We start from the raw sequence: 49,291 nt of genomic DNA, 5'->3' as shown, positions 1-49,291 counted from the left end.
GGTATCAGTACCTAGCAACGGACAGTACCACTAATCAGTGCTACTGACTACCGAGCGAGCAGGCCAGGAAACGAGGAAGGCAGGTGACGTAGGAGCACCGGCAGGAGGAGGGCGCGATCACCATGACGGGCGCTCAGCGACGGACCCCGGCGAGACGTGCGGACAGAACCGAACGAGACCCCCTACTTCCGCGTCTTTCCGGGGAAGTAGAGGGTCTCGCGACTGGCGGTGGCGGTGGGATTTGAACCCACGGATGGTGTGACCCATCACATGTTTTCGAGACATGCTCCTTCGGCCGCTCGGACACGCCACCGGAGTCGAGTGTACGGGACCGTCGGGCCACCCTCACGAACGGGGCCGACCGCTGCTGATCTGTCGCTGCGCACCGTCCTGCGTGCAGCGGAGGGCCCCGTCAGGGCATCAGGGGTCGGAGCGGGCGCCGTGGCTCGGGTCGACGTGCTGCAGGATGCGCTCCCACGCGGGCGCGATCACGAGGTGGCCCGCTCTCGGGACGACCGTGAGCGTCGCGCTCGCTCGGCGCAGCTGCGCGCGGTACCAGCGGCCGTGCGCGCTCGGCACGACGGTGTCCCTCGCGCCGTACACGAGCAGGACCGGCGCGTGGACCGCCTCCAGGTCGAAGCCCCAGTCCTCGTCCGCGGAGGCGAGCAGGTCGTCCGCGAGGCCGACGGTGCCCTGGTCGTAGGCGTGCTGCTGCATCCGCTGCAGGCGGCCGCGGAGGCCGGGTCGCTCGAGCAGCGCCAGGTCGGCCTCCCCGTGCGCGAGCAGATCGACTCCCGCAACGTCCTTCTGCGCCTGCAGCGTCGCGCGGAGGCGCTGCTTGGCCACCGGCACGGGCAGCTCGCGCAGGTCGGCGGTGAGCTGGGCGAGCTCGGGCTGGATCCACCGCACGGCCGCGTCGGGGGCCGGCGTCGCGACGATCGCGACCCGGTCGACCAGCCCCGGGTGCCTCGCCGCGAGCGCGAGCGCGACCCGCCCGCCGGCCGCCCAGCCGACGACGCCGACCTGATGGACCGGGGCGACACCGGTCTCCCGCGCCAGCTCGACCACGAACTCGATGTACTCGGCGAGGTCGTCCGCCCATCTCCCGTTCGTCGGCCGCCGCGCTTCGGGGAGCGGGGTCGACGACCCGTAGCCGGGCCGGTCCGGTGACACCACGTGCACGCCCCACGACGACGTGACGGCCGGATCCGGGTCGAATCCCCCCGCGCCGGGAGCCGGGTGGCAGAAGACGACGATCCGCTGCGCGACCGGGTCGCCGAACGCCGTGACCCCGAGCCGTCGACCGTCGCGCAGCGTCACCAGTCGATCCGCCATGCTTCCCTCCCGCGTTGCGAGAATCCTGCCGCACCACGCCGGGTCGCCCCATCACAGTCGACCGACTGCGCCTGTCGGTGGGCGCACATACCTTCGAGCCATGGTCACCGCGCGATCCCGCCCGACACCCGCCGGCTACCGGTGCGCGGCGTGCGGGTGGCGCGGCGCGAAGTGGGTCGGGCGCTGCCCGGAGTGCCAGGGCTGGGGCACCGTGCAGGAGGCGGAGGCGACCGCCGGGCGCGTGCAGGCGGCGACCGTCCCCGTGTCGCGGCAGGCGAGACCGATCGTCGACGTGCCGATGGATCCCGTCGCCCGGCGTCGCACCGGGGAGCCCGAGTTCGACCGGGTGCTCGGCGGCGGCGTGGTACCCGGATCCGTCATCCTGCTGTCCGGCGAACCCGGGGTCGGCAAGAGCACGCTGCTGCTCGCCGTCGCGTCCCACGTCGCTGCGATGGGCGCCCGGGTCCTGTACGTGAGCGCGGAGGAGTCGCTCGGTCAGGTCCGGCTGCGCGCCGAACGCACCGGCACGCTCAGCCCGAACCTGTGGCTGTCGGCCGAGACCGACCTCGCGGTCGTCCTCGGCCAGATCGATCAGGTCGAGCCGGCGCTGGTCATCGTCGACTCGGTGCAGACCGTGTCGACCGCGGACGCATCCGGCATCGCGGGCGGCCCCGCCCAGGTGCGCGAGGTCGCAGCATCGCTCACCCGGGTCGCGAAGGAGCGCGATCTCCCGATCCTGCTCGTCGGTCACGTCACGAAGGACGGCCAGATCGCGGGGCCCCGCGTACTGGAGCACCTCGTCGACGTGGTCTGCCACTTCGAGGGCGATCAGGGCACGGCCCTCCGCTTCGTACGAGCGGTCAAGAACCGGTTCGGGCCGACGGACGAGGTCGGGTGCTTCGAGATGACCGGTGAGGGCATCGCCGGCGTCTCCGACCCGAGCGGCCTGTTCGTGTCCCGGGCGGTCGGTACCGAGCCGGGCACCTGCGTCACCATCGCGCTCGAGGGCCGGAGAGCCATCCCCGTGGAGGTGCAGGCCCTCGTCGTGAAATCGACCTCACCGCATCCGAGGCTCGTCGTCAACGGCGTCGACTCGGCGCGGGTGTCGATGCTCATCGCCGTGCTGCAGCAGCACGCGAACCTGAAGAACATCGCCGACTCCGATGTCTACGTCTCCACCGTCGGCGGCGTGCGCCTCACCGAACCGGCCGTCGACCTCGCCATCGCGCTCGCGCTCGGGTCCGCGGTGACGGGGATGCCGATCCGCGGCGATGTCGCGGTCAGCGGCGAGATCAGCCTCGCCGGAGAGATCCGCCCGGCCGTGCAGGCCGCACGGCGCGAGGCGGAGGCGAAACGCCTCGGCTTCACGACGCTCATCGGGCCGGACCTCGCCCGCCTCCGGGACGCGATCGTCGAAGCCGTCGCGCACTGACGCACACGCTCAGCCCTGCGCCTCGCCGTCCGGCGACTCCCACTCCTGGATCGTCGGGATGCTCGCCGTGAGGAGCGAGCCGTCGTCGCGGCGGGTCTGCGCCCACTGCTGCACGGTCGGCCGCCCCTGCAGCAGCGGCCCCTGGCCGTGGAGGGTCACCCGCAGCACCGACCCCTCCCTCGCGACGTGCTTCACGCCGCGGACGGAGAGCTCCACGTCGCCGCCGTACTGCACCGCGATGGTCAGCTCGGTCCTCGTCACCGTCACCAGCAGCCGGCTGCCCTGCCAGCGCAGCCGGAACCGCAGCGAGGGCCACTCGGCCGGCAGCCGCGGGTCGAAGGTGAGGTGCCCCCCGGAGTCGCGCAGGCCACCGAACCCGTAGGCCAGAGCGCTCCACACGCCCCCGGTCGACGCCACATGCACGCCGTCGCTCGCATTGTTGTGCAGGTCGTCGAGGTCGACGAACAGAGCGTGCTCGAAGTACTCCATCGACAGGTCGCGGTACCCGATCTCCGCGGCGATGATCGACTGCACCACGGCGGACAGGGTCGAGTCGCCGGTCGTCAGCGGGTCGTAGTAGTCGTAGTCGGCCCGTTTCATCTCGTCGGAGAACTCGTCCGCGAGCAGGAACAGCGCCAGCACCACGTCCGCCTGCTTCAGCACCTGGAAGCGGTAGATGACCAGCGGGTGGAAGTGCAGCAGCAGCGGTCGCTTGTCGCGGGGCGTGTTCTCGAGGTCCCACACCTCCCGGTCGAGGAAGTGGGCGTCCTGCGGATGGATGTTGAAGGCCTTCGAATACGGGATGACCATCGCCTCCGCGGCGCGCTCCCACTCCCCGATCTCCGACTCGTCGAACCCGACCCGCTCCACCAGCCGCGTGTACGCCTCCGGGAACTGGTCCGCGACGACGCGGACGCTCTCTGCGGCGTACCGGAGGTTGAACCGGGCCATGACGTTCGTGAACAGGTTGTCGTTGACGACGGTCGTGTACTCGTCCGGTCCGGTGACGCCGTGGATGTGGAACGAGGTGCCCTCGGTGTGCCGCCAGAACCCGAGCGTCGTCCAGAGCCTCGCCGTCTCGACGACCATGTCGATCGCGCCGCGCGCCAGGAAGTCCGCGTCGCCGGTGGCGCGCACGTACTTCGCGATCGCATAGGTCACGTCGGCGTTGATGTGGTACTGCGCGGTACCCGCCGCGTAGTAGGCCGACGCCTCCTCACCGCTGATCGTCCGCCAGGGGAACAGGGCACCGCCCTCGTTCAGCTGCCGTGCCCGTCTGCGCGCGGCCGGCAGCATCCGCTCGCGCATCTTCAGGGCGTTCCGCGCGAACAGGGGGCTCGTGTACGTGAGGAACGGCATCACGTAGATCTCGGTGTCCCAGAAGTAGTGGCCGCTGTACCCGCTGCCCGTGAGGCCCTTCGCCGGGATGCCGCTCGAATCCGCGCGCGCCGCCGCCTGCGCGAGCATGAACAGGTTCCAGCGCACCGCCTGCTGGATCGCGGGCTGCCCCGCGATCTCGACGTCGCTGCGCTCCCAGTAGGCGTCGAGCCATTCGCGCTGCAGCTGGTGCTGCTCCGCCACCCCCGACTCGAGCACGCGGTCGAGCAGCCGCTGGCCGCGGTCGATCAGCTCCCGCGGCGGCACGCTGCGCGACGTGTGGTAAGCGGCGATCTTCGTCAGCTTCACCGGCGTGCCGGCCTTCGCCCGAACCTGGTACACGTTCTTCGCGATGTCCGGAGCGATGGACGGGCGCATGTGCACCTCGTTCTCGGTCTCCAGGATGTGGTCGACCACGACCGACAGGGTCATGTGGGAGTGCGTGACCCGGAAGCCGAGCGCGCTGCGGTCGTCCTGCTGCCAGTACTCGACCGGCTGCAGCACGCGCTCGGCGATCCGCTCCGCGCGGCGCGGATCGAAGCCCGTCGACCCCTGCTCCCCGGGGATCGTGCGCCCGAACTCGTCCTCGCCGTCCTGACGGTTCAGGATCTGGCTCGACAGCACGATCGTCGCGTCGGCGTTCTCGACCGTCACCTCGAACGTCATCACGGCGAGGTGCCGCTCGACGAACGACACCATGCGGCTCGACCTGACCCGCACCCGCTTGCCGGAGGGGGTGAGCCACAGCAGGTCGCGGCGCAGCACGCCGTCGCGGAAGTCGAGCTCGCGCTCGAAGACGAGCAGCTCGGCGACGTCGAGCACCAGCGGCTCATCGTCGACGTACAGCCGGATGATCTTCGTGTCCGGCACGTTCACGATGGTCTGGCCGACCTCCGCGAAGCCGTACGCCTGCTCGGCGTGCCGGATCGGCCACACCTCGTGGAAGCCGTTGATGAAGGTGCCGTGCTCGTGGGCGTCGCGGCCCTCGGAGCTGTTGCCCCGCATGCCGAGGTAGCCGTTGGCGACGGTGAAGATGGTCTCGCCGAGCCCCATCCGCTCCTCGGAGTACAGGCGCTCGACGAGCTTCCACTCGTCGACGGGGAAGCGGTCGCGGTCGATCACTGCGGAGCACCTTTCTGCTTAGAGGAGCAGGTCCGCGAGATCGCCGACCACCAGATCGGCGCCCGCGTCGCGGAGCGCCTCCGACCCGACGCCGCGGTCCACACCGACCACGAGCCCGAACCTGCCTGCCGCACCGGCGGAGACGCCCGAGATCGCGTCCTCCACGACCACCGCGTTCGCCGGGTCCACCTGCAGGCGCGCCGCACCCGCGAGGAAGATGTCGGGCTGCGGTTTCCCCGGCAGGCCCTCGGCCTGCGCGACGACGCCGTCGACGACGACCGGGAAGCGCGCGGCCAGGTGTGCGGCCTCGAGCACCGGCACGGCGTTCTTCGAGCTGGACACGATCGCGACGGGGATCCCCAGCTCGCTCAGCCGGTCGAGCACCGCGACGGAACCGGGGTAGGCCGCGATCCCCTCCGACTGCAGCAGCGCGGAGAACACCGCGTTCTTCCGGTTCCCGATCCCGCAGACGGTCTCGGCGTTGTCGGGGTCGGAGGGTTCGCCCCGCGGCACGTCGATGCCGCGCGAAGCCAGCAGCCCGGCGACCCCGTCGTAGCGCGGGCGGCCGTCGAGGTGCTGGAAGTAGTCCGCATCCGAGTAGGGCGGCACGATGCCGCGATCGGTGAAGACCTGCTCGAACATCGTCGCCCAGGCCCGCATGTGCACCTCGGCCGTGGGCGTGATGACCCCGTCGAGATCGAACAGCACCGCGGCCGCGTCGAAGAACTCGAGGCGTTCGCTGCTCACCGCGCTCCCCCGGGCCGACGCGGTTCGAGCAGGGAAGGTGCTCTGCGATCCGTCCGCGCTCCGGCCCGCGCTCACAGACTAGGGCCCGCGGGAACGGTTCGTGTCAGCGTCGGGGACGAGCACCTTCAGCATGCGGGTGTTGCCCAGCGTGTTCGGTTTGACCCGGGCGAGATCGAGGAACTCGGCGACGCCCTCGTCGCCGGAGCGGGCCAGCTCGACGACGACGTCGGGGCCGACGAGGCCCTCGCCGACCGGCGAGTAGCCGTGCGCGGCGAAGAACTCGACCTCGAACGTGAGGCAGAAGAGCTTGTCGACGCCCAGCTCGACGGCATCCGCCTCCAGCCGCTCGACGAGCGCGTGGCCGACGCGCCGGCGCTGCCACGCCGGGTCGACCGCGACGGTGCGCACCTCGGCCAGGTCGTCCCACATCACGTGCAGGGCGCCGCAGCCGATGACGGTGCCGGAGGCGTCCTCCGCGACCCGGAACTCCTGCACCGCGCCGTAGAGCACCGCGTTGTCCTTGCCGAGCAGGATCCGCTGCACGACCAGCGGTGCGACGAGCCCCTGGATCGCTGGGATGTCCTTCACGCGCGCCCGACGGACGGTGAAGGAGGGGGCGGGCACACGCCCATCCTCCTCATGTTTCGTCGTTCAGGAAAAACGGGACGTTCTTCCCCGTCTTTCCTGAACGACGAAAGGTGGCTATTCGCCCTTCGTCAGCTTCGGCGTGCCCGCTGCGGCGCCGACCAGCTCGCCGCGCTTCGTGGTGGCGAAGAGGAACTCGCCGTCCCGGTAGTCGACGTGCACGTGGTCGCCGGCGGTCAGCTCGCCGTGCAGGATCTTCTCGCTCAGCTTGTCCTCGACCTCGTGCTGCACCGCGCGGCGCAGGGGGCGGGCACCGAGCGACGGGTCGAACCCGACCTCGATGAGGCGCTCCTTGGCCGGGACCGTCAGCTCGACCGACAGGTCGCGGTCGAGCAGCCGGTCGCTCAGGCGACCGATGAACAGGTCGACGATCTGCAGCAGCTCGGGCTTGGTGAGCTGCGGGAAGACGATCGTCTCGTCCACGCGGTTCAGGAACTCGGGCTTGAAGTGGCGCTTCAGCTCCTCGTTCACCTTGCCGCGCATGCGGTCGTAGTTCGAGGCGGTGTCGCCCGCGGCGACGAAGCCGACCGGACCGCCCGAGATGTCCCGGGTACCGAGGTTCGTGGTCATGATGATGACGGTGTTCTTGAAGTCGACGACGCGACCCTGACCGTCGGTCAACCGGCCCTCCTCCAGGATCTGCAGGAGCGAGTTGAAGATGTCGGGGTGCGCCTTCTCGATCTCGTCGAACAGGACGACGGAGAACGGCTTGCGGCGCACCTTCTCGGTGAGCTGCCCGCCCTCCTCGAAGCCGACGAACCCGGGAGGGGCACCGAACAGCCGCGAGACGGTGTGCTTCTCGCCGTACTCGCTCATGTCGAGCGAGATGAGGGCGTTCTCGTCGTCGAACAGGAACTCCGCGAGCGCCTTCGCGAGCTCGGTCTTCCCGACGCCGGTGGGGCCGGCGAAGATGAACGAACCGGAGGGACGCTTCGGGTCCTTCAGACCGGCGCGGGTGCGGCGGATGGTCTTCGCGAGGACCGCGATGGCCTCCTCCTGACCGACGACCCGCTCGTGCAGCGCCTTCTCCATGAAGATGAGCCGGCTCGACTCCTCCTCGGTGAGCTTGAACACGGGGATGCCGGTCGCCTGGGCCAGCACCTCGGCGATGAGGCCCTCGTCGACCTCCGCCGTGGTCTTCACGTCGCCGGAGCGCCACTGCTTCTCGAGGCGCAGACGCTCGCCGAGGAGGTTCTTCTCCTCGTCGCGCAGACCGGCGGCCTTCTCGAAGTCCTGGTCCTCGATCGCGGCCTCCTTGGCCGCGCGCACCAGGGCGATCTTCTCGTCGAACTCGCGCAGCTCGGGCGGCGCCGACAGGATCGACAGGCGGAGGCGGGCGCCGGCCTCGTCGATCAGGTCGATCGCCTTGTCCGGCAGGAAGCGGTCGGCGATGTAGCGGTCGGCGAGGTTCGCGGCCGCGACGATCGCACCGTCGGTGATGGAGACCTTGTGGTGCGCCTCGTACCGGTCGCGCAGCCCCTTCAGGATGTTGATCGTGTGGGGCAGGTTCGGCTCCGCCACCTGGATCGGCTGGAAGCGGCGCTCGAGCGCGGCGTCCTTCTCGAAGTGCTTGCGGTACTCGTCGAGCGTCGTGGCGCCGATGGTCTGCAGCTCGCCTCGCGCCAGCAGCGGCTTCAGGATCGAGGCGGCGTCGATGGCGCCCTCGGCGGCACCCGCGCCGACGAGGGTGTGGATCTCGTCGATGAAGGTGATGATGTCGCCGCGGGTGCGGATCTCCTTCGTGACCTTCTTCAGGCGCTCCTCGAAGTCGCCGCGGTAGCGGGAACCGGCGATGAGCGAGCCGAGGTCGAGCGTGTAGAGCTGCTTGTCCTTCAGCGTCTCGGGCACGTCGCCGCGCACGATCGCCTGGGCGAGCCCCTCGACGACGGCGGTCTTGCCGACGCCGGGCTCGCCGATGAGGACGGGGTTGTTCTTCGACCGGCGGGACAGGATCTGCATGACCCGCTCGATCTCCTTCTCGCGCCCGATGACCGGGTCGAGCTTGCCGTCGCGGGCGGCCTGGGTGAGGTTGCGGCCGAACTGGTCGAGAATCTGCGAGCCCTGGGTGGCCTGCTGCGTCTCGCCGCCGACGGCGACCTGCTCCTTGCCCTGGTAGCCGGACAGCAGCTGGATGACCTGCTGGCGCACGCGGTTCAGGTCGGCGCCGAGCTTGACCAGCACCTGCGCCGCGACGCCCTCGCCCTCGCGGATCAGGCCGAGCAGGATGTGCTCGGTGCCGATGTAGTTGTGGCCGAGCTGCAGCGCCTCGCGCAGCGACAGCTCGAGCACCTTCTTCGCGCGGGGCGTGAAGGGGATGTGGCCGGTCGGCTGCTGCTGACCCTGGCCGATGATGTCCTGCACCTGCTCGCGCACGGCGTCGAGGGAGATGCCGAGGGACTCGAGCGCCTTCGCGGCGACACCTTCACCCTCGTGGATCAGGCCGAGCAGGATGTGCTCGGTCCCGATGTAGTTGTGGTTGAGCATCTTGGCCTCTTCCTGGGCCAGGACGACGACTCGGCGGGCTCGATCGGTGAAGCGCTCGAACATGCTGCAACTCCTCGCTTGCCCGGGTGTGCCGGGCGACGTCTGGACGCTCGGCGGTACCCCACCGGCGTCAGGATCGAGGCTACGGCGCGGTCCGGCGCACCCGGGCCCTGTTCGCCTGGGGCTTACCCCGCGTCGCCCGCTGCCCGCGCAAGCGCCCGGGTGAGGCGCCGGCTCAGAGGATCGGGTGCCGCAGCGTGAGGCGGGCGTTGTCGACCCAGCCGGTCCTGCCGGCGATCCGGACCAGGTAGCGCGTGCGGATGCTGTCGATGACCTCGACCTTCGTCCCGGAGGGATACCGTCCGAGAACGCGCGAGGCGCGGGACACCGCCGCCGTCAGCACGAGCGCGCCGGTGGCGCGCATCTGCTGCCGGTCGTAGGCGAACGGGGTGCGGATCGGCCCCTCCAGCTCGCGGTAGACCGTGCTCGAGATGCGGGAGATGGCGTGCGTCGTGGCGCCGTTCGACCCCATGACGACGAGCACGTAGCGCGACCGCGGACCCCACACGATGGCGGAGTCCGTCTGCACGAGGCCGGTCGCCGTCGAGAGCGTGCCCGGCTTCGACGCCTGCCGCACCCCGTCGGGTAGGCCGGGCGGGATCGCCTCCCTCCACACCTGCGTCTCGAGCAGCCGGAGAAAGCGCTTCGACGAGGCCGGGGACACGAGCTCGCCGCGCGCCAGCCGCGTCAGCACCCGGGCGACATCGGCGGTGGTGGTCGTCTTCGTGCGGCCGCCGGAGTACCAGAACGTCGTGCCGCCGAACCCGTGCGCGTGCAGCAGCCGGTTCAGCCACGCGGTCCCGACCTTCGCGCGGAGGTCGTGCGCGCAGAAGTTGTCCGACGGCTCGATCATCGCCCGCAGGCATGCCCGCACGGTGAGCCCGGAGGAGACACGGTCGTCGTACGACAGCGTGCCGCGGTCGATGCGGGTGAAGACGCCGTAGGCGACGAACAGCTTGAAGATGGAGGCGGGCTCGCGGTGCTCCGCCGCGTTCAGCCGCACGAGGCGGTGGCCGCCGTCGAGCTCGCGGACCTCGATCGTGTACCGGCCGGGCAGCGCCTTCAGCAGGCTCGTGAGGTTCGTCCGCAGCCGCCGCTCCGAGGTCGTGCCCGGCTGCACGGTGTGCGCCGTCGATTCCGCGACCATCGGCTGCCCGCCGACCGTCGCCGTAAGCCGAGCGACGACGCGACGGCCGACGTCCTTCGAGTGGAGACGGAGCGTCGCGGCGGTCGCGCCCGCCACCACCGTCCCGTCGCGCAGCCACTGCACGGTGGTGCCGGACGGGTCGCCGCCCCACTGCACCGAGCCGACGTCGGCGACGAGCGTGCCGCCGTCCCGGTACGTGCCCCGCACGGCGGCAGGAACGGGCGCCGTCGAGCCCGCTCCTGCCGCGGATGCCGGTGCGATCCCGCCGAGCGTCACCGCCGCGGCGAGGACCGCACCGATCAGCGCAGTGCGCATGGTGTCCCCCATCGGCGACCGGTTCCCCCGAGCCGGCTGCCGAGAAGGAGCATGCCGCGCCGCGCATGTCCCGCGGACGTCCGACACCGGCCCAGTCCGGGTGGGCCCCGATCGGGTGCCGGTGACGCCCTCGGCCCTGCGTCCTTCGAGAACCTCAGGAACCGCGGACAGGGGCCGAGCCCCCGAAGACGAGCAGCCAGCTCAGGTACAGGTTGAAGCAGGCCTTCCGCATGGTGTCCCCCTCGTCGCCGCCCGCCCGAGGCGTGGTCGCACGAGCAGCATCTCCCGTCGCGGCAGGAGCCGCACGATCCCAGTGGAGGTGCGACCGGTCGGAGTGCGACCGGTCAGGGTGCGACCGGTCGGGGTGCTACCGAAGCAGGTGCTACCGGAGCAGGTGCGACGCGTGGGGGTGGCGCCCGGACTGGGCGAGAGCGGGTCACGTGAACTCGGGATGTCGCCCGTATGAAGACGAGGCGACGAGGTCGACTCCGACCTCGTCCGGTCCGACCCGGCGCTCGGCGAGGTGGCACGATCGCGGTCCGTGCAATCCACGGAGGAGCGGAGCGGCGAGGCCTCGTCCGTGCCCCCCGACCAGCGCCGGCGGACCGGAGTCCTCCTTCCGGGTCGGCGGCCCAGCGGGACGCGGAACGAGATCCAGGCCCTCCGCGCGATCGCGGTGGCGATGGTCGTCGTGTACCACCTCGGCCCGAGCACGCTCCCGGGCGGCTACGTCGGCGTGGACGTCTTCTTCGTCATCTCGGGCTTCCTGATCTCGCGGCACCTGGTCAAGGAGGCGGACACGACCGGCCGGGTCGATCTCGCGGCCTTCTGGGCGGGCCGGGTCCGCCGCATCCTCCCCGCAGCGCTCGTGACCGTCATCGCCGTCGTCGTCTCCGCGTCGCTGATCCTGCCGAGGACGGCCGCCGCGGAGGTGGGGCGCACGTCGTGGTGGGCCACGCTGTCCGCCGCGAACTGGCTGTTCGCGGCGCACTCGGTCGACTACCAGGCGCAGACCCCCGATGCGTCGCCGTTCGAGCACTTCTGGTCGCTGGGCGTGGAGGAGCAGTTCTACCTCGTGTGGCCGCTGCTCGTCCTCGCGACGGCGCTGCTCGCGCGCCGGCGCGCCCGTACGACCCGGTTCCTCGTACTGGTCCCGTTCGCGGCGGTGCTCGTGCTGTCGCTCGCGTTCGGGGTGTGGTTCACCTCGACCGGGTCACCGGCGGCGTACTTCGTCACGCCGACCCGGATGTGGGAGCTGGCCGCCGGCGGTGTGCTGGCGGTACTGCTGGGCGACCGGCAGCTCCGCGGTCCGATCGCGGTGGCGCTGCAGCTCGCCGGGCTGGGCCTCATCGCCGTCGCCGCGGTCGCGCTCGACTCCCGCACCCCCATGCCGGGCGTCGCGGCGGTGCTCCTCGTGCTCGGCGCGGTCGCGTTCATCGGCGCGGGCGCCGCCCCCGGTCTCAGCCGGGTGTGGACGCTCCGCCCCGTCCGACTCCTCGGCGACGTGTCGTACTCGCTGTACCTCTGGCACTGGCCCGTGATCGTCTTCGTGCGGGACCTCACCGGGCGCCCGATCGAGCCCGCCGAAGCGCTGGCAGTGGTGGCCGGCTCGCTGCTCGTCGCGACGGCGTCCTACCTGCTCGTCGAGCAGCCGATGCGGCGTGTCCGGATCCGGCTCCCCCTCCGGATGCTCGCGATCGGCACGGCCGCGGTCGTCGTGTCCCTCGGTGTCGGGGCGGTGCCCGTCACCAGCGACGCGGCCATCACGGCGAGCGAGGCGTCCGCGCGCCGCAGCGTGGTCGCGCCGACGACGGGTCCTGCGCTCGGCTACCCGAACCTCGATGCGGCGGCCGACCGGCCGTGGGCCCGCGCGGAGCACGTCGTCGTGCCCGACCCCGCGAAGCTCGCGGAGGACCTCGGCCTCCGGGAGTGCGCCTCCTCCGCCGCCGCGTCCACCACCGTGATGTGCGTCAGGGGCGACCTCACGAGCAGCACCACGGTCGCGCTGGTCGGCGACTCGCACCTGCGGCAGTGGGGAACGGTGATCGACCGGATCGGGCAGCGGAAGCACTGGCGGATCGTCACGATCCTGCACAACTCGTGCCCCTTCAGCCTGGTCCCGCGACCGCTCGAGCGTGAGGGGACATCGCACTGCACGGAGGCGGTCCGGAAGGTGCTGCCCGTGCTGCGCGCCCAGCATGTGCGGGTGGTCCTGACCTCCGCCTACCGCGGGTCGTATCCGCGCCGCGACCTCGAGAAGGCCGCGGCGGGCTACGCGAGCATGTGGCGGACGCTCGAGGGCCGAGGCGTGCCCGTCGTCGCCCTCGGGGACACCCCGACCCCCTCGGCGCACCCGCTGACCGTCGACTGCATCACGGCGCAGGACCCTGCGAGCTGCGGCGTCCCCCGCTCGCAGGCGGTGTCCAACCCGGACCCGCTTGCGGTCGCCGCCAGGAGCACACCGGGTGTCGCGTTCCTGGACCCGGTCGACGCCTTCTGCGGCACGACGTGGTGCCCCGGCGTCATCGGCAACATCGGCGTGTGGGTCGACGACAACCATGCGAGCCAGACGTACCTGCAGACCACGGAGCCGTGGCTGCAGCAGCACCTGGTGCCGCTGATCGACCGGGCGCTCGCCGAGCGCTGAGGGTCAGGAGGTGCGCGGGTTCCGCTCCGCGTCGGCGAGGAAGCGGGCGTCCTCCTCCGCCTCGATGCGGGCCTGCGCCTCGCGCTCGGTGCGGTCGGACCGGAGGATCGCGCGCATCACGAACCAGAACACGAGGCACACGCAGATGGTGGGCACGATCGCCCAGAGACCCTCGTCCCAGCCACCGATCACTCCCATGCCTCGAGAGTACGTCGTCGTGGCGGTGTTCACGGATCAGGGGATTCGGGCAGCGCGGAGCGCCCCCGAATCCCCTGATCCGTGAACACCGCGCTACTTCACGAGGGGGAAGAGGATCGTCTCCCGGACGCCTTCTCCCGTCAGCGCCATCAGCAGGCGGTCGATGCCCATGCCGAGGCCGCCGGTGGGCGGCATCGCGAACTCGAGCGCCCGGAGGAACTCCTCGTCGACCCGCATGGCGTCGGGGTCACCGCCGGCGGCGAGCGTCGCCTGCTCGACGAAGCGCTGCCGCTGCACGATCGGGTCGATCAGCTCCGAGTAGCCGGTCGCCAGCTCGAAGCCGCGGACGTAGAGGTCGAACTTCTCGACGACGCCCGGGATCGAGCGGTGGTCCCGGACCAGCGGGGAGGTGTCGACGGGGAAGTCCATGACGAACGTCGGCCGCTGCAGCGAGGGCTTCACGAAGTGCTCCCACAGCTCCTCGACGTACTTGCCCCTGATGGGGTGCGCGACCTCGATCTCGAGGCGGTCCGCGAGCGCGACGAGCTCCTCCGTCGGCGTCTCGGGCGTGATCTCGATGCCGGCCGCCTCGGACAGCGACGGGTACATCGAGATGCGCGCCCACTCGCCGCCGAGGTCGAAGTCCGTGCCGTCCGTCCAGGTGACCGTCGTCGAGCCGCCGACCGCGACGGCCGCGTTCTGGATCAGCGCCTGCACCAGATCGGCGATGCCCGAGTAGTCGGAGTACGACTCGTACGACTCGAGCATCGTGAACTCGGGCGAGTGCGTGGAGTCCGCGCCCTCGTTGCGGAAGTTGCGGTTGATCTCGAACACCCGCTCGAGCCCGCCGACGACGGCGCGCTTGAGGAACAGCTCCGGCGCGATGCGCAGGTACAGGTCGGTGTCGAACGCGTTCGACCGGGTCACGAACGGGCGGGCGGAGGCGCCCCCGTGCTGCGTCTGCAGCATCGGGGTCTCGAGCTCGAGGTACCCGCGGTCCGCGAACGTGGACCGCAGCGACGCGACCGCCTTCGCCCGCGTGACGACCATCTGCCGCGCCGCGGGTCGCGCGATCAGGTCGAGGTAGCGGGACCGGACCCGGGTCTCCTCCGACAGCTCGGTGTGCAGGTTCGGCAGCGGCAGCAGCGCCTTCGAGGCGATCCGCCACTCGGCGACCATGACCGAGAGCTCGCCGCGACGGGAGGTGATCACCTCGCCGGACACGAACAGCTGGTCGCCGAGGTCGACGATCGCCTTCCAGTCGGTCAGCGACTCCTCCCCCACCTGCTCCAGGCTCACCATCGCCTGGATGCGGCTGCCGTCACCGGCCTGCAGCGCCGCGAAGCAGAGCTTGCCGGTGTTCCGGAGGTGCACGATCCGGCCGGCGAGGCCGACGACCTCGCCCGTCGTCGCATCCGTCGGCAGCCCCGCGTGACGCTCGCGGACCGCCGCGATGGCGTCCGTCACCGGCACGGCGACCGGGTACGCCTGCTCGCCCCGCTCGAGCAGCGCAGCGCGCTTCGACAGCCGGACCTCGCGCTGCTCGCTGCTGTCGTCGGACGGGGCGTCGGGCATGCGCGGGGCTCCTGGATCGTTCGGTCGGCCGTCGATCAGCCGAGGTGGACGAACCGGTTGTCGATCAGACGCGTTCCGCCGACCCGGGCGGCGACGAGCACGAGGGCGCGACCACGATACCGGTCGTCCACCGGAGCGAACGTGGCCGGGTCGACGACGGCGACGTACTCGAGGTCGGCCCCGTCCTCACCGGCGAGCGCGCCCTGCGCGGCGGCGATCATCCCGTCGACGTCCCGGTCCGCGGAGGACTCGGCGGCATCGAGCGCTGCGGGCACGGCCCTCGCGAGCCGTCGTTCGGCCGGCTCGAGGGAGCGGTTGCGACTCGACATCGCGAGGCCGTCCGCCTCCCGCACGGTCTCGACGACCTCGACGTCGACCGGCAGATCGAGGTCGCGCACCATCCGCCGCACCAGGAACACCTGCTGCGCGTCCTTCTGCCCGAACACGATCGCCTCGGGTCCGACGACGTGCAGCAGCTTCAGCACGATGGTCAGCACGCCGTCGAAGTGCCCCGGCCGGGCCCGGCCCTCGAACGCGTCGCCGGTCGGTCCCGCGACCACCCGCACCCGCGTCCGCCCGTCCGGCAGCAGCTCGGCAGCAGGAGGCGCGAACAGCACGTCGGTCCCGGCGGCGGCGAGCAGCGCGGTGTCCGCGTCGAGGTCGCGGGGGTAGCGCGCGAAGTCCTCCTTCGGCCCGAACTGGAGGGGGTTCACGAACAGCGACACGACGACGAGGTCCGCGATGTCGCGGGCCCTCGCGACGAGCGCGAGATGGCCGGCGTGCAGCGCTCCCATCGTCGGCACGAGCGCGACCCGCGCACCACGCGCCCTTGCGGATGCGACCTCGGCACGCACTCCCGCGATGGTCGGAACGGTCGTCGTCATCGGTCGCGCCCCACCCTGCCGGGGCGCCTGGCGCGCAGCAGAGCCCGCTCGAGCGCCGATCGCGCCACGGGACCGAGCACCGCGTCGGGATCCTCCACGCCGAGGCTCGACAGCCCGGCGGCGGCTGCCTGCATCGCGCGCTCGAGCGGGCCGGTCGCCTCGTCCAGCGCCGCGGCCCACGCCGGCCTGTCCTCCTCCGCCACCACCACCGGCTCGCAGCCCATCTCGACGGCGAGCGCCTGCCCGATCGGCAGCACCGGCGCGGGCGCGGTCACCGCACAGCGCGCCTCCCGCAGCCGGACCAGGTCGACGCTCGTGCCCGTGAAGGCCATCGCGGGGGACAGCGCCACCGGGATCGCTCCGCGGCGCACGGCGGGCAGGAGGACGCCCGTGCCGAACCGGGGAGAGGTGTGCACGAGCAGCTGGCCGGCGACCCACACCCCGGCGTCCGCCAGACCCTCGACCAGCGCGGGCAGCTCCGCGTCCGGCACGGCGACCAGGACGAGCTCGCTGCGTTCGACCAGGTCCGGGATCGTGAGCACCGGCACGCCGGGCAGCATCGCGTCGGCGCGGTCGCGGCTGCCCTGCGACACCGCGGTGATGCCCACCAGCGCGTGACCAGCCCCGGCGAGCGCAGCGCCCAGCACCGGTCCGACGCGACCCGCACCGATGACGCCGACGCCGAGTCGCCCGGCGGCCCTCACGACCGCATCCCGAGGTCGCGCCAGCGGTGCGACACGTCGACCCGGCGCGCGCCGACGCCCGTGAGCGCGAGCTCGTTGAACAGCTGCTGCGCCCTCGCGAGATCGATGAGGCGCAGGCGCGTCGACACCGGCCCGTGGACGACGTGCGGGTGCACCGTCGCGACGCGGAGGAGCTTCTCGAGCGGTCCCTGCCGCAGGGACACGCTCTGCATGCGGGCGTCGGGCACGATCACGAGCTCGCGATGCAGGAACCCCGACCGCGCCAGCACGGACGTGTCGGTCAGGCGGAAGCCGGTGCGCTTCCAGGCGAGCGGCCGCAGCCACCGCGCGCGACGCGGCGCGAGCGTGAAGTCCTCGCCGTCGCCACGGCCGACGAGCCCGGCGAGCAGGAGGTCGCGTCGGTCGGCGAGATCGGGGATCAGGAGGGGCAGCAGCGCCAGCACCTCCTCGGTCGTCGCGACCGGAGCGAGCGACCGCTCCGACTCGGCGGCCCGCCTCCCTGCCGCATGACCCGCACGGTTCACGGAGATGCGCCACCAGCCGGCGGGCCGCCAGAGGAGCGGCTGCTCGATGTGCAGGGCGTGCACCCGACCGGGCGGCACCGCCTCCGTGCTGGTGCTGACGATGCCGCTCGCGACACGGACGCCGTCGGCGGTGGAGACGACCGAGAACCGCAGGTTGCGCGCGATGCGCCGCCCCAGCACGGTCATGGATCCGATGATCAGCGGCACGAAGGAGACGGTCGCGGCGGCTCCGGCGCCCAGCGCCACGAGCACCGGCACGACGATCCCGACCACGACGACGAGCACGAGGAGGGTCTCCGACAGCAGCACGGATCCCATCGCGCGACCAGGGGTGACGACGACGACCGGCACCCCCGGCTCCGTCAGCACCGCGGCGTCGGCGCCCTCCGTCTCGTCGCCCTGCTCGCGCCCGCGGCGGCCGGAGGCGAGCACCAGCACGTCGCGGCGCAGCTCCTCCGCGGCGATGTTCGAGAGGTACTCCAGACGGACGTTCGCGTTCTGCCCGGCGACGTCGAGCTCGATCCGAGCGACACCGATGATGCGCGCGAGCAGGGGGCGCTGGATCGTGACGCCCTGGATGCGGTCGAGCTTCGCCGTCCGGGTGCGTCGCAGCAGCACCCCGTAGCGGACGGTGACCGCGTCGCCGTCGATGCGGAACTCGCTGTTGCGCCACGACAACCAGAACAGCCCGATCCCGATCACCAGCGCGGCCAGCACGATGAGCAGGGCCGGTCCGACGAGGTTGTGCCGGCTGATCTCGTCCACCGGGTCGCCGCCGACGTCCGGCAGCCCGAACACCAGCGCGACGAGTCGCTCGCGCAGGTTGCCCGCGACGTAGAGCAGCACCACCAGGAGTCCGATGCCGCCCCGCAGCAGCGGGGTGCCGGGGTGGAGGCGGTGCCAGAGCCCGTCGACGTACCGGCTCCGCGGCGGCGCTGCCGGGATCGTCATGGACCTACAGTCCCACGCGGCGTTCCTCGGCCCGCGCCACCAGCGCGTCCCGCAGCTCGGTCGCCTCCTGCTCCGGCAGTCCCGGCAGGGTGACGTCGGAGGTCGCCGCTGCGGTCACCAGGCGCAGCTCCGCCAGTCCCAGGATCCTCGCGACGGGCCCGCGGTTGACGTCGACGAGCTGCATCCGCCCGTACGGCACCGCGACGAGGCGGGACAGGAGGATCCCCCGCCGGACCACGAGGTCGTCGTCCCGCAGGATCCAGCCGATCGCCCGGACCCGGCGCGGCGCGAGGATCAGCCGGATCACGGTGACCACGACGACGACCGCCGCGACGATCCTGCCGACCAGCGGATCCGGCAGGACCAGGAACAGCAGCGCCGCGATGACGGCACCGCCGACCGCGGACACCAGCACCCCGGCGACATCGACCCACACCAGGCGCCGCGAGACCCCGCGCCATCCGCTGATGCCCGCGTCGAGCGCGCGCGGCGGCAGCACGGTCATCGCTGCTCCGAATTCATCGTTGCTCCACGGTCTGCCCGTGCGGTTCGGACCGGTCCTGGGGCGGGATCCGGCACCACCACTCCACGATCAGCCCGGCGATGCACAGGGCGAGGGCACCGACGCCGGTCAGGACGTCGGGCCAGAACGCCGGCACTGAAACCGAGCCGGCACGGGAGACGGCGTACCCGAGGAACGACGCCGCCGCGCCGACCAGCAGCGCACCGGTGATCCCGGACGCCTTCGCCAGCACGAGCACCCGCATCGCGTAGAACGGGTCGACGGGCCGCTGCGACTTCCCGCGGACGAGACGCCGCACCGGCCTCCCGAGCAGCAGGAGGCCGAACGCGAGGATGAACAGGACCGAGTAGAGCGTCGCAGGCGGGATGACCGTCAGGGCGCCCTCGGCCGTCAGTCCCACCTGCAGCAGCCATCCGACGGCGGCTCCCGCGATCGCGGTGAGGATCAGCGCGAACGGACTGGTGCGTCGCACGGCTGCTCAGCCCCGGAGTCCGGGCTCTGGCCCGGCGCCGGGCCCCGCCATCAGGCTGTGGCGGGGCGCGGCTTGACGCGCGGGCTGCGCTTGCGCGCCGGTGCTCCGCCGCCGTCCGAGTCGACGCCGCCGTCGACCGCCCCGGCGTCGATCGGCGCCTTCGCGTGGGGTACCGCCACCGCGGGCAGGTCGGAGACCGGACGACGGTCGCTGGAGAGCCACTGCGGTCGGGGCGGCAGCTTCTTCGTGTCCTTGAAGATCTCGGCGAGCTCCTTGTTGTCGAGCGTCTCCTTCTCGAGCAGCTCGGTCGCCAGCCGGTCGAGCACGGCTCGGTTCGCCACGAGCAGCTGGTACGCCTCGTCGTGCGCGGACTCGATGAGCGCGCGCACCTCCTTGTCGACCTGCTGCGCGAGCTCTTCGGAGTACTCGCGGCTGTGGCCCATGTCGCGGCCCAGGAACATCTCGCCCGACGCGGCGCTGAGCTTGACCGAACCGATGAGCGCGCTCATGCCGAACTCGGTGACCATGCGCTTGGCGGTCGCGGTGGCCTTCTCGATGTCGTTGGAGGCGCCGGAGGTGGGGTCGTGGAACACGATCTCCTCCGAGACGCGGCCGCCCATGGCGTACGCCAGCTGGTCGAGCAGCTCGTTGCGGGTGACCGAGTACTTGTCCTCGAGCGGCAGCACCATCGTGTAGCCGAGCGCACGACCGCGCGGGAGGATCGTGACCTTCGTCACCGGGTCCGTGTGGTTGAGGCTGGCTGCCACCAGCGCGTGTCCACCCTCGTGGTACGCGGTGATGAGCTTCTCCTGGTCCTTCATCACCCGGCTGCGGCGCTGCGGGCCCGCGATCACGCGGTCCACGGCCTCGTCGAGGGCACGGTTGTCGATCAGCTGCGCGTTGCTGCGCGCGGTGAGCAGCGCGGCCTCGTTCAGCACGTTCGCCAGGTCGGCACCGGTGAAGCCCGGCGTCTTGCGGGCCAGGATCTCCAGGTCGACGCCCGCGGCGAGCGGCTTGCCCTTCGAGTGCACCGCCAGGATCTGCTGGCGCCCCTTCAGGTCGGGAGCGTCCACGCCGATCTGCCGGTCGAAGCGGCCGGGGCGCAGCAGCGCCGGGTCGAGGATGTCCGGCCGGTTGGTCGCGGCGATCAGGATGACGTTCGTCTTGACGTCGAAGCCGTCCATCTCGACCAGCAGCTGGTTCAGCGTCTGCTCGCGCTCGTCGTGCCCGCCGCCCATGCCGGCACCGCGGTGGCGGCCGACCGCGTCGATCTCGTCGACGAAGATGATCGCCGGTGCGTTCTGCTTTGCCTGGTCGAAGAGGTCGCGGACGCGGGATGCGCCCACGCCGACGAACATCTCGACGAAGTCCGACCCGGAGATCGAGTAGAACGGCACGCCCGCCTCGCCGGCGACGGCGCGGGCGAGCAGCGTCTTGCCGGTCCCGGGAGGGCCGTACAGCAGCACGCCCTTCGGGATGCGAGCGCCGACGGCCTGGAACTTCGCCGGCTCCTTCAGGAAGTCCTTGATCTCGCCGAGCTCCTCGACGGCCTCGTCGGCGCCGGCGACGTCGCCGAAGGTGACCTTCGGGCTCTCCTTCGAGACGAGCTTCGCCTTCGACTTGCCGAACTGCATGACGCGGTTGCCGCCGCCCTGCATGGAGGACATGAGGAACCAGAACACGACGCCGATGATCAGGAACGGCAGCAGGATCGAGCCGATCGACAGCAGCCAGTTCGGCTGCGGGACCTCGTCGTTCCACTTCGTGCCGGAGGTGCCGGCCGCGGTCACGGCGTCCACGATCTGCTCGCCGCGGGCGGTGACGAAGTTGAACTGCACCTGCGTGCCGTTGTTGCCGTCCGCCTGCTTCAGCGTCAGGTCGACCCGGTTGTCGGTGTCGACGATCTTGGCGGACTCGACTTTGCCGTCCTTCAGCAACTGAAGGCCGTTCTCCGTCGAGACGGAGCGGAAGCCCGTGCCGGTCAGCAGGCTCGAGCCGACCCAGACGACCACGATCGCGATGACGATGTAGACGAGGGGACCGCGGAAGATGCGCTTGAGGTCCATAGTCCGCATAGGGTAACGCCCTGCTTCTCGGGGTCTGAGCGCTGTTCGCCGCAGGGGGACACCCCATTCGCGGCGCACAGCCACCTCGGAGGGACCGAGGGCCGAAGCGACCCCTACTGGTATACGTGGGGCGCGAGCACCGCGACGTCGCGAAGGTTGCGGTACCGCTCGGCGTAGTCGAGCCCGTACCCGATGACGAACTTGTTCGCGATGTCGAAGCCGCAGTACTTGACGTCCACGCGGATCCTCACCGCCTCCGGCTTGCGCAGCAGGGTGCAGACCTCCACGCTCACGGGTCCGCGGGAGCGGAGGTTCTCGACGAGCCAGGACAGCGTGAGGCCCGAGTCGAGGATGTCCTCGACGATCAGCACCCGTCGCCCCGCCAGCTCGGCGTCGAGGTCCTTGAGGATCCGGACGACACCGGACGACTGCGTGCTCGACCCGTACGAGCTGACGGCCATCCAGTCCATCTGGACCGGGATCCGCAGCTCGCGGGCGACGTCCGCCATCACCATGACGGCACCTTTGAGCACGCCGACCAGCAGCAGCGGGGTGCCGTCGGAGGCATCCGCGTCGTCCGCCTCGATCTGCCGGCACAGCTCCGCGATCCGCTCGCGGATCCGCTGCTCGGGCAGCAGGACCTCGGCGATGTCGTCCCGGATGGCGTCGGAATCCACGCGGCTCACTCCCTTTCGGGCGCTGGCCCCTCAGGCGCCGGTGAACTCCAGGCGGCCTCCGGCGCGGACCACCCTAATGCCGGGCAGATCGACGCCTCCCTGCCCGTGCCAGTCGAAGACCAGCCGCGCCACGGCGAGCGTCTGGCTGCGGCTGAGGGTGGTGCCGAACTCGTCCTCGACCGCGAGGCGGATCAGCCGGTGCACGATCGCGCGCGGGTTCGCGGCGAGCGCGGCGACCGGCAGGGCGATGCCGCCCTCCGCGAGCTCCGCGAGGTCGGGAGCCAGCTCTGCGGCGAGCGCGTCGAGCGCCGCCGCGTCCTCCTGCACCTGCGAGGCGGTGCGCGCGAGCGCCTCCGCGACGCCCGGCCCGATCGCCTTCTCGAGCACCGGCAGCGCGGAGGTCCGGATGCGGACGCGGGGATGCAGGTCCAATCCGTTCATCGGGTCGTGCCACGGTTCGAGACCCTGCGCCGCGCAGGCGTCGAGCGTCGTCGCGCGGCGCAGCCCGAGGAAGGGACGGAGGTAGGGGAACGTCTCGCGACGCATGCCCGCGATGGCATCCGGGCCCGAGCCGCGGGCGAGTCCCAGCAGCACCGTCTCGGCCTGGTCGTCCAGGGTGTGCCCGAGCAGGACCCTGGCGGCGCCCGTCTCGCCCATCGCCGCCTCGAACGCGCCGTAGCGGGCGACGCGCGCCGACGCCTCCGGGCCGCCCTCGCCGTCGACGACGACCCTGCTGACCAGCACCGGGGCGAGCCCCAGCGCGGTCGCGGCCGCCGCGGCACGCTCGGCGACCTGCGCGGAACCCGGCTGCATGCCGTGGTCGACGACGATCACGCCCATCCGCACGCCGGCCCTCCCCGCCTCGAACGCGGCGGCCGCGGCGAGCGCGAGCGAGTCCGGTCCGCCGGAGAGCCCCACGAGGGCACCCCCCTCGCCGATGCGGGGCAGCACCTCCCGCACCGCGGTCCGCGTGAGCGCGACGGCCGGCGTCAGGCGGGGCCGATCGGGCATTCGCTAACGTTATGGCCGCTTCGAGCCAGGAGAGGACGGACCCCATGGCCGCCTACGACGTGATCGTCGAGATCCCCAAGGGGAGCCGCAACAAGTACGAGGTCGACCACGTGACCGGGCGCGTGTACCTCGACCGCGTGCTCTTCACCACCTTCGTCTACCCGACGGACTACGGCTTCTTCGAGAACACCCTCGGGCTCGACGGCGACCCGGTCGACGCCCTGGTGCTGCTCGAGTACCCCGTCTTCCCGGGCGTGGGCGTGAAGGTGCGCCCCGTCGGCGTGCTCAACATGAGCGACGAGGCCGGCTCGGACGCGAAGGTCGTCGTGGTGCCGCACAAGGACCCGCGCTGGCAGCACATCCAGGACATCGACGACGTGCCGCAGCAGCTGCGGAACGAGATCGAGCACTTCTTCCGCCGCTACAAGGACCTCGAACCGGGCAAGTTCGTGAACGTCGAGGGCTGGGGGAACGCGGCCGAGGCCGAGCAGATCGTGCAGGACGGGTTCACCCGCCTCACCGACGCGGGCGCCGACCACTCCTGACCGTTCTTCCATATTTCCGGGGATCTGCGCGCGTCAGATTTCCGGGGATCTGCGCGCGTCAGCGCCGGATCCCCGGATGTATGAAACGACTTTCAGGAGGCGGAGGCGGTCGGTCGCGCGACCTGCGAGACCCGGTCCGCCGACCGCACCGGCACCTCGCGGACGGGCACGCCCGGGTACGGCGCCTCGATCATGAGACCCGCGCCGGAGTACACGGCGACGTGGTACATGTCGCCGCCGCCGTCCGAGTAGAAGACCAGATCGCCGACCCTGACCTGCGAGTACGGGACGAGCTTCCCCTGCGCCCGAGCGAGCGCGAACTGGGCCGTGGCCGAGTGGCCGCCGATCCCGATGCCGAGCGACGCGTACGCCTGCATCGTGAGCCCGGAGCAGTCCCAGCCGCTCGGCCCTGCGCCTCCGAACCGGTACGCGTCGCCGAGCTGATCACGCGCGAAGGCGACCGCGCTGGCCGCCTGCGCGGAGTTCGGCTCCCCCGCCGAGGTCGAGATCGGAGTGGATGCGGTGGGCGCGGACGGGGAGGGAGCGGACAGGGAGGGTGACGGCTCGGCCGGAGCGGCGGCCGTCGGCGCACCTCCGGGGACCTGGCTCGGGGTGCCCGATGGCGTGGGGGACCTGGAGGCGGGCGGCGCAGGCGAGGGCGGGGCGGTCGCCAGCGAGGGCGGGGCGGTCGCACGAGGCGCTGTCTGCTCGCTCTGCTCAGCCCTGACCGCTGCCGCGTACTGCGCCGCGAGCCGGGTCGAGGTGCCGCGCAGCTCGGCGAGCTGCGCGACGAGCCGATCGGCGTGCTGCTGCTCGGCGGCGACCGCGGTCGTCGCCGCCGCGACCGCCTGCTGGGCGGCGTCGAGCGCCGCCTGCGCCGTCGACGCGCGGGCCGCGAGGACCGCCGCCGCGGCATCCGCCTGGGCCCCGAGCGACCTGGCCTCGTTCTCGTCGGTCAGCGCCTTCGTGGTGATCGACTTCGCCTGCACCGACAGCTGCGAGACGGTCGCGAGCCGGTGCAGGAAGTCGCTCGCGTCGCCAGGATCGAGCATCAGCTGCAGGTCGCCGCCAGCACCGCGTGCGACCGATGCGGCGAGCAGCCCCGCGCGCATCCGCGACGTCCGCGCCGTCGCCGCAGCGACGTCGGCCCGGGTCGCGAGCGAGACGTGCCGCGCCCGCGCCGCGTCCTCGGCGAGCTTCGCGCGGTGGAACGCCTCCGCCGCGATCGACGCGGTGCGGCCGGCGGCATCCGCCGTGTCCTGCAGACCGCCGATCAGCGCGGTGAGCTTCGCGCTCTCGGCCTCGGCGGCCGAGCGGTCCGCCTTGGCGCGCTGCACCTCGTTCCACGAGGGGAACTGCGGGTCGTCCGCGAGCGCGGCGGGGGCGACGAAGGTCGCGGTGACCGCGCCGATCGTCACCGCGCCGACGACGCCGAGCGCGCCGTCCCTCCGACGCCGTGGCGTCTCAGCCACCGAGCACGATCCCCCGCGCGGCCATGAACGGCTGCGCGTCCACGGCGACCTCGTTCAGGCGGGTCTCGAAGTGCAGGTGCGGACCGGTTGCGGCGCCGGTCTGGCCGACGGAGGCGATGTTCTGGCCCGCGTCCACGTGCTGCCCGACCTTGACGAAGGTGCCGCCGGCGCGGATGTGGGCGTACCCGGTCTGGATGCCGTCGCCGTCGTCGATCTCGATCCAGTTGCCGTACGTGCCGAACCACCCGGCGTACGACACCGTCCCGGCATGGGCGGCGTAGATCGGGCTGCCGTAGGGGAGGCCGATGTCGGTCCCGCGGTGGAAGAGGTTGGCACCGGCCGGCTGGTCCGGCCGGGGGCCGAAGACGCCCGTGATCGGCCCGGCGCCCGCGGGATTCGCCCACCCCGCACCGTTCACCGCGCCGCCCGCACCGGCGGTCTGCGCGGCCTTCGCCGCGGCGACGCCTGCGCGGTACCGGCGCGCGACGGAGTCCGACGTGGCCTGCAGGGCGTCGAGCCTCGCCTGCAGCTCGACCTGCTCCGCCTGCTGCTGCTGCACCTGCTCGTTGGCGGCCTCGCTCGCCCGCACCGCCGCCTGGAAGGCCACCCTGGCCTTCTCCTTCAGCGTCGTCAGCTGCGCCTTGACGACCTGCACCTGCGCCTGCGTCGCCGCGGCGGCGTTCGTCGCGACCGACGCCTCCTCCGCGATGGCGGCGTTCGACTCCGTGAGCTTCGAGAGGCTGCCGAGCCGCCCGAGGAAGTCGGACGCGCTCGAGTCGGTACCGGAGAGCAGCAGGGTCGTCTCGACGTCCGCGCCGCCGGTGCGGGACAGCTGCGCGGCGAGCTGCCCCGCGCGCTGCTTCGCCGCTGCCGCGCGCTGCTCGGTCGCCTTCACCTGCTTCTGGATCGTCGCGAGCCGCTCGTTCGCGGAGTCCACGCGCGCCTGCGCGGCCTGGTACAGCGTCCCCTGCTGCTCCGCGACCTTCTGCGCCGCCGCCGCCGCGGCCTGCGACTTCGCGAGCAGGCCCTTGATCTTCGCGATCGCAGCGGCCTTGAGCCGCACGTCGGAGCGGGCTTTCTGCACCTCCGCCCAGCTCGGGTAGCCGTCGGCCTGCGCGGAGAGCGGCACGGCCACGAGACCGACGATCCCGGCGGCACCGACCGCGATCAGGCCGCGGCGCGTGGGGCCCATGGCGCCGGTCCCGTCGCGCGGCGAGGCCGTGCGGCGGCCGTGCTGCTGGGGAGCGGAGGAGCGCTGGCGACGGGAGAGCGTCACGGTCGACACCTCCCGTGAGCAGAGCGCGCCACGGCGGACCGGATGCCACGGCGGAACCGGCAGGCTAACCCGATGCCCGCAGTTCCCCGGGCAGGTGCACCGCGTGGCGCCGGTCCTGCCTCTCGATGCGATCCCCGGGCGACTTCGGACACGATGGGCGTCCGATCACGCCCGATTGGTCCGACCCGGCCCGGATTCCACGGCCGTGCGCCGGGCGCGCGGCGCGATTCGCCTTCCTCCTGGGATCGCGTATGCTCTCTGGTCGGTGAGCCCGGCGACGGGGAATCCGGCCCCATCGTTTAGCGGCCTAGGACACCGCCCTTTCACGGCGGCAGCACGGGTTCGAATCCCGTTGGGGTCACGATCCCGACGGGTGGACGCACCACAGCATCACTTCACGAGTTTGGCCCTGTAGCGCAGTTGGTTAGCGCGCCGCCCTGTCACGGCGGAGGTCGCCGGTTCAAGTCCGGTCAGGGTCGCGAAGGTGCGGCGAAAGCCGACCCCTCGGCTCTGTAGCTCAGTTGGTAGAGCGCACGACTGAAAATCGTGAGGTCACCGGATCGACGCCGGTCGGAGCCACCGTCTTCGCCCTGGTCGACAGGCACGTCGTCTGTCATCGGGACGAGCCGGCGAAGACCTCGAGGCCCCCGTGCTCAGGGGTGCCGTTCCCCTCGTGTTCCTGCGCCCTCGCGCCGGTAGCAACCGCTTCGGTGACGCTCCGACCGGAGACGTCGAGCGCGAGCGAATCGGTCAGACCAGATCAGCCGTCGAGCGGGATTCCTCAAGTTGCACTCAGTGCATCGGTGCACTTAGTGTAGCGAGGTGATCGCGACCGTCCCGGACCGCCGGGCTGCGGTCAAGGCGCGGCATCGGTCCGCGATCCTGACGGCTGCGCGAGCACTGCTCGAGGAACGCGGGGGATCGAGCTTCAGCGTCGACGAGCTCGCGAAGCGCGCCGACGTCGCGCGGCGGACCGTGTTCAACCACTTCTCCTCACTGGACGAGGTCATGCTCACCGTCTGCACGGACGCGTTGAGCGTCCTCATCGACGACTTCGTGAGCTCCGTCTCCCGGACCCCGATCGGCGACGGCAGCCGCTCCGCGATGCTCGACGAGCTCATGACGGCGATGCACGAGTCGGACCTCGTGTCCGTGATCGCCGCCATGGTGCGTTTGCTCGGCGGCCCCGACTCGGCGAACGCGCGGGCACCCGAGCTCAACGAGACGGCGTTCTCACGGACGAGCCTGCGGCTCACGTCCGAGGTCGTCCGGCGGTATCCCGCCACCGACGCCCTGGACGTCGAGCTGCTCGTGGGCTCGCTGATGAGCGGCGTCGCGACCATCTCCAAGCACTGGATCGAACGGACGGGCGCGCGGACCGACGCCGTCTCCCGCGCGGAGTGGGACCGGTTGCTCGCCCGACTGCTGCAGAGCCTGCGCTCCGTCGACCTGCCCACCTGATCCCGCTCACCAGCACCAGACGCGAACGCCTCGTACCGGGGCAAGGAACGAAAGGAACGGACACCGCATGGCCGGTCTGCTCTACCGCCTCGGACGGTTCGCCGCACGTCGCCGCTGGTCCGTCATCACCGCGTGGATCGTGATCCTCGCCATCGGCGGCGGCGGGTACGCGCTGTTCGGCGGCACCATCTCGAGCTCCATCTCCATCCCGGGCACGGCGACCAGCAAGGTCACCGACGAGCTGGCGAAGGAGTTCCCCTCCGCGAGCGGCGGCTCCGGCAGCATCGTCTTCGAGACGTCGAGCGGCCGCGCGTTCACGAGCGCGCAGAAGGCGGCCGTCGCGTCGTTGATCACCGACATCGAGGGCATGGCCGGTGTCCGATCGGCTGTCGACCCCTTCGCATCCCAGCAGGAGCTCGACGACGGACGGCAGCAGATCGTCGACGGCACCGAGCAGCTCGCGGACAGCACGAAGCAGCTCGACGACGGGCAGACCGAGCTCGACTCCGGCCAGAAGCAGCTGGATGCCGCGCAGCAGCAGCTCGACCAGCAGACGGCGCAGGCGAAGGCGGCCGGTCAGCTCGGGGCGGCGCAGGCGCAGCTGGATGCGGCGCAGGCCAAGATCGACGCGCAGCAGAAGACGATCGACGCGAGTCAGGAGAAGATCGACGACGGCAGGGCGACCGTGGAGGAGAACACGACGAAGCTCGCGCTCGGTGCGCGGGTCCTCGCGCTGTCGAAGAACGTGCGCCTCGTGTCGTCGGACGGCTCGGCAGCGGTCGGCACGGTCCAGTTCCGCAAGCCGGCGATGGACGTCCCGGCAGCGCAGAAGGCCGCGGTGGTGGACAGGGCGGAGCACGCCGACCTCGCCGGCGTGCACGTCTACGTCTCGAACGACATCGCGCTGACCGTCCCCTCGGTCGTCGGCCCGGGCGAGGTCGTCGGGCTGATCGTCGCGGCGCTCGTCCTGCTCCTCATCCTGTCGACGGTGATCGGCGCAGCGCTCCCCCTCGTCAGCGCCCTGTTCGGTGTCGGGGTCGCGCTGCTCGGCGCCCTGTCGTTCTCGGGACTCGTGCAGTTCGTCTCCGTGACTCCGGTGCTCGCGCTGATGCTCGGAATCGCGGTCGGCATCGACTACTCCCTCTTCATCCTCAACCGGCACCGCACGCAGCTGAAGCAGGGGATCCCCCTGCCGGAGTCGATCGGTCTCGCGAACGGCACGTCGGGCACTGCCGTCGTGTTCGCCGGCTCGACCGTCGTCGTCGCCCTCCTCGCACTGAACATCACGGGCATCCCGTTCCTCGGCCTGATGGGCACCGTCGGGGCGTTCGCCGTGGCCGTCGCGGTCCTGATCGCCGTCACCTTCACGCCCGCACTGCTGTCCCTCGTCGGCATGCGGATCCTGCGGCGGAAGGAGCGCGCCGCCATCGGTCACCCGCAGGCCACGAAGGTCCCGACGACGGCGATGCCGACCTGGCGCGCACTCGTGACGCTCGTCGCGGGCGTCGCCGTGCTCGGCGTGATCGCGCTCCCCGCGCTGCAGCTCCGCCTCGGCCTGCCCGACGGCTCCTCCGAAGCCGTCGACTCGAGCCAGTACCGGGCGTACGCGGTGACCGCGAAGGAGTTCGGCGCCGGACAGAACGGCCCGCTGCTGGTGGTCGCGGACCTGCCCGCGGCGACCACCGGGAACGACCTGCTCGCCCAGGAGGCGACGATCGGCGAGAAGATCGCGGCGCAGGCCCACGTCAGCGCCGTGTTGCCGATCGGCGAATCGGCCGACAAGACCGTCGTCGCGTTCCAGGTCATCCCCACGACCGGCCCGTCCGCGCAGGCGACCGAGGACCTCGTGCACGACCTGCGCGACCTCTCCCCCCTCTCCACGTCCGACGGGGAGGTCGTACTCGGCGTCGCGGGCAACGCGAGCGCGAACATCGACATCTCCGAGAACCTCGGCCGGGTGCTCCCGATCTACCTCGTCGTGGTCGTCGGCCTGTCGCTGCTCATCCTGATCGTCGTGTTCCGGTCGTTCCTGGTCCCGATCACCGCGACCGCCGGGTTCGTGCTGTCGCTCTTCGCGACGTTCGGCGCCCTGACCGCGGTGTACCAGTTCGGGTGGCTGCGCCAGGTCTTCGGCATCCACGACCCCGCGCCGATCCTGAGCTTCCTCCCCATCCTGGAGATCGGGATCCTGTTCGGCCTGGCGATGGACTACCAGCTGTTCCTGGTCTCGGGCATGCGCGAGTCCTTCGCGCAGGGCACTCCGGCGAAGCTCGCGGTGCAGCGGGGCCTCCACGCCGGACGGCCCGTGGTGGCCGCCGCCGCGCTGATCATGACCGCGGTCTTCTCCGGGTTCGTGTTCTCGGACTCCTCCACCGTCCGGCCGATCGGCTTCGGCCTCGCGTTCGGCGTGCTGGTCGACGCGTTCATCGTCCGGATGCTGCTCATCCCCGCCGCCATGCACCTGCTCGGCCGGGCTGCGTGGTGGTTCCCGAGGTGGCTCGACCGGATCATCCCGAACGTCGACGTGGAGGGCGCCCAGCTCGAGCGGAATCACCCGGTCGGCGACGTTCAGGCGGAGGGGACCGAGCGGACCGCGGGGTCCGGTGCGCTGTTCCAGCGCGAATCCACGGGATCAGGGGCTGGACGATGAGGCGGTCGCACTGCCGTGGACTGCGCGCCATCAGTCCTGACGAGCCACTCAGCAGCTGATGCCCCTGGCGGCGTGAGCCGCAGGCGCGTCAGGAGGCTCGCACTGCGGACGCGATCGTCCTCGGCACGTCGAGCGCTTCGCTCGCCGGGAGCGGCGGTGCCAGATGGAAGCCCTGCAGACGGCCACAGCCCAGGCGGAGCAGCGCCTCGAGCTGATCGCTCGACTCGACCCCTTCGGCCATCACCTCCAGCCCAAGCCCGACCCCGAGGCTGACGATCGCGGCGATCATCCCTCCGCCCAGCGCACCGGTGCGGCGCAGGAACGTCTCATCGATCTTGATCGCCGTGACCGGTAGGTCCTGCAACGTCTTCAACGACGAGAAGCCGGTGCCGAAGTCGTCGATGGCGACGTCGATGTCGAGCGCGCGAAGCGCCTGGAGCGCGCGGCGCAGTGTGCCGTCATCGTCGTCGTCCTCGAGCTCCATCTCGGTCAGCTCCACCGTGAGGGACCACGCGCGATCCGGGTGCTCGTCCAGCTGGGCCTCGACGCGGTCGGCGAACCCGGCGTCGAGCAGCTCGTGCTTGGACACGTTGACGCTCATCTGCAGCGGGCCGAACCGGTCGACCGCGACGTCCGCGAACCGGAACGTGTCCCGCATCACGTGCGCGCCGATCTCCGTGATCGAACCGGTCTCCTCCGCCAGCGGGATGAACACCTCCGGCGGCACCCGACCGAGCGTCGGATGATCCCAGCGCGCCAGTGCCTCGAAGCCGGCGAGACGACCGGTCCTGCCGTCGAACTGCGGCTGGAAGTGCGTGCCGATCTCGTTGAGGTCCAGCGCTGAGCGCAGGTCGGATCCGAGCATGACGAGGTCGAGTCCGGTGTCGACGCTCCGCCGTGCTCGGTTCCGATCCTTGACGGCGTACATCGCCGAGTCGGCCGCGTGCACGAGACGACTCGCAGCGGCCGCCACGCTCTCGCCGTCCTCGATCCGTCCGATCGCGTAACCCGACGAGACGCCGGCATGGATCGTCCTGCCGCCGACGAAGAACGGCTCCCGCAGCGCCGCACCGATCCGTCGCTCGGCCGCTCGAACATCCGACTCGTCGGCCGCCGGCAGCACCGCGAGGAACTCGTCCCCGCCGGGTCGCCCGACGATCCCGGACCCACCGACCGCTGCCGCGATCCGATCGGCGACCTGCATGAGGACCTCGTCGCCGCCCCGGTGCCCGAGCGAGTCGTTGATCCGCTTGAAGTGATCCACATCCAGGTACAGCACCGCGGCTGCTCCCGCGGGTTCGGTGAGCGCCTTCTCGAGTCGAGCCTGCACGATGGACCGCGCCGCCAGCCCCGTGAGCTGATCCTGCTCGGCCACCGCGCGGATCTGGTGGATGAGGTCGAGGTTGTCGAACGCGACACCGCCGAGGTCGGCGAGCTTCGTCATGCGCTCGATCAGGAGCTCTCCGGCGTCGGCCGTCCCCTCGCCTGAGCGCCAGAACGCGAGCAACGCCCCGCGCGCAGCCGTTCTCGGATATACGGGAACGAGCGCGAAGCGCTCGATGTCGTACCGCTGCATCAGAATCCCGGTGTCCGCGGATGCGGTCGCCCTGTCCACCCAGACCGCCTTGCCCCGCACCGCTGCGCAGGCGAACTCCGGAACCTCCAGGAGCATCCGATGGATGGTGCTGTCCTCGTCTGTCGGCTCCCATCCGCTGAAGGCGATCACTCGCAGGTCGCCGTCGCCGTGCACGAGCGTCAGCGCAGCCCCCTGGGCCCCGGCGCGCTGCACCGCGGCGGCCAGCGTCCGCGCGACTCTGGCGGTGTCCGGCGCCGTGAGGTGCGGCACCGTGCTCAGGAGCAACTCGGCCGTCTCCAGTCGCTCGGCCTCACGCCGGCGCTCCACCACCTGCGTCGTCACGTCCGTCTGGAAGCTGACGAAACCGACGACCGCGTCCGTGTCGTCGCGGATCGGACTGATCGCGATCCGGTTCCAGAACAGGTCGCCGTTGCGCTTGTGATTGAGAATCCTGCCCTGGAACGACCGCCCGCTCGACAGCGCCGCGTGGATCGCCCGCACCACTCTCGGATCGGTGTCCGGCACCTGCAGCACCCGGCAGTTCCGACCCTCGAGGTCGGCGCCGTCGTGCCCGGTCATCCGCTCGAAGGCGGGATTCGCGTAGACGATGCGCTGGTCCGCGTCGGTGACCAGCGCTGCACCGGGCATCGCATCGAGCGAGCGCTCGAGACCGAGCACGCCCGAAAGTCGATCGGCGAGTGCCATGAGACCTGTATACCGGGATCTTTCTGCTCGGTCAGCGCTCCGAGCGCCGGCAGGAGACCCTTCGAGCGATCCCGGCGACCGCACGCCGGGCGGCCCCGATCGGGGCCCGCCCTCGAGGCCGCCCGCCCCGCGGCCGCGGACCTCCTCCGTGACGTCCGGCGCAGACCGATCGGGCCGATGCCGATCCCGGCGCCCGGTCCCGTGCTGACGATGACCTCACCCCGTCGTCCGCCCGGGTGAGGACGCGGCGCTGCGGCTCAGTTCCCAGATGCGGTGTTCCGCCGCGAGCGCGAAGTCGCGCAGCAGACCGAGGTCCTGCGTCAGAACCGGACGGGGCTCGTCGTCGAAGACGCAGAGCACCCCGATGGGCTGCCCGTCCGCGGCCTCGATCCGGTAGCCGGCATAGAACCGCACGTCGCCGCTGACCACGCCCGGGAACCCGGTGAACCGGTCGTCCTCGCGAGCGTCGCCGATGATCACGCCGCCGTAGGTCCGGAGGGCGAGATCGCAGATCGTCCGGCTCCGGTCCGCCGTCTCGATGTCGAAGCCCCGTCGGAGGACGTACCTGGCCTGATCGCCGTCCACGACGGCGATGGAGGCGAAGCGGGTCCCGTACGCCTTGGCCGCGAAGGTGACGAAGCGGCGGAGCGCGGTCTCCCACTCCGCATCGCGCGCGCCGAGCCGCTCGACCGCCGCCTGCCGCTCCACCTCGTCGAGCCGGTCCACCGCGTCGGACCAGACGAGCGGGCCGGCCAGGCTCTGCGCCACCGTCGCAGCGATCGTCTCCCCCCACGTCGCGTAGGACTCCGCAGGCCCCTGGGCCTCGAGCCGCTCGGGAAGCGGCACCACTCGCGTGAGGGCCGATGTCCCGGTGCGAACCGCTGCCGTGAGCGCCGACATGACGGCGGCGGAGTGCAGCGAGACCGCGGGAGGAGGAACGACGAGGGTGATGCTCGAGGCCGGCGTCAGACGGTCGCAGAGCTCGTCGACCAGCCGACCGAGCCGCTCCACCATCCGCGGGAGATCCGACATCTCCTCCGTCTGATCGAGCATGAGGACGATCGCGTCGATCTTCGACAGATCACGGCCCTCCATCGCCGCGGCCGCAGCACCGACGGTCGGCCGCTCCGTGATGACGGATTCGACGTCGAAGCCGTGCCCGACGAGACGTGCCAGCCCTCGGGCGATGGCCCCGCTGAGCGCGAGATCGTGGTCGAGGACTCCGCTTCCGGCGAGCGTCCGGCCGCCGATCGCGAGGACGCGGTACGGGGCGGGGCCGGACGCGTGCGCGCGCGGAGGGCCTGTGGGGAGCACTCCGGGATGATCGATGAGGCGCGAAGGCGCGAGCGGTCGGCTGAGGATGGACAGGGTGCGCTCCATGTGCATTCGGTGGCCCGGCTGACCTCGAGGGTCCCGTGGCTTTGCGTCCCCGGCTCGCGCCGGGTTTGCCGTTGTCGTGGAAACGGGTGCGGACCGACCAGCGGTCGTCCTTGCCGTGCCCAGATGATGATCGGCGAACCCGCAGTTCCCACTGCCGCCACTCCGCATGATCGCTCGATCTCGACACCCGGTGCGGGACGGAGCGCACCCCGTGCGCGAAGGAGCGTGCCGGCTTGCGCGAATCGTCTGGAATCGGCGAACGTTCCCCGCGCGGACAGCACGCCGGTGACCGACCGCGCGGGACCCGTGGCGATGGCGTCGGATCCGCGCGCTCGAACGCGATGCGGGTCTACCGTTCCTGCGTGGCCGACCTCGTCCTGCACCAGCACCTCGACGCGTCGGACTCGCCCGGTGCCACGGCGGCGATGCAGTCCGTCTTCGGTACCGGCGTGGAGGTCTCCTGCGCCGAGGACACGTTCGACTTCCACCTGCATTGCTGCGTGGACGACGGCGTCAGCGTGACCTGGATCACGTCCTCAGGATCCGACGTGCGCGTGCGATTCACGAACACCAGCGACCTGCTCTCGCTCCAGGTCACGGGAGGGCATCTCGAGATGCTCGACGACCGCGGCGCTGTGCCCCTGCACACAGGCGACATCGGCGTCGTCTGCCTGGAGAGCTCGGCCGAGATGCACTGGGACCGCGTCGAGCTGGAGGTCTTCTCCTTCCCGCGGGCATCGCTGGGGCGCCTGCTGGGCACCAGCGCCCACACGCTGAACCTCCGCTGCGCGCGCTCGACGTCGAGGTCGAGCGCACTGACCGCGCTCTGGCGACGAACCGCGGCGACGCTCGCGGACGACGTGCTCCGGACCCGTGAGCTCTGGGAGAGCGACGTCGTCCGCGAGCAGGCGATCGACGCCCTGCTCGCGATCGCCGTCGAGGCGTTCGGCGTGTCGGATGCCAAGGAGGACGTCGCGTCGGACGCGGGCATGATCGCGCGCGCTGACGCGTACATGCGGATGCACCTGGGCGAACCGATCTCGGTGCCCGATGTCGCTGCCGCGGTCGGCGTATCGGTCCGTGGCCTGCAACTCGCCTTCAGCCGCAGCCGGGCGGGAACACCGCTGTCGTACCTCCGGAAGATCCGGATGACCGCCGCCCGAGCCGCCTTCATCGCGGGCAGATCGATCAGATCGACGACGGTCACGTCGACCGCTCGGCAGCTCGGCTACACGAACGTCGGACGCTTCACCGCTCACTACCGTGAAGCGTTCGACGAGACGCCCACGGAGACCCTGCGCCAGGCCCGGGGCTGACGCACCCGGGCAGGAGGGGCGGATGACGACCGTCGCGAACCGATCGTCACCCGCCCCGCCGGAGGTGGGGTTCAGCCTCCGATCGCGCCGACCGCTTCGCTGATCGGCCAGCTGTGATCGAGGAGTGCCGATCGGCCCTGCTGGATCCCGAGCGCCGCGATGTGGACGCCGATCCCGGCCGTGATGTGGGCATCGACATTCCACCACGGAGCAGCCGACCTGTTCGCGGTGATGTTCGGTCCGACCTTGACCGAGGCGTACGCGCCGTCGATGCCGTACAGCTTCGAGTGCAGCTTCGCGCCGATCACGAGCGTCGCCGCGCCCGAGCCCGTCGCCCACGGCGGTCCGGCCTCGGCGTTCAGGACCGGCAGCTGCACCGTGGAGGTGCGGCCGTGGGTCGTCGCCGTGAGTCCCGCCGTCGTGGTGACGTCCGTCACCACGCTCGCCGCCATCGGCGCCTCGGTGCCCGCGCTGCCCTCGGCGACGAACTGCAGCGACTGCACGAGCACGACGGGCACCGGTCCGACGTCGACGACGACCGTGCCGAGCGGCACCGACCTGCCGAGCTTCGACTTCGTGCCGGAGCAGGCCGCCGCACCGGTGACCCACGTGTTCATGGTGCCGATGGCATGGGCCACCGCTGCGACGCCGACTGCCGTGGTGGCGGGGTGGACGACGTCCCAGCGAGCGGTGACCCCCGCCGTGATCGTGGCGTCCACCTTCGCCTCCAGCCCCATCGAGGCCCTCGACGAGCACGGGATCGTCGTGCGGAACGGGCTGCTCATCGTGAACGCGCCGGGCGTGATCGTGGCGTCGACCGCGGACAGCGAACCGGGCGAGGTGCCGTCGAGCGTCGCGCTGCCCGTGACCGTCTGCCCGAACGAGCCCCGCAGCAGCACGGTCGTCAGCGGCACCGTCGTCGCCGCGAACGTCGTGACGCCGTTCGAGACCGTGCGCCGCGCCCCGAGTCGGACGAGCAGTCCTTCCGGGGTCGTGGTGGTGACGCCGCTGACGAGCAGGTCGCCTCTCGCGAAGGTGCCCCGCACCTGCACGGTTCCCGACGTACCGGGCTTCGAGCCCGCGACGATGGAGGTGGCCGCGATCGTCTTCGCGTCCGTCACGGTCACCCTCGGCGCGACGACAGTCGCGAAGTCCGCCCGGAGCCGGAGGGTGCCGCCCGTGCGCAGCGTCTTCGTGGCCGGCACGGTCGGATAGTAGGTACCGGCCGGCGTTCCCGCCGTCCCGGTCGCGACGACGATGGGCGCGGTGCTGATCGTGTAGCGGCCGGCCGGCACGTTCGCGATCCGGGTGCTCCCCGCCCCCGTGTAGGTGCGGCGGAAGCCGTTCGGCCCCTGCACCTTCACCGACGCGAGGAAGCCGGCGGGCACGGCGGCCGCACCGATGACGAGGGTCGTCGGTGTCTTCCGGGTCGCAGCCTGCACCGGTGCCGGCAGAGCGAGCAGCGCCGCCTGGACGAGGAACAGCGAGGACAGCGCGAGCAGGATCGCTCCTCTCACCCGGGTCCGGCGGCTCATTCGGATACCTCGAGGGCCGCCACTCCACCGGCGTCGATGACGGTGACGGAGACGCAGCTCCCTCCGGCGGCCTGGCCCGCGAACGTGATGATCCGGCTGAAGTCGACGTCTCCGAGTGCCTCGAGAGGGTCGAGCACCGGCGAACCGGAGATGCCGAAGGGGATTGCGATGGTCATGTCGAACTCCAGTGCATTCGGTGGCCCGGCCGACCTCGAGGGTCCCGTGGCTTTGCGTCCCCGGCTCGCGCCGGGTTTGCCGTTGTCGTGAACTCGTCGAGAAGCGCACCGTCCGGTGCTTCCACTCCTCGTCGCAGCAGACAGTACGAGCGCGCCTTCGCGCCCCGGAGGTGACACTCGGAGGCGGTCGCAGCAGATGCGGCCCCAATCCAGGCGACATGCAAGCTCCCGCACCGCGTTTCCCGCACATCCACAGGTGCGTCCGCCGGCGAGTGGCCGGCACCTGCGCCGGCCCGGACATGCGCCACCGCCCCGCGGCTCAGGCCCCGGGGCGGTGGCGGCACATCGCGACGCGGTTCAGCGGAAGACGTCCTTGACGTCCTCGCCGACCTTCTTCGCCTTCGCGGCGGTCTGGTCGGTCTGACCCTCCGCCTCGAGCTGCTCGTCGCCCTTCGCCTTGCCAGCGGACTCCTTGGCCTTGCCGGCCAGGTCCTCCGCCGCGTTCGAGATCTTGTCTCCGAGTGCCATGCGTCGTCCTCCTTCGTTGGAACCGGCTCGACCGTGGCAGCCGCATCTTCGAAGCCACCGGACGCCAGCCGCATCCGAGCAGGGAGATCCGAGGGAGGAGTGCTTGCGGAACACTGCTCACCGATATATCGTGATGCGTCACGACAACACTGACAGAAGGAGTATCGATCATGAATCACCCCCATGACCAGCACGACCACGACCACGTTCGCGGCGCCGGGATGCGCGGCCGGTTCGACGGCCCGTTCGGCCACCGCGGGCCTCGCGGCGGTTTCGGCGGACCCTGGGACGGACCCGCCGAGGCGCTCCGGGCGTTCAAGGGATTCGGCCCCGGTCCCGGTTTCGGCCCGCACGGCCCCCGCGCTCGCCGCGGGGACGTGCGCAGCGCGATCCTCGGGCTGCTCGCCGACGGCCCCTCGAACGGCTACGGCCTGATCAAGTCGATCGGCGAGAAGACGGAGGGCGCCTGGACGCCGAGCCCCGGCTCGGTCTACCCGACGCTCGCCCAGCTCGTCGACGAGGGCCTCATCAGCCAGGACGGCGGACCCCGCGGCGCGTATGCGCTGACCGACGCCGGCCGCACCTACGTGGAGGCCAACCGCGACGAGATCGATGCGGCGTTCAAGAGCGCCGGCGACCGGTTCGCCGGCGGCGACGCCCTCGTGACGGCGTTCGGCAAGCTCGCCAGCGCTGCCATGCAGTTCCGCGGCGGCGTGACCGCCGAGCAGCGCGCCCGCGCGACCGAGAAGGTCGACGAGCTGCGCCGGGAGCTGTACCGCATCCTGGGCGAGTGAGGATCCCCCGAAGGGGCCGGACCGGTGACGGTCCGGCCCCTTCTGCTTGCATGGCCTGATGGTGCTCTCCTCCATCGACGACCTCGCCGACTTCGTCACGGCCTCCCCCGGCTCGTACCACGCGGCCGCGGAGGTCGCCCGACGGCTCGCCGCCGCCGGCTACGCGCTGCTGGACGAGACCGCGGACTGGTCGGACGCCGTCGTTCCCGGAGCCCGCGTGGTGCTCGTGCGCGACGGCGCGGTCATCGCCGTCGCCGTGCCGGAGTCCGCGAGCGCGACGACGCCGTACCGCGTGCTCGGCGCGCACACGGACTCTCCCGCCCTCAAGCTGAAGCCGCGGCCGACCATCGGCGGGTCCGGCCTGCTGCAGGCGGGGGTCGAGATCTACGGCGGCCCGATCCTCGCGTCGTGGTTCGACCGGGAGCTCGATTTCGCCGGCAGGATCGTCGACACCGACGGCGTGCAGCACCTCGTCAGGAGCGGGCCGTGGGCCCGCGTGCCCCACCTCGCGATCCACCTCGACCGCGATCTGAACTCGGGGTTCTCGCCGGACCGGCAGCGCGACCTGCAGCCGATCCTGGGCGTCGCGACGCCCGGCGACGACATCGTCGGCTCGCTCGCCACGCTGGCCGGGATCGCTGCCGAGGACGTGGCCGGCTACGACCTCGTCACCGTCGACACGCAGCCGCCGCGGCGCTTCGGCATCGCAGGAGACCTGTTCGCCTCACCCCGGCTGGACAACCTCACCTCGGTGCACGCCGGCCTGCGCGCGATGGAGTCGCTCGAGACCGGGAGCGCCATCGCCGTCCTCGCCGCGTTCGACCACGAGGAGGTCGGGTCCGAGAGCCGCTCGGGCGCGGCCGGACCGCTGCTCGCCGACGTGCTGGAACGCGTCACCGCCGCGCTCGGGGGCGGGCGGGCGGACCTCGCTCGCGCGATCGCCTCGTCCTGGTGCTGCTCCGCCGACGCCGGCCACGCCGTGCACCCGAACCGTCCCGAGATGCACGACCCGGCGAACCGTCCGGTCGTCGGCGGGGGCCCGCTGCTGAAGATCAACGCGGTGCAGCGGTACACGACCGACGCCGCCGGCGCGGCGCTGTGGGGCCGGGTGTGCCGAGCCGCGGACGTCCCGTGGCAGGAGTTCGTCTCGAACAACGACGTCCCCTGCGGCTCCACGATCGGTCCGATCACCGCGACTCGGTTGGGCATCCGCACCTTCGACGTCGGCACCCCCCTCCTGTCGATGCACTCGGCGCGCGAGCTGTGCCATGTCGACGACCCCGGGCGTCTCGCTGCCGCCGCCGCTGTCTTCCTCGCGGCCGCGGAGTGATCGCACAGGTCGCGCTGCTCGGTACGCCGTACCGTTCTCGCCCATGCCCGCTCTGACTGACACCTTCACCATCGCCGGCGACGTCGCCATCCCGAAGATCGGGTTCGGGACGTGGCAGATCCCCGACGGCCCCGAGGCCTACGACTCCGTCCGCACCGCGCTCGACGCGGGCTACCGCCACATCGACACCGCGCTCGCCTACGGCAACGAGCAGAGCGTCGGGCGCGCGGTCCGCGACAGCGGTGTCGACCGCGGCGAGATCTTCATCACGACCAAGCTGCCCGCCGAGATCAAGGATGCGGCGGGCGCCAGGACCGCGTTCGAGAAGTCCCAGAAGGGACTCGACCTCGGCGTCGTCGACCTGTACCTGATCCACGCGCCCTGGCCCTGGACCGCGATCGGCACGGACCACACGGCCGGCAACATCGAGGTCTGGAAGGTCTTCGAGGAGCTGTTCGCCGAGGGGCGGACTCGGTCCATCGGGGTGTCGAACTTCTCCGTCGACGACCTCGAGCAGCTCACCGCGGCGACCGACGTCGTGCCGCACGCGAACCAGATCCGCTGGTTCGTCGGCAACACGCAGGACGACATCACAGCCTGGTGCCAGCAGCGCGACGTGCTGGTCGAGGGCTACTCGCCACTCGCCACCGGGCAGCTGCTCGACGGCGGCACGCTGGACGACATCGCGCAGCGCGTCGGGCACACCCCCGCGCAGGTCGCGATCCGCTACCTGATCGAGAAGGGCGTGCTCCCCCTCCCGAAGTCGGTCACCCCGAAGCGCATCGCCGAGAACGCCGAGGTCGACTTCACCCTCGACGCCGAGGCGATCGCCGCCCTGGACGCCATCACCGACTGACCGCCCGCCCGAGCAGTGTTCAGATCCCGGGGCGGCGGAGGCGGTAGAGCACGTGCCTCCGGTGGGGGCTGCCCTGCTCGATGAGCGGGTGATCGAAGTCCTCGGCCGGATCCCGGCGCATGCCGACCCGCTCCATGACCGCCTGCGAGCGGACGTTCGCGGTGGTGGTGAACGAGACGACCTCGGGCAGCTCGAGGTCGTCGAACGCCACCTCCAGCACGCCGCGAGCAGCTTCGCTCGCGAACCCCCGCCCCCACGCGTCGCGGCGCAGGCGCCACCCGATCTCGGTCGCGGGGGTGAAGTGCGCGTCGAAGCCCGGCACGTTCAGCCCGGTGAACCCGACGAAGCGGCCGGTCTCCAGCTCCTCGAGCGCCCAGAGGCCCCATCCGCGTCGCTCGAGATCCGCGCCGACCCGGTCGATGAAGCCGTCGGACTGCTCCCGGGTCAGCGCCGACGGGAAGTGCTCCATCACGTCGGCGTCGGCACCCATCGCCGCGAACGGCGCCCGGTCCCCCTCCTGCCAGTGCCGCAGCAGGAGGCGCGAGGTGCAGAACTCGGTCATGCCGCCAGGATCGACAGCACGTCGTCGCCGTAGCGCTCGAGCTTCGCGGCCCCGATGCCGCTGATGCCCGACAGCGCCGCCCGATCCTGCGGCCGCTCGGTGGCGAGGGCCCGCAGCGTGGCGTCGCCGAACACGACGTACGCGGGCACGCCCTGCTCCTTCGCCTGGCCCGCTCGCCAGGCCCGGAGCTTCTCGAACAGCTCGTGCGACGACTCGTCGAGGTCCGCCGCGACCGGCGCGGCGCGCTTCGAGCCAGCGCCGGACGACGACCGCTCCAGGTCGTGCCGCAGCCGCACGGGATGCTCGCCCTTCAGCACCGCGGGACCGAGCGCGCCCAGGCCGAGGGTGCCGTAGTCGTCCGCCACCTGCACGACGCCCTGCGCGATGAGCTGCCGGAGCACGCTGCGCCAGCCGCGCTCGGAGATGTCCGCGCCGACGCCGAACACGCTCAACTCGTCGTGCTGGTGCTGCTCGACGCGCGGAGTGCGCTTGCCCCGGAGGATGTCGACGATCTGCCCGGCGCCGAAGCGCTGGTTGCGCTCGCGCTGCAGCCGCACGATCGTCGAGAGCAGCTTCTGCGCCGCGACCGACCCGTCCCAGGTCTCGACCGGGACGAGGCAGGTGTCGCAGTTGCCGCAGTCGTGGTCGGTCGGCTGGTCGAAGTACGCGAGCAGCTGCCGCCGCCGGCAGCCGACCGTCTCGCAGAGCGCGAGCATCGACTCGAGGTTCGCCGTCTGCTTCCGCTTGTGGGCGGCGTCGCCGACGCTCTGGTCGATGAAGCGGCGCTGCTGCACGACGTCCTGCAGCCCGTAGGCGAGCCATGCCGTGGCGGGCAGCCCGTCACGGCCGGCGCGGCCGGTCTCCTGGTAGTACCCCTCCACCGACTTCGGCACGTCGATGTGGGCCACGAACCGCACGTCCGGCTTGTCGATCCCCATGCCGAACGCGATCGTGGCGACGACGACGACACCGTCGTCGCGGAGGAACCGGGACTGGTTCGCCGCGCGGATCCTGGCGTCGAGACCCGCGTGGTAGGGGATCGCATCGACGCCGCGGGCGGCGAGCCACGCCGCGGTCTGCTCGACCGCGTTCCTCGACAGGGCGTAGACGATGCCGGCGTCACCCTTGTGCTCGTCCTGGATGAGCTTCAGCAGCTGCTGCTTCGGGTCGTCCTTCGGCACGATCCGGTACTGGATGTTCGGCCGGTCGAAGCTCGCGACGACGTGCTTCGCGTTTTCCAGATGCAGCCGCGACGTCAGCTCCTTGTGGGTCGCGTCCGTCGCCGTCGCCGTCAGCGCCATCGTCGGCACCCCGGGCCAGCGCCCGACCAGATCCGCGAGCGCGAGGTAGTCGGGCCGGAAGTCATGGCCCCACTGCGACACGCAGTGCGCTTCGTCGATCGCGAAGACCGAGAGGCCCGGCCCTGCTGCGACGCGATCGAGCAGACCGCGGACCGCGTCGTTCGAGAGCCGTTCGGGGGCGATGTAGACCAGGTCGACCTCGCCGGCGAGCAGCGCCCGCTCCACCTCCTGCCGCTCGGAGATGCTCTGCGTCGAGTTCAGGAACTCGGCCCGCACGCCGACCGCGCGGAGTGCGTCGACCTGGTCGTGCATCAGCGCGATCAGCGGCGACACCACGAGGCCGGTGCCGCGGCGGACGAGTGCCGGGATCTGGAAGCACACCGACTTGCCGGCACCGGTGGGCATCAGCACGACGGCGTCGCCACCCGCGATCACGGCGTCGACGACTTCGCCCTGACGGCCGCGGAACGACTCGAACCCGAACACACGGTGCAGGACCTCGAGCGCAGCACTCGTTGCCGCGGGGGCGGGCAGCACGTCGGTCACGGGCGCGAGGGTAACCCGCGCATCGGACATCCGGCTCCGTTCTCCACAGTCAGCAGCCCGCCGGTCGAGGTGCGAGCGCAGCGAGCCTCGAGACCACGATGAAGCAGTCAGTAGTCCTCGTTGAAGACGCGCTCGCCCACGGGCACGGCGACGGTCAGCGTGTTCCCGGCGGGAGCGAGCGGGCACGCCCATTCCGGGTCGTAGGCGCACGACGGGTTGTAGGCGAAGTTCAGGTCGATCACGATCGACGAGCCCGAGCGCCCCAGATCGGCGCCCTTGACGGTGTCGATCAGGTAGCGGCCGCCGCCGTAGGTCCCGCCCGGTGTGCCGGCGGTCGCGTCCTTCACCGGGATGAAGAGCCCGCCGCCGTAGGACCCCAGCCACCACACGTCCAGCGTCCCGACGCCGCCGAGACGGACCAGCCCGATCCGGTCGAACGGCACCACGCCGTCCGTCCCTGTCGGGACGTCCAGGTGCGCGGGCGGGGCCTCCTCCACCTCGGCCTCGAAGCGCCAGGCCGGGTCGTAGTCGGGGAAGGCCAGCGCGGTGAAGCCCGGCCGGTCCTCCGGCAGCAGCGGCGAGGCCGGGTGGCTGCGGAACAGCCCGTCCCGCCTCGCCCGCCACCGCGACCAGCTGGCGGCGACATCGCGGGCGTCGCGGGCCTCCTGGTACTCCGCGTGGGTCCGCTGCCGCCAGTCCGCGACCGCGAGCGCGTCCGCCGGGCTCACAGGCCGAGCGCGGCGACCGGATCGTCGCCGACCCGCAGCTCGACGAAGTCGGCGTCGATACCCGCGCGCTCGAGCAGCTCGACGAAGCGGCGCTTGCGACGCGCCGTGATCAGGGTGACGACGGTGCCGGAGGCGCCGGCCCGGCCGGTCCGGCCGGAGCGGTGCAGGTACGTCTTGTAGTCCTCGGCGGAGTCGGCGTGCACCACGAGGCCGATGTCGTCGACGTGGATGCCCCTCGCCGCGACGTCGGTCGCGACGAGCGCCGAGACCTTGCCCTCGCTGAAGCGAGCCAGGTTGCGGGTGCGACGGACCTGGTTCAGGTCCCCGTGGAGGCTCTCGGTGCGGACACCGGCGTCCTCCAGCTCGTCCGCCAGCTGCTCGGCGAAGGCGCGGGTGCGCGCGAAGACGAGCGAGCGGTCGGTGGCGGCGAGCAGCGCGGTCAGCACCGGCAGCTTCTCGCCCTGCTCGATCACGAGCACGCGATGATCCGCGGTGACGGACCCTTCGGGCTCCGCGACCTCGTGCACATCGGGGTCCGGCAGGAACTCCGCGACGAGCTTCGACACGGCCGCGTCGAGCGTCGCCGAGAACATCAGCCGCTGCCCCTTGCCCGGCACGCGGCGCAGGAGGCGCTGGATCGGCTCGAGGAACCCGAGGTCGGCCATGTGATCGGCCTCGTCGAGCACGGCGATCTCGATGTCGGACAGGTCGAGACGGCCCTGCTCGAGCAGGTCCTCGATGCGGCCGGGGGTGCCGATGACGATGTCGACGCCCTTGCTGAGCGCGCCGACCTGGCGGCCCTGGGGCACGCCGCCGACGATCTGGGTCGTGTAGAGGCCGACGGATCGGGCGATCGGCTGCACGGTGCGGTCGATCTGCAGCGCGAGCTCGCGCGTCGGCGCCAGGATCAGGGCGCGCGGGGCGCGACCGACGCGGCGGCCGGTGCCGGTGCGGCCGGCCTCCGCCCAGTTGCGCAGCAGCCGCTCGACGAGCGCCGCGCCGAACGCGATGGTCTTGCCGGATCCGGTCCGTCCGCGACCGAGCACGTTGCGTCCCCGGAGCGCCGCCGGGATCGTCGCGGCCTGGATCGGGAACGGCGTGATGGCGCCGAGGTCGGCGAGTGCCTTCGTGATCTGCTCACCGAGACCGAGGTCGGCGAAGCTCCTGCCCGCCACGTCTTCCGCGGTCACGACATCGCCCTGGAGACGCTCGAGCACGATGTCCTGCGGCGCCTCGAAGCGCGTGGTGCGCTCCTCGCGACCGGAGAAGGTCGTGGCCGGGCGGCGGTTGTGCTGCTCGCGGTCGCGGCTCGGCCCGGAGCGCTGCCCGGTCCGCGGGCGGTCGTCGGATCGGGAGAGCCGGTCCTCGCGGGGCGGGCGGCGCTCGTCACGCTGCGGCCGCTCGAACCGATCCTCGCGCGCGGGTCGCTCGAACCGGCCCTGGCGCTGCGGGCGCTGATCGCGATCGAAGCGGGCCGGACGCTCGGACCGGTCGTCGCGCTGCGGGCGGTCCGAGCGGCCACCGCGCTCGGGACGGGCGCCGGTCGCGGGGCGCGCGGTGGAACCCGACCCGCGCTCGGGGCGGTCCGTGCGCTGCGGCCGATCGCCACGATCGGGGCGCTCGGTCCGCGCGGGCCGGTCGAAGCGGTCCGCGCGCTCCGGACGCGCACCGCGGTCGTCGCGCTGCGGGCGGTCGGAGCGCTGGCCGCCGAAGCGGCGGTCGCCGAAGGGCCGGTCGGTGCGGTCCGCGTTGCGGGGACCCGGGTACCAGTCGATGCCGCGGTTCTGGCGGCTGGACCCGCGGTCGTCCTGGGCAGACCCTCCCGAGGCTCTCGAAGGACCGAACCGGGCCTCGCGCCCGGCGGCTCGGTTCCCGGAGCCGGCGGTGGAGGAGGAGGAGCGGCCGCCGCGTGCGGGGGCAGCGGATCCGGGGGCGCGCGTCGCGCGGTCCTCCGGCGTCCAGCGGCGCTTGCCGCCGTCGGGGGTCTTGTTGTTGCGAGGGCGTCCGGGCATGCCGAGGATCCGTCCGATCTGGGCGCTGCGCGCGTCTGCAGCGGGCCGTGGGAGCGCACCGGATGCGATGCGCCGACGGCCTGTGGACTCCACGAAAACGGTCCTGGCCGACCCTCCATGGTATAGCCGCCCCCGGGAGAGCACGACAGCAGGAAGAAACACGTTCAGCAGGAACAGATCGGCTGAATCTTCCTGCTGAAGCGAATACTTCCTGCCGTCGTGCTCAGGAGGCGGGCTTCGCGGCGGGACGGGTGAGGGTCTTCGCCGGCCTGGCGCCCCTCGCGCGGCGCTCGTCGCGTCGTTCGCGGCGGCCCTCCACCAGGAAGTAGAGGGTCGGCAGCACGATCAGCGTGAGCACGGTCGAGGAGACGAGGCCGCCGATCACCACGATCGCGAGCGGCTGCGAGATGAACCCGCTGTGCCCGGTGAGCCCCGACGCCATCGGCACGAGCGCGAAGATCGTCGCGAGCGCCGTCATCAGGATCGGCCGGAGCCGTCGGGATGCACCGTCGAGCACGGCGTTCCGCACCGACTCCCCCTTCTCCCGGTACTGGCGGACGAGGTCGATGAGCACGATCGCGTTCGTCACGACGATGCCGACGAGCATGATCAGACCGATCACGGAGGCGACGCCGAGCGGGATGCCGGAGGCGAGCTGCAGCAGGATCGCGCCCGTCGCCGCGAACGGGACGGAGATCAGCAGGAGGAGCGGCTGCCGCAGGCTGCGGAACGTCGCGACCATGATCGTGTAGACGATCAGGATCGCGGCGAGCAGCGCCAGGAACAGCTGCGAGAACGCGGTGGTCTGATCGGAGGCCAGCCCGCCGACCGTCGCCGCGGCGCCTCCCGGCAAGCTGAGCCCGGCGACCACCTTCTGCACGTCCGCGATCGCCGCACCGGTGTTCGTGCCGGCCGGGGTCGCCGTCACGCTGGCGCTGCGCGCGCCGTCCGTGCTGGTCACCGCTGCCGGCTCGGTGTCGAGCGCCACGGTCGCGAGCGTCGACAGCTTCTTCTCCCCGGTCGGCGTCGGCACCTTCAGCGCCTGCAGCTGACCGAGAGTGGTGGGCGGATCCTGCGCGCGGAGGTAGACCGTGATGCTGTCGTCGCCGACGGTGATCGAGCCGATGTCGGTCGGCTGCGTCTGCGCGGCGACGAGCTGCGCCAGCGACGCCTCGGTGAAGCCGGCCCTCGCGGCCTTGTCCGCATCGACCCGCACGGCGAGGTACTGCTCCGTCGCGGACAGGTTGCTCGTCGCCTGCGCGACGGACTTCAGCGCCCGCACCTCCTGGAGCACGCGATCCGCCGCGGTACCGAGCGCCTCGGTGCTGCCGGCCGTGATGTCGACCTCGATGTCGCTCGAGGTCCCGAAGCCCTGGCCGCTCGAGACGTCGAACTCGCCCGTCGAACCGCCGAGCCGGGAGCGGATCCGCTGCTGCAGCGCGTCCTGGTCGAGGCTCTCATCGGTGGTGATCGAGTAGGTGATCTGGGAGCCCTGGCCGCCGGTGAACGCGTCGCGCGCAGCGTTTCCGCTGGTGCCGATCGAGGCGCTCACGATGCGGACGCCGTCGATCGAGCGCAACGTGCCGTCGACGGTCCGCGCCTCGGCGGTCTGCTCGTCGAGGCTCGTGCCGTCGGCCACCGTCTGGGTGACTGTGAGGGTGTTCTGGCCGGTCGAACCGAGGTAGTTCGTCTGCAGCCGGGGCACGAGCAGCCCGGTCAGCACGAGCACGACCAGCGCGGCCAGCACCGTCAGCCACGGATGACGGAGCGTTCCGGAGAGGACCGGGCGGTAGGCGCGCTGCAGCGGCGGGAGGCGCTTGCCCGACTCGCGCTTGCTGCGGCCCGGCCGGAGGAACCAGTAGGAGAGCACCGGCACGATCGTCAGCGCGACGAGCAGCGACGAGGCGAGCGCGATCGTCACCGTCAGGGCGAAGGGCCGGAACAGCTCCCCGGCCGTGCTGCCGACGAACGCGATCGGGAGGAACACCGCGACCGTGGTGGCGGTCGAGGCGGTGACCGCGCCCGACACCTCCTTCACCGCGTCCTGCACCACTCGCCGCCGCGCCTCCGGTGCCACGCGGTGCCGGTCCTCCTTGCTGTTCGCGAAACCGGGGAAGTCCTCGCGGAAGTGCCGCGCGATGTTCTCGGTGACGACGATCGAGTCGTCGACGACACGGCCGATCGCGATCGTGATGGCGCCGAGCGTCAGGATGTTCAGCGAGTACTGCGCCGCCTGCATCCCGATCAGGGTGATCAGCACCGACGTCGGGATGCTGATCGCGGTGACGAGCGTCGCGCGGATGCTGAGCAGGAACAGCAGGATCACGAGCACCGCGAAGATCAGGCCGAGACCGCCCTCCTGCAGCAGGGAGTCGATCGACTGCGTGATGAAGGGCGCCTGGTCGAAGACCGGCGTGAACCGCCCGCCGGCACCGAGCGCGGACCGCAGGTCCGGCAGCGCCTCGGCGACCTCGCGGGAGACCTGGACGGTGTTCGCGTCGGGCAGCTTCGTGACCGAGACGGTCAGCGACGGCCGCCCGTTCACGAGGGCGATGGTGGTGACGGGGTCCTGGCCCAGGGTCACGGTGGCGACGTCGCCGATCCGCGGCGGGCGGGTCAGCGAGCCGGAGCGCGCGTTCCACTGCTGCTGCGTCACCCCGGCCAGGGGCAGGGCGCCGATGTCGGCGGCGGAGCCCAGCTCGGTGCCGATCTCGATGGAGCGGGTGCGGCCCTCCTCGGTGACGCTGCCGCCCGGCACGAGCGCACCGGAGGCCTGCAGCGTGCTCGTGATCACGGAGGTCGTGAGCCCGTGGTCGGCGAGCGCGTCCTTCGGCACCACGGTGATCCGCGTGCCGGGTGCACCGGTGAGGCTCGCGGCGCGGACGCCGTCCAGCTTCTCGAGCTTCGGCAGGACCGAGTCGGTGACCGCTGCGGCGAGCTCGGTCGTGGAGGCGTCGCCCGTGACCGACACGGCGGTGATCGGGAGGTCGTCGAGGCTGCCGGCGACGACCTGCGGCTCGACGCCGTCGGGCAGCGACGACTGGAGGGAGTTGAGCGCGGCGCTGACCTTCTGCTCCGCGGTGTCGAGATCGGTGCCGAAGGTGAAGCCGATGCTGACGGTGGAGCTGCCGGTCGCGGACTGCGACGACGTCGTGTCGACCCCGCGGATGCCGCGGACCGCCTGCTCGATCGGCCGGCTGACCCGTTCGCTGACGATCTGCGGCGAGGCGCCGCGATACGTCGAGACCACCGCGAGCTGCGGCAGCGTGATGGAGGGGATCAGCTCCTGCCGGAGGCCGGACGTGGCGAGCACCCCGAAGAGCGCGGCGACCACCGTCACGAGCGCGATCAGCGCTCGGTTGCGGAGACTGAACGCGGCGAGGAGCTGCACGCATGAAGTATCGCTGGCCGATCGGACAGCCCTGCGGCCCCGGGCGCCGCCGCAGCTCGCGGATCCGGATTCCGGCCGCGGATCCGGAGATGGTGGACGACCCCCCGGTGCACGGCGCCTCGACGCGGGGTGTCGTCCGAGATCTCCGGATCGGCGAGCGGGAGCACAGGATCCTCTCCTCCACAGGGCGACCTCGTGCACTCGGGTCGGACGTGCGCCACAGTCCCGTGCCATGACCCGAGATCTCGCCGTCCT

37 protein-coding genes, 4 tRNA genes and 2 riboswitches are annotated in these 49,291 nt (G+C 71.6%); of the genes, 12 read left to right on the top strand and 29 right to left on the bottom strand.

What is annotated here, in order from left to right:
- Nucleotides 1-223: 223 nt before the first annotated feature.
- Nucleotides 224-313, bottom strand: a tRNA-Ser gene (locus ACFE67_RS01185).
- Between the two features lie 107 nt (nucleotides 314-420).
- The gene (locus ACFE67_RS01180) at nucleotides 421-1,335 is read right to left on the bottom strand and encodes an alpha/beta fold hydrolase (protein ID WP_375405041.1); all 915 of its coding nucleotides are present in this window, start codon (nucleotides 1,333-1,335) and stop codon (nucleotides 421-423) included.
- A 100-nt stretch (nucleotides 1,336-1,435) separates the two neighbouring features.
- On the opposite strand from ACFE67_RS01180, the gene radA reads away from it, so the two are divergent.
- Entirely contained in the window at nucleotides 1,436-2,767 is a 1,332-nt protein-coding gene (gene radA, locus ACFE67_RS01175) for a DNA repair protein RadA (RefSeq protein WP_375405040.1), read from the top strand.
- A 9-nt stretch (nucleotides 2,768-2,776) separates the two neighbouring features.
- Here the strand turns inward: radA and ACFE67_RS01170 are convergent, their stop codons facing one another.
- From ACFE67_RS01170 to ACFE67_RS01150, 5 genes are all read right to left on the bottom strand, one after another.
- Nucleotides 2,777-5,266, bottom strand: a complete 2,490-nt coding sequence (locus ACFE67_RS01170; RefSeq protein WP_375405039.1) for a glycoside hydrolase family 65 protein — start codon at nucleotides 5,264-5,266, stop codon at nucleotides 2,777-2,779.
- An 18-nt stretch (nucleotides 5,267-5,284) separates the two neighbouring features.
- Nucleotides 5,285-6,013: an HAD family hydrolase gene (locus tag ACFE67_RS01165; RefSeq protein ID WP_375405038.1), complete on the bottom strand. Its 729-nt coding sequence runs from the start codon at nucleotides 6,011-6,013 to the stop codon at nucleotides 5,285-5,287.
- Nucleotides 6,014-6,091: 78 nt separating this feature from the next.
- Nucleotides 6,092-6,637, bottom strand: coding sequence for an amino-acid N-acetyltransferase (locus ACFE67_RS01160; RefSeq protein WP_375405037.1), 546 nt, complete (start codon nucleotides 6,635-6,637; stop codon nucleotides 6,092-6,094).
- A gap of 78 nt (nucleotides 6,638-6,715) precedes the next feature.
- Nucleotides 6,716-9,205, bottom strand: coding sequence for an ATP-dependent Clp protease ATP-binding subunit (locus ACFE67_RS01155; RefSeq protein ID WP_375405036.1), 2,490 nt, complete (start codon nucleotides 9,203-9,205; stop codon nucleotides 6,716-6,718).
- A 172-nt stretch (nucleotides 9,206-9,377) separates the two neighbouring features.
- Nucleotides 9,378-10,664 (bottom strand): serine hydrolase, encoded by a 1,287-nt coding sequence (locus ACFE67_RS01150; protein WP_375405035.1) that lies wholly within the window; start codon nucleotides 10,662-10,664, stop codon nucleotides 9,378-9,380.
- Nucleotides 10,665-11,205: 541 nt separating this feature from the next.
- Between ACFE67_RS01150 and ACFE67_RS01145 the strand changes: the two genes are divergently transcribed.
- Nucleotides 11,206-13,311, top strand: a complete 2,106-nt coding sequence (locus ACFE67_RS01145; protein ID WP_375405034.1) for an acyltransferase family protein — start codon at nucleotides 11,206-11,208, stop codon at nucleotides 13,309-13,311.
- Between the two features lie 3 nt (nucleotides 13,312-13,314).
- On the opposite strand, the gene ACFE67_RS01140 is transcribed toward ACFE67_RS01145, so the two are convergent.
- The 10 genes from ACFE67_RS01140 to tilS all read right to left on the bottom strand — a co-directional run bounded on the left by ACFE67_RS01140 (nucleotide 13,315) and on the right by tilS (nucleotide 22,896).
- Entirely contained in the window at nucleotides 13,315-13,509 is a 195-nt protein-coding gene (locus tag ACFE67_RS01140) for a hypothetical protein (protein ID WP_375405033.1), read from the bottom strand.
- Nucleotides 13,510-13,602: 93 nt separating this feature from the next.
- Nucleotides 13,603-15,084, bottom strand: coding sequence for a lysine--tRNA ligase (gene lysS / locus ACFE67_RS01135; protein ID WP_375405032.1), 1,482 nt, complete (start codon nucleotides 15,082-15,084; stop codon nucleotides 13,603-13,605).
- Between the two features lie 35 nt (nucleotides 15,085-15,119).
- The gene (gene panC / locus ACFE67_RS01130) at nucleotides 15,120-15,968 is read right to left on the bottom strand and encodes a pantoate--beta-alanine ligase (protein WP_375405031.1); all 849 of its coding nucleotides are present in this window, start codon (nucleotides 15,966-15,968) and stop codon (nucleotides 15,120-15,122) included.
- Nucleotides 15,965-16,672: a DUF2520 domain-containing protein gene (locus ACFE67_RS01125; protein WP_375405030.1), complete on the bottom strand. Its 708-nt coding sequence runs from the start codon at nucleotides 16,670-16,672 to the stop codon at nucleotides 15,965-15,967. The genes panC and ACFE67_RS01125 overlap by 4 nt, the downstream gene beginning before the upstream one ends.
- Nucleotides 16,669-18,147 carry a PH domain-containing protein gene (locus ACFE67_RS01120; RefSeq protein ID WP_375405029.1) on the bottom strand — a complete coding sequence of 493 codons (1,479 nt, stop codon included), beginning with the start codon at nucleotides 18,145-18,147 and terminating at the stop codon, nucleotides 16,669-16,671. Before ACFE67_RS01120 ends, ACFE67_RS01125 begins: the two co-directional genes overlap by 4 nt.
- Before the next feature lie 4 nt (nucleotides 18,148-18,151).
- Nucleotides 18,152-18,652: a PH domain-containing protein gene (locus tag ACFE67_RS01115; protein ID WP_375405028.1), complete on the bottom strand. Its 501-nt coding sequence runs from the start codon at nucleotides 18,650-18,652 to the stop codon at nucleotides 18,152-18,154.
- A 13-nt stretch (nucleotides 18,653-18,665) separates the two neighbouring features.
- Entirely contained in the window at nucleotides 18,666-19,142 is a 477-nt protein-coding gene (locus ACFE67_RS01110) for a DUF3180 domain-containing protein (RefSeq protein ID WP_375405027.1), read from the bottom strand.
- 50 nt (nucleotides 19,143-19,192) lie between these two features.
- Nucleotides 19,193-21,208 (bottom strand): ATP-dependent zinc metalloprotease FtsH, encoded by a 2,016-nt coding sequence (gene ftsH, locus ACFE67_RS01105; RefSeq protein WP_375405026.1) that lies wholly within the window; start codon nucleotides 21,206-21,208, stop codon nucleotides 19,193-19,195.
- A 113-nt stretch (nucleotides 21,209-21,321) separates the two neighbouring features.
- Nucleotides 21,322-21,885 carry a hypoxanthine phosphoribosyltransferase gene (gene hpt / locus ACFE67_RS01100; protein ID WP_375405025.1) on the bottom strand — a complete coding sequence of 188 codons (564 nt, stop codon included), beginning with the start codon at nucleotides 21,883-21,885 and terminating at the stop codon, nucleotides 21,322-21,324.
- Between the two features lie 30 nt (nucleotides 21,886-21,915).
- On the bottom strand, nucleotides 21,916-22,896 hold the full coding sequence (gene tilS / locus ACFE67_RS01095; RefSeq protein WP_375405024.1) for a tRNA lysidine(34) synthetase TilS: 981 nt from the start codon (nucleotides 22,894-22,896) through the stop codon (nucleotides 21,916-21,918).
- Nucleotides 22,897-22,940: 44 nt separating this feature from the next.
- Here tilS and ACFE67_RS01090 point away from each other — a divergent pair, with 44 nt between their 5' ends.
- Nucleotides 22,941-23,441, top strand: a complete 501-nt coding sequence (locus tag ACFE67_RS01090; protein ID WP_375405023.1) for an inorganic diphosphatase — start codon at nucleotides 22,941-22,943, stop codon at nucleotides 23,439-23,441.
- Nucleotides 23,442-23,533: 92 nt separating this feature from the next.
- Here the strand turns inward: ACFE67_RS01090 and ACFE67_RS01085 are convergent, their stop codons facing one another.
- Nucleotides 23,534-24,913 (bottom strand): C40 family peptidase, encoded by a 1,380-nt coding sequence (locus ACFE67_RS01085; RefSeq protein WP_375405022.1) that lies wholly within the window; start codon nucleotides 24,911-24,913, stop codon nucleotides 23,534-23,536.
- On the bottom strand, nucleotides 24,906-26,189 hold the full coding sequence (locus tag ACFE67_RS01080) for a M23 family metallopeptidase (protein WP_375405021.1): 1,284 nt from the start codon (nucleotides 26,187-26,189) through the stop codon (nucleotides 24,906-24,908). The genes ACFE67_RS01085 and ACFE67_RS01080 overlap by 8 nt, the downstream gene beginning before the upstream one ends.
- Before the next feature lie 288 nt (nucleotides 26,190-26,477).
- Here ACFE67_RS01080 and ACFE67_RS01075 point away from each other — a divergent pair.
- The 5 genes from ACFE67_RS01075 to ACFE67_RS01055 all read left to right on the top strand — a co-directional run bounded on the left by ACFE67_RS01075 (nucleotide 26,478) and on the right by ACFE67_RS01055 (nucleotide 30,300).
- Nucleotides 26,478-26,550: transfer RNA gene (locus tag ACFE67_RS01075), tRNA-Glu, on the top strand.
- 44 nt (nucleotides 26,551-26,594) lie between these two features.
- Nucleotides 26,595-26,668: transfer RNA gene (locus ACFE67_RS01070), tRNA-Asp, on the top strand.
- 27 nt (nucleotides 26,669-26,695) lie between these two features.
- Nucleotides 26,696-26,768: transfer RNA gene (locus ACFE67_RS01065), tRNA-Phe, on the top strand.
- A 243-nt stretch (nucleotides 26,769-27,011) separates the two neighbouring features.
- Entirely contained in the window at nucleotides 27,012-27,650 is a 639-nt protein-coding gene (locus tag ACFE67_RS01060) for a TetR/AcrR family transcriptional regulator (protein ID WP_375405020.1), read from the top strand.
- 67 nt (nucleotides 27,651-27,717) lie between these two features.
- Nucleotides 27,718-30,300, top strand: coding sequence for an MMPL family transporter (locus ACFE67_RS01055; RefSeq protein ID WP_375405019.1), 2,583 nt, complete (start codon nucleotides 27,718-27,720; stop codon nucleotides 30,298-30,300).
- An 88-nt stretch (nucleotides 30,301-30,388) separates the two neighbouring features.
- Here ACFE67_RS01055 and ACFE67_RS01050 read toward each other — a convergent pair whose 3' ends face one another.
- Together ACFE67_RS01050 and ACFE67_RS01045 are read right to left on the bottom strand one after the other, a co-directional pair.
- Nucleotides 30,389-32,581, bottom strand: a complete 2,193-nt coding sequence (locus ACFE67_RS01050; RefSeq protein ID WP_375405018.1) for an EAL domain-containing protein — start codon at nucleotides 32,579-32,581, stop codon at nucleotides 30,389-30,391.
- Nucleotides 32,582-32,797: 216 nt separating this feature from the next.
- Complete coding sequence (locus ACFE67_RS01045) at nucleotides 32,798-33,895, bottom strand: GAF domain-containing protein (RefSeq protein ID WP_375405017.1); 1,098 nt, start codon at nucleotides 33,893-33,895, stop codon at nucleotides 32,798-32,800.
- Nucleotides 33,896-33,966: 71 nt separating this feature from the next.
- Nucleotides 33,967-34,041, bottom strand: a riboswitch (cyclic di-GMP riboswitch).
- 282 nt (nucleotides 34,042-34,323) lie between these two features.
- Here ACFE67_RS01045 and ACFE67_RS01040 point away from each other — a divergent pair.
- Nucleotides 34,324-35,277 carry a helix-turn-helix transcriptional regulator gene (locus ACFE67_RS01040; protein ID WP_375405016.1) on the top strand — a complete coding sequence of 318 codons (954 nt, stop codon included), beginning with the start codon at nucleotides 34,324-34,326 and terminating at the stop codon, nucleotides 35,275-35,277.
- Nucleotides 35,278-35,348: 71 nt separating this feature from the next.
- Here the strand turns inward: ACFE67_RS01040 and ACFE67_RS01035 are convergent, their stop codons facing one another.
- The 3 genes from ACFE67_RS01035 to ACFE67_RS01025 form a co-directional block, all read right to left on the bottom strand.
- The gene (locus ACFE67_RS01035) at nucleotides 35,349-36,812 is read right to left on the bottom strand and encodes a hypothetical protein (protein WP_375405015.1); all 1,464 of its coding nucleotides are present in this window, start codon (nucleotides 36,810-36,812) and stop codon (nucleotides 35,349-35,351) included.
- Complete coding sequence (locus ACFE67_RS01030) at nucleotides 36,809-36,988, bottom strand: hypothetical protein (RefSeq protein WP_375405014.1); 180 nt, start codon at nucleotides 36,986-36,988, stop codon at nucleotides 36,809-36,811. The genes ACFE67_RS01035 and ACFE67_RS01030 overlap by 4 nt, the downstream gene beginning before the upstream one ends.
- Before the next feature lie 16 nt (nucleotides 36,989-37,004).
- Nucleotides 37,005-37,079, bottom strand: a riboswitch (cyclic di-GMP riboswitch).
- 266 nt (nucleotides 37,080-37,345) lie between these two features.
- Nucleotides 37,346-37,516 (bottom strand): CsbD family protein, encoded by a 171-nt coding sequence (locus ACFE67_RS01025; RefSeq protein WP_375405013.1) that lies wholly within the window; start codon nucleotides 37,514-37,516, stop codon nucleotides 37,346-37,348.
- 170 nt (nucleotides 37,517-37,686) lie between these two features.
- Here ACFE67_RS01025 and ACFE67_RS01020 point away from each other — a divergent pair, with 170 nt between their 5' ends.
- The 3 genes from ACFE67_RS01020 to ACFE67_RS01010 are packed head-to-tail and all read left to right on the top strand — an operon-like array spanning nucleotide 37,687 to nucleotide 40,496.
- Entirely contained in the window at nucleotides 37,687-38,310 is a 624-nt protein-coding gene (locus ACFE67_RS01020) for a PadR family transcriptional regulator (RefSeq protein WP_375405012.1), read from the top strand.
- Nucleotides 38,311-38,368: 58 nt separating this feature from the next.
- Nucleotides 38,369-39,640 carry a M18 family aminopeptidase gene (locus ACFE67_RS01015; RefSeq protein ID WP_375405011.1) on the top strand — a complete coding sequence of 424 codons (1,272 nt, stop codon included), beginning with the start codon at nucleotides 38,369-38,371 and terminating at the stop codon, nucleotides 39,638-39,640.
- A gap of 43 nt (nucleotides 39,641-39,683) precedes the next feature.
- Nucleotides 39,684-40,496, top strand: coding sequence for an aldo/keto reductase (locus ACFE67_RS01010; protein WP_375405010.1), 813 nt, complete (start codon nucleotides 39,684-39,686; stop codon nucleotides 40,494-40,496).
- Nucleotides 40,497-40,515: 19 nt separating this feature from the next.
- Here the strand turns inward: ACFE67_RS01010 and ACFE67_RS01005 are convergent, their stop codons facing one another.
- The 5 genes from ACFE67_RS01005 to ACFE67_RS00985 all read right to left on the bottom strand — a co-directional run bounded on the left by ACFE67_RS01005 (nucleotide 40,516) and on the right by ACFE67_RS00985 (nucleotide 49,036).
- Nucleotides 40,516-41,058, bottom strand: coding sequence for a GNAT family N-acetyltransferase (locus ACFE67_RS01005; RefSeq protein WP_375405009.1), 543 nt, complete (start codon nucleotides 41,056-41,058; stop codon nucleotides 40,516-40,518).
- A complete protein-coding gene (gene recQ, locus ACFE67_RS01000; RefSeq protein ID WP_375405008.1) occupies nucleotides 41,055-42,935 on the bottom strand; it encodes a DNA helicase RecQ in 1,881 nt (626 codons plus the stop codon). The genes ACFE67_RS01005 and recQ overlap by 4 nt, the downstream gene beginning before the upstream one ends.
- 77 nt (nucleotides 42,936-43,012) lie before the next feature.
- Nucleotides 43,013-43,633 carry a DUF1684 domain-containing protein gene (locus ACFE67_RS00995; RefSeq protein ID WP_375405007.1) on the bottom strand — a complete coding sequence of 207 codons (621 nt, stop codon included), beginning with the start codon at nucleotides 43,631-43,633 and terminating at the stop codon, nucleotides 43,013-43,015.
- Nucleotides 43,630-45,645 (bottom strand): DEAD/DEAH box helicase, encoded by a 2,016-nt coding sequence (locus ACFE67_RS00990; protein WP_375405006.1) that lies wholly within the window; start codon nucleotides 45,643-45,645, stop codon nucleotides 43,630-43,632. The genes ACFE67_RS00995 and ACFE67_RS00990 overlap by 4 nt, the downstream gene beginning before the upstream one ends.
- Before the next feature lie 223 nt (nucleotides 45,646-45,868).
- Nucleotides 45,869-49,036, bottom strand: coding sequence for an efflux RND transporter permease subunit (locus ACFE67_RS00985; RefSeq protein WP_375405005.1), 3,168 nt, complete (start codon nucleotides 49,034-49,036; stop codon nucleotides 45,869-45,871).
- Nucleotides 49,037-49,291: the final 255 nt, after the last annotated feature.

Origin of the sequence: uncultured Amnibacterium sp. (assembly GCF_964244015.1) — a bacterium.
Classification (GTDB): domain Bacteria; phylum Actinomycetota; class Actinomycetes; order Actinomycetales; family Microbacteriaceae; genus Amnibacterium.
This window is presented reverse-complemented; position numbering and strand designations above follow the sequence as displayed.

Coding starts and splice junctions, on each gene's coding strand:
- ACFE67_RS01180 (WP_375405041.1), bottom strand. CDS start 1,335: ATGGCGGATCGACTGGTGACGCTGCGCGACGGTCGACGGCTCGGGGTC.
- radA (WP_375405040.1), top strand. CDS start 1,436: ATGGTCACCGCGCGATCCCGCCCGACACCCGCCGGCTACCGGTGCGCG.
- ACFE67_RS01155 (WP_375405036.1), bottom strand. CDS start 9,205: ATGTTCGAGCGCTTCACCGATCGAGCCCGCCGAGTCGTCGTCCTGGCC.
- ACFE67_RS01150 (WP_375405035.1), bottom strand. CDS start 10,664: ATGCGCACTGCGCTGATCGGTGCGGTCCTCGCCGCGGCGGTGACGCTC.
- ACFE67_RS01140 (WP_375405033.1), bottom strand. CDS start 13,509: ATGGGAGTGATCGGTGGCTGGGACGAGGGTCTCTGGGCGATCGTGCCC.
- lysS (WP_375405032.1), bottom strand. CDS start 15,084: ATGCCCGACGCCCCGTCCGACGACAGCAGCGAGCAGCGCGAGGTCCGG.
- panC (WP_375405031.1), bottom strand. CDS start 15,968: ATGACGACGACCGTTCCGACCATCGCGGGAGTGCGTGCCGAGGTCGCA.
- ACFE67_RS01120 (WP_375405029.1), bottom strand. CDS start 18,147: ATGACGATCCCGGCAGCGCCGCCGCGGAGCCGGTACGTCGACGGGCTC.
- ACFE67_RS01115 (WP_375405028.1), bottom strand. CDS start 18,652: ATGACCGTGCTGCCGCCGCGCGCGCTCGACGCGGGCATCAGCGGATGG.
- ftsH (WP_375405026.1), bottom strand. CDS start 21,208: ATGGACCTCAAGCGCATCTTCCGCGGTCCCCTCGTCTACATCGTCATC.
- tilS (WP_375405024.1), bottom strand. CDS start 22,896: ATGCCCGATCGGCCCCGCCTGACGCCGGCCGTCGCGCTCACGCGGACC.
- ACFE67_RS01090 (WP_375405023.1), top strand. CDS start 22,941: ATGGCCGCCTACGACGTGATCGTCGAGATCCCCAAGGGGAGCCGCAAC.
- ACFE67_RS01055 (WP_375405019.1), top strand. CDS start 27,718: ATGGCCGGTCTGCTCTACCGCCTCGGACGGTTCGCCGCACGTCGCCGC.
- ACFE67_RS01050 (WP_375405018.1), bottom strand. CDS start 32,581: ATGGCACTCGCCGATCGACTTTCGGGCGTGCTCGGTCTCGAGCGCTCG.
- ACFE67_RS01035 (WP_375405015.1), bottom strand. CDS start 36,812: ATGAGCCGCCGGACCCGGGTGAGAGGAGCGATCCTGCTCGCGCTGTCC.
- ACFE67_RS01030 (WP_375405014.1), bottom strand. CDS start 36,988: ATGACCATCGCAATCCCCTTCGGCATCTCCGGTTCGCCGGTGCTCGAC.
- ACFE67_RS01025 (WP_375405013.1), bottom strand. CDS start 37,516: ATGGCACTCGGAGACAAGATCTCGAACGCGGCGGAGGACCTGGCCGGC.
- ACFE67_RS01020 (WP_375405012.1), top strand. CDS start 37,687: ATGAATCACCCCCATGACCAGCACGACCACGACCACGTTCGCGGCGCC.
- ACFE67_RS01015 (WP_375405011.1), top strand. CDS start 38,369: ATGGTGCTCTCCTCCATCGACGACCTCGCCGACTTCGTCACGGCCTCC.
- ACFE67_RS01010 (WP_375405010.1), top strand. CDS start 39,684: ATGCCCGCTCTGACTGACACCTTCACCATCGCCGGCGACGTCGCCATC.
- ACFE67_RS01005 (WP_375405009.1), bottom strand. CDS start 41,058: ATGACCGAGTTCTGCACCTCGCGCCTCCTGCTGCGGCACTGGCAGGAG.
- recQ (WP_375405008.1), bottom strand. CDS start 42,935: ATGTCCGATGCGCGGGTTACCCTCGCGCCCGTGACCGACGTGCTGCCC.
- ACFE67_RS00990 (WP_375405006.1), bottom strand. CDS start 45,645: ATGCCCGGACGCCCTCGCAACAACAAGACCCCCGACGGCGGCAAGCGC.